This is a genomic window from Microbacterium sp. NPDC057659, assembly GCF_042799915.1.
Lineage (GTDB): Bacteria > Actinomycetota > Actinomycetes > Actinomycetales > Microbacteriaceae > Microbacterium.
On record NZ_JBHVHU010000003.1, the window covers coordinates 1 to 55085 of the forward strand.

Consider the following 55085-nt stretch of genomic DNA (forward strand, 5'->3'; position numbering starts at 1 on the left):
GCCCGGTCACATTCCGAACCCGGAAGCTAAGCCTCACAGCGCCGATGGTACTGCAGGGGGGACCCTGTGGGAGAGTAGGACACCGCCGAACTCCTTCTAAACGAAAGAGCCACCCAAAGCTGGGTGGCTCTTTCGCGTTAACACGGACTATCGATGGGACTGGATACCAGTTAGACTGAACCGCAGTCTCAACACATGCGGTGTCGCAGAATGGAGTCCCCGATGGCATCCGACTACATCCCCCCGGTCTCTGACTACGCGTTCCTGTTCGGCGAGGCATTCGGCCTCGATCTGGTCGCGCGCGGCACCGGCGGTGCCTTCAGCGCTGAGGATGCCACTGAGATCCTGGCGGGAGCAGGCGAGTTCGCAGCATCCGTCCTCGCTCCTCTCGAGACGGTCGGCGACCGTGTGGGCGCCCGCCTCGAGAACGGTCAGGTGCACCTGCCCGACGGTTTCCCCGAGGCCTACCAGGCCTTCGTCGAGGCCGGCTGGGTCACCGCCGAGGCGCCGGAGTCCGCTGGTGGCGACGGCCTGCCCGGCTCGATCCGTGCCGGGCTGGGCGAGATCTGGAACGGCTCCAACGCGGCCTTCGCGCTGTGCTGGCTGCTCTCGGCCGGCCAGATCCACGCGCTGGACGCTGCAGCATCCGACGAGATCCGTGAGACCTACCTCACCAGGCTCGTGTCCGGCGAGTGGACCGGCACCATGAACCTCACCGAGCCCGAGGCGGGCACCGACCTGGGTGCGATCCGCACCATGGCCACGCCTCGCGCCGACGGCAGCTGGGGAATCAGCGGCCAGAAGATCTTCATCACCTGGGGCGACCATGACGTCGCGCCGAATATCGTGCACCTGGTGCTCGCGCGCACCCCGGATGCCCCGGCAGGCGCCAAGGGCCTTTCGCTGTTCGTCGTGCCGAAGTACGTTCCTGACGCGGACGGAGAGCCGGGCGAGCGCAACGCCGTCACCACTGCGTCGATCGAGCACAAGCTCGGCATCCACGGCAGTCCGACCTGCGTGCTCGCCTATGAGGACGCCACCGGCTACCTCGTCGGCGAGGTCGGCGGGGGACTGGCCGGAATGTTCGTCATGATGAACTCCGCCCGCGCCGGTATGGGTTTCCAGGCCACCGGCATCTCGGATCGCGCCTACCAGCAGGCCGCCGCCTACGCCGACGAGCGCCGTCAGGGCGGCGTGCTCGATCGCCCCGCAGGGACGTCGATCGCCGGGCATCCGGATGTCCGCCGCCTGCTGCTCTCGATGCAGAGCCGCGTCTTCGCGATGCGCGCGCTGGGCGTGTACCTCGGCGACCTGTTCGACCGCGCCGAGACCGATGGAACCGGGGCACTCGCCGAGTTCTTCGTTCCGATCCTGAAAGGGTGGGCGACCGAGGACGCCGTCGCCCTGACCAGCGACGCCATCCAGGTGCACGGTGGCATGGGCTTCATCGAGGAGACCGGCATCGCGCAGCACTACCGGGATGCCAGGATCATGCCGATCTACGAGGGCACCACGGCGATCCAGTCGAACGACCTGATCGGCCGCAAGGTGATCCGCAACGGCGGGGCGACCGCGGAGGAGCTGTTCGCGCAGATCGAGAAGACCGTCACCGTCCTGCGGGGGCTGGATGACGCCGTGGCCACGCGCACCGCGGACCGCCTCGAGCGCGCGATCGCCTCGGCTCGCGCGGCCACCGCTGCACTGGTCGCTTTCGGCCAGACCCGCGACGCCTACGGCGTCAGCGTGCCTTACCTGATGCTGCTCGGTACTCTCGCCGGCGGCTGGATGCATGGCCTCGCCGTGGCCGCGGTGCTCGCGCATGACACGACGGATGCGGCGGATGCCGCCCGCCTGGTCTCCGCCGACTTCTACGGCGCCCACCACCTGCCCCGCGTGCACATGCTCGCCGAGACCGTCGCGGCCGGCGAGGTCGCGTAAGACGGCAAGAAGGCGCTGCTCCGAGATGATCGGAGCAGCGCCTTCTTCTCGTGATCAGTCCGCGTCGTCCTGCAGCCGCAGTGCGCCGGCGCCCTGCGTGCCGAGAGCATCGTCGGGGTTCAGCAGTCCGCAGGCCCGCATCGAGAGACATCCGCAGCCGATGCATCCGGTCAGCTCCCGTTCCAGGCGCTCGATGCCCTCGCGGCGCTTCTCGAGCTCGCGCTTCCAGCGCCGAGAGGCACGCGCCCACTCCTCGTGACTCGGTGTCCGCGTGAGCGGGACATCCGCGAACGCCTCTTTGACCTCCGACAGTGGAAGCCCGAGATTCTTCGCGACCGTGATGAGCGAGACGCGCCGCAGCATGTGGCGAGCATAGCGACGCTGATTCCCGGGCGTGCGCGTCGATGCGATCAGCCCGAGGCTCTCGTAGAAGTGCAGCGCCGAGGGCGCGACGCCCGTACGTCGGCTCATCTCGCCGATCGTCAGCGGCTCGTCCGGGGTGTGCGCGGGCTCTGCTGTCATGAGGAAACTTTCGCTCGATTTGACCTCAAGGTTACTTGAGGTTTTACGCTGGAACGGTGACCCGAACGAAGAACGCCCTCCGATGACCTACGTGATCGCGCTGCCATGCGTCGACGTCAAGGACAGGGCCTGCATCGACGAGTGTCCGGTGGACTGCATCTACGAGGGCGAGCGATCGCTCTACATCCACCCCGATGAATGCGTGGACTGCGGAGCCTGCGAGCCGGTCTGTCCCGTCGAGGCGATCTTCTACGAGGACGACATCCCTGAGGAGTGGGCCGACTACTACAAGGCGAACGTCGAGTTCTTCGACGAGATCGGGTCGCCGGGCGGCGCGGCGAAGACCGGAGCCTACGACTTCGATCACCCTCTGATCGCTGCCCTTCCGCCTCAGGCGGTGGCCGAGTGAGCGCGCCCGCGATGACCGTGACTCCGGGCGCACCGGTCCCCTCCGAGGTCGGCGAGGCCATGAAGGCCGCGTTCCGCAGGCATCCCGCCGGGGTCGCGATCATCACTGCGATGACCCCGAGCGGCCCGGTCGGACTGACCGCGTCGAGCGTCGCGTCGGTCGCCGTCGACCCCGCCGCGATCGTGTTCTCCGTGACCCGCGCCACCGGCAGCGCGGGGGCGATCCTCGCGGCCGACGGCTTCGTCGTGCACCTCATCGACGACGACCACTCCGCACTCGCACAGAGCTTCGCGGTGAGCGGCTCCGAGCGATTCACGCCCGAGCAGGGCTGGGACATTCTGCCCACCGGCGAACCGCACCTGCCCGCCGCACGGGTCGCGCTGCGCTCCCGCCCGCTGCAGACCGTCGCCGTCGGATCGTCGACGGTGGTCATCGCCGAAGTCGTCGAGGTGATCGCAGGCCGCGAGAGCCGCCCGCTGATCTACGTCGACCGCGCGTTCCACGCGCTGCCGCCCGCTGGCTGACCAACGTCAGAGCCGGGTGCCGGTGACCACCGCATCGACGAGCTCCGCGAGCGTCCCGAACGAGCCGTCGAACCGGTCGTCCGACATCGGCGCGTCGCCTCCTGGCCGGGGCACGTACGCTGTGCGCATGCCTGCCCGGGCCGCGCCGCGCAGATCCCAGGCGTGAGCGGCGACCATGAGAATACGGCTCGGGGGAACCGCGGCATCGTCGATCGCGGCGCGGTACACCGCCGCATCCGGCTTGTAGGCGGCGACGCGCTCCGCCGACACCGCCCGGTGCCAACGCAGGTCGGCATGGCGGCCGAGGGCCTGCAGCGTCGCCGCATCCGCATTCGACAGGCCGAGCACCGTCACGTGCTGCGCGAGGCGCGCCACCTCGTGGGCGCTGTCATCCCAGGCCGGGAGAGACCGGGTCACCGTCGTGAGCGCGGGCACGCCGACGCGGGCCGCTACCTCGGCGTCGAGTATCGACGACGGAGCATACGGGCGCTCGCCGCGCGCAATCCGCGCCTGCTGGTCGGCGACGTACTGCTGCCAGTCATCGACCCAGCGCGCCGGATCCTCCTCTCCGGTGGCGGCGATCTGCGCCGCCAGCCCACCTGGCTCGTCCACCAGCGTGCCGAGCACGTCGAAGACGACGACCTCGATCCCGTGGAGCACCTGCGTCATCGCATCCCGCCTTCCCTTCATCCGGGACAACAGCGAGTCGCGGTCAGGGCTTCCCGCGAGGATCCGCCCCTCCTCCGTCCGGGAACCGTGAGGACGGGTTCCCCGCCCCGAGGCGGCGGCGTAGACCGGAGGGCGTGACTCTGACCTCCATCCTTCCCACGCTGCGCAACAGCATCCCGCTGCCTATCGACCACACGCGCTGGCCGGCCCGCTCGATCGCCCTGCTCGACGACGTGACCATCGCCGCGATCTCCCTGCGGCGATATGCCGAGCTCTGCGGCACGCCCTGCACGTGCACGGCGCCTGCGGTGATCCCGAACTCGGGCGGGATCGCGTCACCGGAGCATTCGACCACGGTCGTCGTCGCGTCCGTCGTCGACACGGCGCGCGGTGCGCTGGAACTCGATGCGGATCTGGCGCACCTCTCGCCCGAATGGGGAGAGATGCGCCTCATCGGCCGCATCTCGCACGCCTACGAGGAGTTCTTCCGCGTCTCGGATGCGACTTCCCCGCTGGTCTCGCTGCCCGGCGACATCGGGCCCGGCGACCGGATCGCGGTTCCCTGCCCCGGATGCCACACGCTCGGCGAAGTCCGCCGAGGAGCAGTGAGGTGACGGATGCTGCTCCATGCCGTCATTCACGCCAGCCGATGCGCACGGCTCCAGGCCGATTTTCTGGCGGCGCACCCCGAGCAGCCCGATCGTGAGCTCGAGGCGGAGGCTGCGCAGCTGTTCGATGAGGTCACCGACTGACGGGGCTACGAACCGAGCGTCGGCGTGGCGATGTCCATCGCGATGCTCGTTCCGATCGTCAGCAGCGCGACGGCACCGATGCCGACCAGAGGCACCCACCAGCTCGTCCTGCGGAGCAGGGCACGCCAGGTGACGGCGATCGCCGACAGGATCCAGAGGACCACGCTGCCCCAGATCTGCGCCTGCATGCTTGCGCCGGCCAAGGCGTAGTCGCAACTGTCACCGCATCCGGCGATGCTCAGGGCGGACATGACGAGGATCAGGAACCCGGCGTAGGAGGCGACTGCCTGAAGGAGCAGGTAACCGATGCCCGCCGTGACTCCGGTGCCGGCGCCGATCTGTTCCGCCTCTCTCCGGTCTGCGTCTTTGCTCATCCGTGGTCCCCCACCCGCCTGACGGCGTCCCGTCAGCGGTTCCCTCCGCGTTCCCGGTGCCACCAGCGTTTCACGCGCTGCGTGAAGGTGCTCCGCGTATCCGTGTCGTGCGCGACCGGGAGCGCAACGGCGAACTGGACGATCTCCTCGGCGCCGTGGTGCACAACTCGGTACAGCGCGGTGCCGATCAGCACGCCGAGCGCGATCGACATCACCGACACCAGAGCTGCGGTGAAGTCGGCCAGGCCGCCGTCCGTGGCGACCGCCTCGGTCAGGCCCACGAGCCCGGCGGCACCGGGGACCAGCAGCCAGAACGCCGGCAGGAAGGTCAGCTGTGACGGTGCGCCGTTGCGCAGGCCGGCTATCCACAGCACCACCGGCGTCATCGCGAGAGCGCCGATGAACCCGCTCACGGTCGGACCGAGCACGAGGCCGCCGATCGTCTGCGCGGCGTAGGCGACCGCGAGCACGAGCAGCACCCACCCGAACGTGGACGGCGGCGCCGAGAAGTGCAGGTAGTTGCCTGTGGCGAAGACCAGCACGCCGATCAGCGGCACCCACCATGCGACGGTCCCGCCGCCCTCGAGCGGTTCGTAGTCCGCCGAGTCCACGCCCACCAGCGTGCCGGCCGCGAGGATGCCGAACGCCAACAGCGCCAGTTGGACGAATCCGTAGACCAGCCGCGACGCGCCGGCGATCATCTGCCCTGCCGCGAGCTCCACCGTGGCTGTGGTGAGCACGCCGCCCGGCAGGAACGTCACCAGCGGCGCGATCAGCAGATGGATGGGGTCGCCGATGTCGATCACCTCGGCGAGCAGGAACACACCGGTCGCGCACACGAACGCCGCGACGATCGGCATGACCAGCTGCAGCGTCGGCGAGCGCACGAGCTTGAGCAGGCCGATGCCCGCACCCAGCACGAACGCGATGATCGCGCCCTGCCAGGTCGGCGCCAGCATCAGAGCGAGACCCAGAGTGAGCAGGGCATGGCCGAGCGTGCGCACCGCCCACCCGTATCGGGGGCGCATGGCACCGATCTCGTTGAGACGGCGGATGCCCTGATCCGGGGCCACGGACGCGGTCTTCGCCTGTTCGATCAACCGGTACAGCGCGGCGATCTGGTCGAACCGGAACTTCGCGGACAGCGTCGACCGCAGCGAGACACGATCCTCTTCGCCGCCGGTCTCGATGAGGATCACCGTGGGCAGGATGACGATGTCGGTGGCGGTGCTGCCGTACGCGTCCGCGAGGGTCGCCATGGTGTCGCGGATGCGATCCACCGACTCGTCCGACGCCGTCATCCCCTCGGCCAGCCCCAGCAGAAACCGATTGAGGACGACGGCGTCGGCGGGGGAGGTCATGCTGCGCTGGGGGTCAGCCGAGGACGAAGGACAGCGCCACGCCGACGATGATCGCCGTACCGACGTACACCAGGTTCGGCAGCTGGAACGAGTGGTCGAACACGTACTTGCCGAGCTTGGTCGTTCCGGTCTGGTCGAAGGCCGCGGTGGCGACCTGGCTGCCGTTGGCCGGCAGCGTGTACATACCCATGGCCGACGGCCACAGCCCGACCAGCAGCGGCGCGGGCAGCCCGATCGTGATGCCGATCGGCACGATTGCGTTCGTGGCACTGGATTGGCTCGTGGTCAGCATCGCGACCACGAACAGGGCCAGCGCGAACAGCAGCGCTCCGAGGAAGGCGGACGACCCGGAGACCACGGAACCGAGCCCATCGACGATCATCTGCTGGTTCGAGGCGACGAACGTGTTCGCCAGCCATGCGATGCCGAACAGCGCGATCGCGCCCACCATACCCGCCGGGAACGTCGGCTGCTTGGGGACGTCGGAAGCCTTCACCTTGCAGAGCAGGAAGATCAGCGCGGCGATCACGCCCATGATCACCTCGATGATGACCGTGACGCTGAGCCGCACCGGGTCGCCGTCGTCGTCGGTGCCGATGATCGGACGGATGCTCTCGAACAGGCCGAACAGGACGATCACGCCCACGCCGATGAGGAACAGCGTCGCCGACAGCACGGCGGCGCGGGGAAGCTTCTTCTCATGTGCGTCCGTGGCCGGCGGCTTGATCTGCCCGTCCGCCAGCCGCTGCTGGTAGACGGGGTCGTCATCGAGTTCCTTGCCGTGCTTGAGCATGACCAGCGCGGCGAGGAAGAGCCCCGCGATCGACGCCGGCCACATGATAAGCAGCAGCCCGCCCAGATCGACACCCTGCGGCGCGAGCAGCACCACCATCGAGGCGGTCGCCGCTGAGACGGGCGAGCAGAGGATGCCGACCTGTGATGCCACGGCGGACACCGACAGCGCACGCTCGGGGCGGATCTTCTGCTGGTAGGAGACGTCGTAGATGACCGGAAGAAGCGGGTAGAAGATGTTGCCGGTGCCGGCCCCGACGGTGAACAGGAAGGACATCGCCGGGGCGAGGAACACCACGGATCTCGGTCGCTTGCGGATCACTCTCGCGGCCACCGAGACCATCCAGTCGATGCCCCCTGCCGCCTGCATGGTGGAGGCCGCGGTGATCACCGTGATGACGATGAAGACGGCATCCACCGGGGCGCTGCCCGGTGCCTCCCCGAACAGGAAGACCAGCACGGCCACGCCGACCAGGCCCCAGACACCCAGCCCGATCCCGCTGGTGCGGGTGCCCATGTAGATCGCGCCGATGACGACCAGGAGCTCGGCGATCAGGATCCAAATGCTGTCGTTCACGAGGATGGACCTTTCACGATCGGACCGGTGCCGGCGAGCACCTTCGACGGCAGGGCGGTCTCGACGATCCGCCCGTCGATCGCCTCCACTCGCAGCGCGAGCGGGTCCTCGACGGGGCTGATCGCCGTGACGAAATCGGCACCGTCGAAGTGCAGGGACTGCAGGTTGCCGACGGCGTATCCCGGGGCGAGTTCGCCGCTGCGCAGCGCCTCGTGGAACAGCGGCTGCCGCTGATCCTCCGCGTCGTAGTGCGGGCAGAAACTGCCGTGCAGGAATCCGAGTCCCTCCGGCAGCACCTGCAGGGTGGGACCGTAGCTGTCGGTGGTGCCGCCCTCGAACCAGCAGATCCCGCCGGCGCTGCCGCCGGTGAACACGGTGTTCGAGGCCGGGTCCTCCCACATCTCACGCATGATCTCGTCCAGACCCTGCCGGCGCCAGACGTCGAGCATGTTCGCCGTGTTGCCGCCGCCGACGTGGATCACGTCGAATCCCTTCACGAACCCGGCGAGGTCATCGATCGCCCTGTGGAACAGCGGAAGGTGGTGGGGTGCGCACCGGTCCGCATGGTACGTCGTGTAGAAACTGAGGATGTAGGCGGGGTCATCACCGGTCGCCGTCCCCAGGAACAGTACCCGTGGCCGCTCCTTGCCCGTGAGCCCGAGGATGTACTCGTGCGTCGGATCGTTCCGCCGCTCCATCATGACCTTGCCGGCCCCTGTCGCCACCACGTGCGCCATCGCGTCCTCCGCTTCCGTCCCCTGCGCATAAGCTAGCGGTCTTCACCAGTCGAAGGCGAGGGGCCATTGCGGGATCGCTCGGGTGAGGCATGATGAGATCACAGCTCAGGCCTGGGGGAGCCATCAAGACACATGACGACGTGACGGACGACCTCGCCGACCTCGACGGACTCTTCCAGGGGCCGCCGAGCGCGACCGAGCCCGACCGCGCGGCCCGCGGCAGGGGCGGACGGATCGCCCTGCTGATCACCGCGATCCTGCTCGTTCTGGCGCTCGCCGCCGCAGGCGGATACGTCTGGTGGGCGCTGAGCGCATCGCTGCCCGAGCCCGTCACCTCCTCGCACACACCCGATCCGCCGTCATCCGCCGCCGTGGCGCTCGCGCTGCCGGAGAGCACGTCCGCGCTCAGCCTCTCCGGGGCCGAGGAGTATCTCGGCAAGACGCCGGGGATCTGGGTGAAGACCGGCACGAACGATTCCCGTCCGATGGCGAGCATCAGCAAGCTCATCACTGCCCTCGTCGTGCTCGAGCGCAGGCCGCTCGCCGGCGCCGCCGACCCCGGTCCCACGATCCGGTTCAGCAAAGCCGACCACGACCTGTACGACCAGTACTACGTGCAGGGCGCGACCATCGCGGAGATGCCGACCGGCAGCTCGATGTCGGAGCGTGACGCGATCGCCATGATGCTCATCCCTTCGGCCAGCAACTACGCCGACGCGGTCTCGACCTGGGCGTTCGGGTCACGTGGGGCCTTCCTCAGCGCGGCTCGGAAGTGGCTCGCGGCGCACGGACTGAAGAACACGCGGATCGTGGAGCCGACCGGCATCAGCCCGCGGAACACCAGCACCCCCACCGACCTGATCGCGCTGGGCCGTCTCGCCGCGGCGAACCCGACGGTCGCTGCGCTCGCCGGGAAGCCGTCCATCGAGGTGCCGTCGCTCGGCCGATTCTCCAACACCAACGGGCTCCTCGGCGTCGAGGGCGTCACCGGGCTGAAGACCGGTAACCTCGGTGCCGGCGCGCAGAACCTGCTCTACACCGCGTCGCTGGATGTCGGCATCGCCAAGCCGATCTCGGTCGTCGGGGTGGTGATGGGCGGTGCGACCAACGGAGCGGTCGCCGACAACGTGAAGGCGCTGCTCGCGAGCATCCGCGAGGGCTTCCACCAGATCACCGTCGCCGAGTCGGGACAGCCGGTCGGGCATATCGTGACGCCGTGGGGCGATGAGGCCCAGTTGGTGATCCCGTCCGGCGCCACGATCCTCACCTGGTCGGACACGCCGATCGAGGTGAGCATGAAGCTGAACGCACCGCAGTCCTACGCCGACGGCGAGGTCGTGGGCAGCATCACCTGGAAGGCCGGCCCGAACACGACCTCCGCCGATGTGCGGCTGAAGGGCACGATCGGCCAGCCCGACGAGTGGTGGCGGCTCACTCACCCCGATCTGCTCGGCAAGTGAGCGGGGCGCTCAGTTCAGCGCCGAGGTCAGGCGGAACACCCCGTCGAGGAAGGTCGACTTCGCGGGCTCGCGCAGCCACTCCTCGAGAGTGAGCTCGCGACCGGCATCCCGGTACTTCTGCTCCACCTCGCGCATCTGCCCGACGAACGACTCGCCGCGCACCAGGAGCGACATCTCGGAGTTCAGGCTGAACGAGCGGATGTCCATGTTGCTCGACCCGATCACGGCGATGTCGTCGTCGATCGAGAAGTGCTTCGCGTGCAGGATGTACGGCGCCGGGTACAGGAAGATCCGCACGCCCGCGCGCAGCAGCGTCTCGTAGTACGAGCGCTGCGCGTGGTAGACCATGCCCTGGTCGCCCAGCTCCGACACGAACAGTTGCACGTCGAGGCCTCGCTGGCAGGCGGTGGTGATCGCGTAGATCATCGCCTCGTCCGGCACGAAGTACGGGCTGGTCAGGATGACCTTCTCGGTCGCCCCGTGGATCAGCGAGAGGAACATCCGCAGGTTGTTCTCGGTGCCGTAGGCCGGGCCGCTGGGCACCATCTGGCAGTGCAGCCCGGCATCCGCCGGCCGCGGAACAGCGGATGCCGGAACGCGCTCGAGACCGGAGAGGTCCTCGCCGGTCTCGATCATCCAGTCGCTGAGGAACACGGCATCCACCTGCGCGACGACCGGGCCCTCGACACGCGAGACGAGCTCCTGCCACATGAGTCCGCGCCTGATGTTCTTCTCGGCGTTGTAGTCCCGCGAGATGAGGTTCTGCGAGCCGACGAAGCCGACCGCACCGTCGACGACGACCAGCTTGCGGTGGTTGCGCAGGTCGGGGCGCTGGTACTCGCCCTTGAACGGGCGGAACGGCAGCATCCAGGCCCACTTCACGCCGATGCGGTCGAGCTCCGCGAAGGTCTCCTCCGACTTCGGGATCTTGCGCGACGCGATGTAGTCGGCGAGCAGGCGCACGGTGACGCCGCGCTGCACGGCGCGCTCCATCGCCGCGAAGAAGCCGCGGGTGGTGTCATCCCAGGCGGCGATGTAGAACTCGACGTGCACGTACGTCTTCGCCGTGTCGATCGCGGCCGCCATGGCGTCGATCGAGCCCTGGTAGTCGTCGATCAGTTCGGCGGAGGAATCCCCGACGACCGGCAGTCCGGTCAGCGCATGATTCTGGATCGCGACGCGCTGCAGCCACCGCGGAGCCTCGACGTCGACGTGATCGCCCGACTCCTCCTTGATCATCGCCGTGATGCGCTTCTGCTCGTCATGGCGCTTCTTCGGCAGCCGGAAGTTGCCGATCAGCAGGTACAGCCCCATGCCGACGAACGGCACCAGGAAGATCAGCAGCAGCCAGGCCATCGCCGCGGTGGGCTTGCGGCCGCGCGGGATGTAGATGAGGGCGAGCACGTTGATCGCGAGAGCCGCGAGCGCGACGATCGTCCAGATCAGGTTGGCGGAGAACAGTGCGGACATGCGATTCCTTCGGGCGGGGTCGCTTCAGTGTGTCACGCCGGAGCTCGCCGGTCCGTGAAGCTCATCCGACCTGGGCGGGGCCACCCCGGCGCAACGCTCGAGCGCTGCAGGGTCGCCGGGTCTGTGGCCAGGGGTGATAGGTTTGCACGCATGATCACCCGTCGGTATGCGTATTTTGAGTCGGCTCTGGAGGAGCCGGCGCAGATCTAGCGCGCACCGACCTCTTCCAGAGCCGACAAAGGCAGAGCGAATGCTCTGCCTTTCGCCGTTTTCGGCGGGCTCTGCTCTCGGGTCCGTCCGGAATCCACCCAGAACAGGACAGCACCCATGCACACACTCGACGCCACCTCAGATCTGCACGTCGCCGGCTTCACCACCATCCCCACGCCCGCGGAGATCCTCGCCGAGCATCCGCTCGACGACGACGCGGCCGCGCTCGTCGCGCGCACTCGCGACGAGGTGCGCGCGATCATGTCGGGTGAAGACGACCGGCTGCTCGTCGTTGTCGGGCCGTGCTCGATCCACGACCCGGATGCCGGGCTCGAATACGCCGCCCGGCTGACGCGCGAGGCTTCGCTGCTCGGCGACGACCTGCTGATCGTGATGAGCACGTACTTCGAGAAGCCGCGCACCACCGTCGGCTGGAAGGGCCTGATCAACGACCCGTATCTCGATGGCAGCCACGACATCGCCACCGGACTGCGGCAGGCGCGCGGTTTCCTGCGCGACGTGGTCGAGCTCGGGATGCCGTGTGCGACGGAGTTCCTCGAGATGATCAGCCCGCAGTACATCGCCGACCTGGTGACGTGGGGTGCCATCGGCGCGCGCACCACCGAGAGCCAGCTGCACCGCCAGCTCGCCTCGGGACTGTCGATGCCGATCGGGTTCAAGAACGGAACGGACGGCGGGCTGCAGGTGGCACTGGACGCCGCGGTCGCGGCATCCGCTCCGCAGGCGTTCCTCGGGATCGACGCCGACGGACGGGCGAGTCTGGTCACGACCACCGGCAACCCGGACACGTCGGTCATCCTGCGCGGCGGCGCCGACGGCCCGAACTACGGTCGCGAGCACGTCGACCGGGCCGCGCAGCGGCTCTCGGCGGCAGGAGCGTGCGACCGGCTGATCATCGACGCCAGCCACGGCAACAGCGGCAAGGATCACCTGCGGCAGGCTGTGGTCGTGGCCGAGCTGGCCGCGCAGATCGCCGAGGACGGTCGCGCGATCGCCGGCGTGATGATGGAGAGCAACCTGGTCGCCGGCGCGCAGAAGCTCGACGTCACGGTCGGGCCGGACGGGCTGGTGCGCGGTCAGAGCGTGACGGACGCCTGCATGGGCTGGGACGTCACGGTCGAAGGCCTGGAGCTGCTCGCGGAAGGGGTCCGCGCACGGCGGTGACACATGCTCGGGCCGCAGTCCGTCCCCTTCTGACAGCGCCGTCACGGGACGAACTGCGGGTCACTCGTCGTCGCGCTTGACCAGGTCCAGGCCGGCCGCCGCATACTGGCGCAGCGTCGCGCCCGGCAGGAACGCCTGGGTCAGGGCGACGCCGATGCGGGGCAGGTCGGTCGTCTCGCGGTACAGCAGGTGCAGCGTCTCGTAGCGCGGGTGGAACTTCTCCTTGAAGCGGTGCAGCGACTTGAAGCCGTAGACGGGTTCGAGCAGGTCCGAGAGTCTCGTGCTGAGCGCGGCGATCGCGCCGGCCTCCGGCGGGTAGTCGTGCGTGAGCGGAGCCCCGGAGAGCGACAGGAACTCGGCACCCTCGTCGCGGAACGCCGCGGCCGACATCCCGATCAGGTACTCCATGACCGGAGGGAACCCGCCGGGGCGGCGGCGCATGAGATCCAGGGTCCATCCGCGCACCGCGCCCTCCGGGCCGTAGACCGGCAGCCAAGACAGGAACCCTTCCACGTCGCCGTTCTCGGCGGTGGCGATCGCGACGCGCACGTGCGGGTCCTCAGCCTCGGCGAGCGTGCCGAGCGTGAAGCGCATCTCGGGGAGGTCCTTGTCGCCCACCCACAGCTCGGAGATCGCCTGCAGCTGCGCGCGCACGCCCCAGCGCTCGTCCGCCAGCTTCGAGACGGTGAACGTCACGCCCTCGCGCTGTGCACGGTTGGTCGCCGTGCGGATCGCGCCCCAGCGCTTGCCGGTGAACTCCAGGCCGGGCAGATCGACGATGGTGTCATCGGCGACGACGAGGCTCTGCCAGCCCTCCGGGACAGCGGCTCGGGTGGCGTCGTCCGCGCTGAAGAAGCACGGGGTGGTGCCCGCGCGCTCTGCGCGCTCGATGAACTCGGTCACGGCCTTCGCGCGGTCGGACGGATCGCCGATCGGGTCGGCCAAGGCCAGCGCGACCCCGTTGTGCCGCTGGTACGCCACGATCCCTCCGGCCGTGCGCAGATACTCGTTCGGCTCCCAGGTCGTCATCCATGACAGCGTCCCGCCGCCGTGCTGCTGCAGCGCGAGGATCACGTCGTCGCGGGTGGGCGCGGTGCCCCCGCCGAGCGGCGGCCGGCGCCGCCACCGGAAGGCGCGACGTTCGATCAGCAGCATGATCAGGAACAGCACCCACAGGATGCTGGTGGCCACTGCCATCCGGGCGTTCAGGCCCAGGTCCTCGAGATCCTTTCCCGCGGACAGCATCAGCAGGAGAACGATCAGCCCTCCGAGCAGCACGTTCAGCACGGCGTAGAGCAGCGACAGCAGCCATGCCCAGCGCCGGCCGCGGCGCAGCCCGTTGACGACCAGCAGCGTGATCACCACGTCGATCAGCACGCTCCAGTGCAGCGTCTCGGAGGGCACGGTGTCGCCGAACGGCCCTGAGGTCGGCACGTAGTCGACGATCGTCGAGATCACGATCAGCACGATCAGCGCCCAGAACGCCAGCAGCCGCTGCTCGCGCACTGTGGCACGGCGCAGGGTGAGCGACCGGTCGACGGCCAGCACCAGCACGACCGCGGCCGTGTGCTCGAGGTCGGCGATGTCGCCCCAGAACAGCAGCGCGATGAAGACGTAGGTCAGCAGTGTGAGCCATGCGCGGTTGCGCCACGGCGAGGGCAGCACGCCGACCGCGACGGCGATGCAGGCGAGAAGCCCGCCGCTGGGCCCGACATCCAGCGCCGCAGCCTGATGCTGAACCCACGGCCAGGCCGGAGTGACAACAGAGAGCAGCCAGAGCAGACCCGCGGTGGCGAGGATGGCGAACAGCTGCCCACCCGCGAACCAGGCCAGAGTCATGCGCCAGCCGCGATGCCACTCCAGATATGCGACGCCCAGCAGGCAGGCGACGAGCAGCAGGTACCCGGGCGGCTGCGCTGCCAGGAACGTGCCGGTGACCGGGGTCCACCACCGGCCGTCGGCGAGGGCGGGAAGCCCGTAGGCCAGGTCGTGCCAGAGCGGGCTGTCCTGGAACGGGGCCCACAGCGCGCCGGTCGCGACACCTGCGGCGAGCAGCGCAGCGAGGATCAGCAGTGTGACCGGCAGGCGCCGCAGGATGCTGCGCGGTGCCGTCCGTGTGGTGCCGGCGTCGTCGGTCATTTTCTCATTGTGGCGGAACACTCGTGTCGCCGTCCTCGCCGGCTGTATGCTGGCGCGGCTGAATCCGCAGAACGCCGAGGAGAACCGTGTCCGACAACACCACCACCGAGAACGGCTGGCGCAGGTTCTGGAACAGGGGCGGCTGGTGGAAGGCGCTGATCCTGACGCTCGTCTACGTCGTGATCTACCAGCTCGTGCCGGCACTGTGGGCGGGCGCGACGGAATCCGCGACAGCCGACGGCATGTTCTCCTCGGCGGCGAGTGTCTTCTTCGGCCTCGGGCTCCCCGTCATCGTCGGTTCCCTGCTGCTGCTCGCCTTCGCCTGGTCGGTCGGCTGGCTGCCCAAGCCGCTGTTCACCGGGCAGCCGGTGCCCGGTCGCTGGTGGATGTGGATCGCCGTGGTCCTCGTCGCGCTCCCGATCCTGCTGCGGCTGTTCGGCATTGATTACTCGGCGTACTCGGCAGGGACCATCATCATGACTTTCGTGACGGGGCTCTTCATCGGGTTGTCAGAGGAGCTGCTGACGCGGGGTCTCGTCGTCGAGATCATGCGCCGGGCCGGGCACCGAGAATGGGCGGTGGCGGCGGTGTCCGCACTGTTCTTCGCTCTGCTGCACTCCGGCAATCTGCTGTCCGGGCAGTCGATCGTGACGGTCGGGGGCACCCTCGTCTACACCTTCGCCTTCGGAGTGCTGATGTATCTCATCATGCGCGTGACGGGCAACCTGCTCTGGGCCGTCATCCTGCACGGGCTCACGGACCCGACGTCGTTCCTCGCGACCGGAGGCATCGACGTCGAAGGCGCTCATACGAACACGCTGCTCACCCTCGCCGGTCCGGTTACGACGCTGTTGATCATCGCCGGCTTCGTGCTGCTGATCTTCATCCGTGGACGTGCTTACCCCGCTCCTGCGAAGACAGCCGGGGCGTCGCAGGCAACGAGCTGAGCAAGGCCCGCGAACTTCTGGACGCAATGATCGGCGCAACCCCTTGACGTCGAGTGCGTCGAGGCCGCTCAATTGACGATGGGGGAGGCAACCGACTGGGGGCCTCATGGACATTCTCGACGACAACGGAGGCACGGCGACGCGCAGCGGGGCGCTGCTCGCGCTCCACAGGGGACCGGGTTTCCTGATACCGAACGCGTGGAACGCGGGTTCCGCGCGCATCCTGGAGCAGGTGGGGTTCCCGGCGATCGCCACCACCAGTGCCGGTATCGCGTGGTCGTGCGGCATGCCAGACGGCGGTCCGATCGGGCCGGACACGATGTTCGAGAACCTGGCGGCGATCGTCGGTGCTGTGGGCGTGCCCGTGTCGGCCGACCTCGAGGCCGGCTACGGAGTGACGCCCGAGGACGTCGGATTCACGGTCGCGCGCGCCGCCGAGCTGGGCCTCGCCGGTGGCAATCTCGAGGATGCGATCGGCGGTGACCTGCTGGACGCCGAAGCGGCGGCGGAGCGGATCGCCGCGGCACGCGCCGCAGCGCCGGCGGGGACGTTCGTGCTCAACGCGCGTACTGATTCGTACTTCTCCTCGTTCGACGGGGACTGCTTCGCGGAGACCGTGAGCCGGGCGATCCGCTACATCGACGCGGGTGCGGACTGCATCTTCGTGCCCGGCGTGCGCGACGCCGAGACGATCCGCCGCCTGGCATCCGAGATCCCCGCCCCGCTGAACATGGTCGCAGGCCTCACCGCGCCCGTGCTCGACGCGCCGACGCTGATCTCGCTCGGAGTCAGACGCGTGAGTGTGGGCGGAAGCATCGCCCGGGCGGCGTTCAGCGCGATCGAGGCTGCCGCGACCGAGCTGTTCGAGACCGGCACGCTGGGATTCCTCGACGGGGCGGCGACCTACGCCGACCTGCAGCGGCGGTTCGGCGTATGAGTGCGGTCTCCCTCACCGCTGTCCTCGGCGACATCGCCACTCAGCGCGTCGACGTCATCGTCAACGCCGCGAACAACGCGATGCGCGGCGGTGGAGGCGTCGACGGGGCGATCCACCGCGCCGGTGGTCCGGCGATCCTGCAGGACTGCATCGCCCGCTTCCCGGACGGCCTCGCGACCGGCGATGCCGGCTGGACCACAGCCGGCGACCTGCCTGCGCAGTGGGTGGTGCACACCGTCGGGCCGAACTGGAACGCCGGGCAGCGCGATCGCTCGCTGTTGGTGTCCTGCTATCGACGAGCGCTCGAGGTCGCCGACGGGCTCGGAGCGCACAGCATCGCCTTCCCGCTGATCAGCGCCGGTGTCTACGGGTGGCCGCGCGAGGACGCGATCGACGCCGCGATCGACACGATCCTCGGTGCTCCGACCCGCGTCGAGGATGCCCGGATCGTCGCCTTCGACGAGACCGCACACCATCAGGTGCAGGATGCGCTCGCCGCACGCCGCTGATCTGACGGAGAACACGTTCAGGCTATTCACAGAATCCAGCGCAGCCCCCTATGCTCTCCCTATGACTTTCTTCTCGGACATGGAGCCGATCAACCAGGGCATCAGTGCCGGCGTCGGCGCCGTCGGCGTGATCTTCGGGCTCATCTACTGGGTCGCCATGATCGCGGCCTACTGGAAGACGTTCACGAAGGCGGGGTACCCGGGCTGGCTCGCGATCATCCCGATCGTGAACCTCTTCGTGCTCGTCAAGGTCGCGGGGCTGTCGGCCTGGTTCGGACTGCTCTACTTCGTGCCGATCGCGAACATCGTGCTCGCGATCATCGTCGCCCTGCGCAACGGCCGCGCGTTCGGCCACGGCGGCGCGTTCTCGTTCTTCCTGCTCTTCCTGCTCAACCCGATCGGCTACTTCGTCACCGGTTTCAGCAGCGACACCTACACCAAGCCGGTCTGACCACCTACTGACACCGACAAGGGGCCGGCGCATCCGCAGGGATGCGCCGGCCCCTTGCCGTTCCCGGACGTACCCGCGCCAGGTGCGCTCGTCAAGCCCCGTGCCTTCCGCTCCTGCACGGGCGATGATCGGTCAACGACGAACCGAGGAGGACCAGGTGACCGTACTCTCCGACATCCCCGAGACGATGACGATCCCGATCCGCGCGCGCGGCCCGCTCAGCCTGCTGGTGCTCGGCAGGCTCTCCGACGACGGCGACGAGCCTGCCGCGGGGGAGGAGAGCCTCGTCCTCGCCCAGGAGCTGGTCTCGGGCAGCCGTGACCTGGTGCATGACGATGACGTGCAGCTGTCGCTGTTCCTTCTCTACGCCTCGCACTACGGGTCTCTTCCGGGGATCGACGCCGACCGCGAATGGGACGGGGAGCTCCTCGGCATCCGCCGGGTGCTGGAGGACGCCTTCGAGGCCGACCTGCGCGAGCGGGTGGTCGTGCCGGAATCACCGGACCCGAACGCGGCCGACGTCGCGGAGGCTCTGTTCGCGCTCACAGGGCAGGACGGCGGGCCCAGCCTCGCACGATTCATCGCGAGGAGGGCGGATGCCGGCCAGGCCCGCGAATTCCTCGTGCACCGCTCGATCTACACGCTGCGCGAGGCCGATCCGCACAGCTGGGCCATCCCGAGGCTGACCGGCAGAGCCAAGGCGGCGCTCGTCGAGATCCAGTCCGACGAGTACGGCGGCGGACGGCCGGAGCGCGTGCACGCCGAACTGTTCGCCAAGGCCATGCGCGGCGCCGGGCTGGACGATGCCTACGGCGCCTACGTCGACAGCGTCCCCGCGGTCACGCTGGCATCGATGAACACGATGTCGCTGTTCGGCCTCAACCGCAGGCTGCTGGGGGCGATCGTCGGCCACCTCGCGGCGTTCGAGATGACTTCGTCGATCCCCAGCCGGTTCTACTCCCAGGGGCTGAGTCGTCTCGGCTTCGGCACTGACGTCACCGACTACTACGACGAGCACGTCGAGGCGGATGCCGTGCACGAGCAGATCGCCGGGCACGACCTTGCCGGGGCGCTCGCCGAGGATCGCCCTGAGCTGCTCCCCGACATCCTCTTCGGTGCCGCCGCCTGCCTCGCTGCGGACGGCTGGGTCGCGGAGCGGATCCTCGGATGCTGGGAGGCGGGAGTCTCGTCGCTCCGCGGCGACGGAGAGCGGAGCGCATCATGATTCCGACGACGATCACGCCGTATCCGAACGGGCCGCTGCTCGTGCGCGGCGCGTTCGACCTGCAGGACGAGGACGGTGAGCCGATCCCACGGCGTCGTCGCACCATCGCCCTCTGCCGCTGCGGACTCTCCTCGATCAAGCCGCTCTGCGACGGGTCCCACAAGGCTGCGGGCTTCCGCACCGACTGAACGGCGTGGTCAGGCCCCGACTTCGGCGGCATCCGCCTCGACGGGGTTTCGGCGGATGCCGATCCACGAGACGAGCCCGCCGGCGATCATCAGCACGGCGGTCACGATCGCCGCGCTGTGGAAGCCGGCGAGGTCGAGCATCCCGCCGACGATCGTCGAGATCATCGCGACCACCAGTAGTCCGGCCACACGCGAGACCGCGTTGTTGACCGCTGACGCGATGCCGCTGCGGCTCTCGTCGATCGATCCGAGGATCGCGGCGGTCAGCGGCGCGACCGTGATCGACAGGCCGAGGCCCATCACGAGCATCGATGGCAGCACCTGCCACCAGTAGTTGAACTCGATGCCGACGGTGAGCAGCAGCAGGGCGCCCAGGCCCATCAGGATCGGACCGACCGTCATGAAGATCCGGGGACCGTACTTGCCCGCCCAAGCGCCGGCGCGGGAGCTGAGCAGGATCATGAGGATCGTGATCGGCAGGCTCGCCAGCCCCGCCTCGGTGGCACCGAGTCCCGCGCCCTGCTGCAGGTAGACCACGACGACGAAGCCGTTCAAAGACAGCGCGGCATAGATGAACAGCGTCGCGAGGTTGCCCCAGCCGAAGTTGCGCACCCGGAACATGTCCAGCGGCATCAGCGGATGCGGCACCCTGGCCTGTCGCAGCAGGAAGCCGGCGAGCATCGTGATTCCCCCGACGAGCGGGAGCCAGATCGCGGGGGAGGACCAGCCCAGCCGCGGCTGCTCGATCAGCGCGAACACCAGAGCGCCCAGTCCCGCCGCGCAGAGGATGCCGCTGAACCAGTCCACTTTCGCGCCGCGCGGATGCTCCGGCAGTCGCAGCCTGCCCAGCAGGAACAGGTTCACGGCGATCGGCAGCACGTTGATGAGGAACACCAGTCGCCAGGTGAGGAAGTCGACGAACAGCCCGCCCATCAGCGGTCCGACCAACTGCGCCGCCGTGGTGAACGCGGTCCAGACGCCGATCGCGTGCGCCTGCACGGGACCACGCATGGTCGCGGTGATCAGCGCGAGCGAGCTCGGCACCAGCAGTGCGCCGGCTGCGCCCTGCGCGGCGCGCGCGATGATCAGGACGAGCGGATCAGGCGCCGCGGCGACCGCGACGGATGCCACGCCGAAGGCGATGAGCCCGATGCGCATGATCAGCACCCGCCCGTAGGCGTCGGACAGAGAACCGGCCAGCAGGATCAGTGCGCTGAGCGTGATCAGGTAGGCGTCGACCACCCACTGCTGGGTGCTGATGCCGCCGCCGAGCTCCTCGCTGATCGCGGGCAGCGCGACGTTCACGACCGTGCCGTCGAGGAAGGTCACGAACGATGCGAGCACGGCGATCGAGACGACCAGTCGCTGCGTGCTGGAGAGGGATGCCACGGCCCGACACTACGCCCGCCGAAGGAATCTCAGAAGAATTTTGCTATTCGGTGTTGCTAAGTACCGGTACTCAGTGTTACTTTCTACTGGTAGTCAGCAACACCGAGTACTGAAGGGAGAGTTCCGATGGGCAAGCAGGAGACCGAGATGCTCAAGGGCGTCCTGGAAGGCGTCGTCCTCGCGGTCCTCGCGAAGCGCCCCGCCTATGGATACGAGATCACCGCCTCGCTGCGGGATCGCGGATTCGCCGACATCGCCGAGGGCACCGTCTACGCGGTGCTGGTGCGGATCGAGCAGCGGGGCATGGTCGACGTCGAGAAGGTGCCGTCCGAGAAGGGCCCGCCGCGCAAGGTCTACACGCTCAACGCGCAGGGCCGGCAGAGCCTCGAAGAGTTCTGGAGGACGTGGAGCTTCCTCGCAGACCGACTGACCCAGCTCCACACCGAAGACAGCAGTGCGACGAACGAAGAAGGAGCCTGACATGGCCGCCAAGTGGATCGAAGTGATCACCGGATCGCTCGAGCAGAAGAAGCAGTACAAGCAGGACAAGGCCCGCATCGAGGGGCTGCCGGAGCCGTACCGCGCGTCGGCACTGGCGATGCATCGCTACCTCATGTACGCCGGCGGAATCACCGACGGCGAGACGCTGATGCAGATGTTCACCGACATGGCGGACCTCTGGGAGGCCGCCGCAGCCGACGGCACCCCGGTGCGCGACATCGTCGGCGCCGACCCGGTCGACTTCGCCGAGACGTTCGCCAAGGCGTACGCCGGCAAGGAGTGGATCGACAAGGAGCGCACGCGCTTCACGAAGACCATCGACGACGCGGAGAAGGAGCAGCGATCATGACCGCAGCCATCGAAGTAAAAGGTATCCGGAAGTCGTTCAAGGACCTCGAGGTGCTCAAGGGCGTCGAGTTCGAGGTGGCCGCCGGCAGTATCTTCGCCCTGCTCGGCTCCAACGGGGCCGGCAAGACGACGCTGGTGCGCATCCTCTCGACCCTGCTGAAGTCGGATGCCGGCACGGCATCCGTGCAGGGCTTCGACGTGGCATCCGCTCCGGGCGACGTCCGCGAGTCGATCAGCCTGACCGGGCAGTTCGCCGCGGTCGACGAGGTGCTCACCGGGCGTGAGAACCTCGTGCTGGTCGCCAAGCTGCGCCACCTCACGAGTCCCGGCGCGATCGCGGACGACATGCTCGCGCGGTTCTCGCTGACGGATGCCGGCGGCCGCAAGGCCGGCGAGTACTCCGGCGGCATGCGCCGTCGGCTGGACATCGCGATGAGCCTGATCGGCAACCCGCCGGTCATCTTCCTGGACGAGCCCACGACGGGTCTCGACCCGCAGGCGCGCATCGAGGTCTGGGACACCGTGCGCGAGCTCGCGAACGGCGGCACGACGGTGCTGCTGACCACGCAGTACCTCGATGAGGCCGAGCAGTTGGCGGATCGCATCGCGATCCTGCACCAGGGCGTGATCATCCAGAACGGCACGCTCACCGAACTCAAGAAGCTGCTTCCGCAGGCGACCGTCGAGTACGTCGAGAAGCAGCCGACTCTCGAGGAAGTCTTCCTCGCACTCGTAGGCCCTTCGTCAGGCTCAGGAGAACAATCATGACCACGCACGTCCTTGCCGACACCGGCACGCTCACCGGGCGCTCGCTGAAGCACATCCTGCGCAGCCCCGACACCATCATCACCACGGCGGTCACCCCGATCGCGCTGATGCTGCTGTTCGTGTACGTCCTCGGCGGTGCCATCAACACCGGCACCGACGAGTCGTACATCAACTACATGCTTCCGGGCATCCTGCTGATCACCATCGCCTCCGGCATCGCGTACACGGCGTACCGGCTGTTCCTGGACATGCAGGGCGGGATCTTCGAGCGGTTCCAGTCGATGCCGATTGCACGCTCGAGCGTGCTGTGGGCGCACGTGCTCACCTCGCTGGTCTCGAACATCGTCTCGGTGGCGATCGTGATCGGAGTCGCGTTCATCATGGGCTTCCGTACCGGGGCATCCTTCGGCGCCTGGCTGGGCGTCGCCGGCATCCTGGTCCTGTTCACGCTGGCGCTGACCTGGCTGGCTGTGATCGCGGGTCTGTCGGCGAAGACGGTGGACGGGGCGAGTGCGTTCAGCTACCCGCTGATCTTCCTGCCCTTCATCAGCTCGGCATTCGTTCCGACCTCGACGATGCCCGGCCCGGTGGCCTGGTTCGCGGAGAATCAGCCGGTGACCTCGATCGTGAACACGATCCGGGCCCTGTTCGCGGGGCAGCCGGTCGGTTCGGACATCTGGATCGCACTGGCCTGGATGCTCGGCATCCTGATCGTCGCCTACGCGATCGCCGTGTCCATCTACAAGAAGAAGCTGCGCTGACAGCAGGCGCCGAATCGGCTCCCCTCGGACTCTGTTCAGAGGGGAGCCGTCGGCGTACCCTGGCGTCAGGCGGACGAATCGCCCGCCGATTCTGAACAGAAGGGTGCGGGCGAGATGGACGCGATGATGATGGACATGATGTCCAAGGACATGAAGATGGCCGACATGGACATGATGATGGACATGTCGGTCATGCAGGCCTGTATGGACGCGTGTTCGGCCTGCGAGCAGGCGTGCACGGTCTGCTCGATGCAGATGATGGACTGCGCTCCGGCATGCATGAACTGCGCCGACATGTGCAACACGATGATGCGCGGCATGATGCGCATGCAGGGCATGACGTCGCCGGTCATGATGGCGATGCTCGATGCGTGCATCGCCATGTGCCAGTACTGCATGGACAAGTGCATGGAGCACGCGAACCACAGCGAGGTCTGCCGGATGTGCGCTCAGTCCTGCAAGGCCTGCATGGATGCCTGCATGGCGATGCGCGACTCGATGATGACGGCGGCATCCTGAGGCGGATGCCGGAACCGGCCCCCTGATCGCTCAGAGGGCCGGCAGCGGACGCGGTCAGTCCGTGACGAGGCGCCGGATCGCTACGCCGAAGGGCGGCAGGTCGACCCGCGAGCCGTCGTCGCCGTCGAGGGTGGCGAGCCGGTGCTCGGAGCGCGGTTCGATCGACACCCGGGTGTCGTGTTGGCTGACGAAGAAGGCGAATCGCGCGCCGTCGCGGTGACGCAGCGTGTCGACGAAGACCCGCGGATCGCCGGGATCGACGGCCGGACGGATGCCGGCGACGTCGGCGAGCGCGCGGTACAGCCGCGAGGTGTCGTCCGGGTTGACGTGTGCGTTCACCGCGGCGAAGTACTCCAGCGGATAGGTGCCCAGCACGAGTCGGCCGGCTCCGCGCTCCTGCACGACGAGGACGGGACGGCCGTGGTCGTCGACCGCGACGACCGTTCCCGAGGTCGGGGTGACGGGAAGGTACGCACGGGAGTGCTCGGTGCCGCCCGCGCGCACCTCGAGTCGGGTGCCCGCGGCGATTCCGCCGAATTCCTCGACGAAGCGGATGCCGACGACCTCGTCCGCGACGCGCTCGACGATTCCGTAGAGGTTCTCGCGCTGCACTCCGAAGAGCTCCTCGGTGTACGCCCACCATGGTCCACGCTGTTCGGCGGCCTCACCGACGCAGTACGAGGCGTAGACGGTCGCGCCGTCTTCGGCCAGTTCGCCGAGTTGCGTCCAGCTGGTCGCGCAGAGCTGCTTGATCGAGGGCAGCAGGTAGAGCCGGGCGTCGTCGTCGAGTCCGCCGTCCTCACGCTCGCGCAGCAGAGCGACGGGAAGGTGCGCGGCGTGGGCGGCGAGGTACGCCTGCTCGGTGGTGCGGACGATCGTCTGCCGCTCCTCGAGGTAGGTGAACGGATAGTCCGCCGCCAGGTGCGAGGGCACGATGATCGCGGCATCGACGTCTTCGCGGCTGACTCCTGCGACATCGATCGCGGCGAGGTCGGCGGCGAAGCGCTGCAGTTCGAGCAGCGGAGGCTTCGGAGCGCCGGTGCGATCGGTGATGCCGAAGTGCATCTCGAAGGGGTGATGCGAATAGGGGCGCTGCGTGGCCAGGTCGTCGTAGTCGGCGTTGTTCCAGGCGATCCAGCCCGTGGCTCCGGCGAGCAAGGTGTTGTAGAGCTGCTGGCGGTAGTAGTCGGCTGCGCCGGTGGGGGAGACGTAGTCGCTGGTGACGCCGAACTCCTCGAGCACGACGGGGCGCTCGCCGATGTGGCACAGCTCGGTGACGAACGCCGACTTGAGGTTCTGCCGGATCTGGTCGTTCTCCATGCGGTACACGTGCGGGCCGACGAAGTCCGAGCGCTCAGCGAGATCGGCGAGTGCGAACCCGTTGTCCTTGCCGGTGGTCTCGATGCCCCAGGCACCGTCGCCGACCGACACCGGCTGGGTGCCGCCGCCGGCACGGACGGCGTCGATGAGGATGTCGGCCCAGGCGTGCACCGCCTCGCGAGGCGCTTCGCCGCCGTAGATCGGCACCTCGTTGCTGAGCAGCCAGCCCGTGACCGCGGGGTGCGCGTGGAAGCGCGCGGTGAGCTCGCGCACGTACCAGGCCTGGCGACCGAGGAACCAGGAATCCCGGTACAGATCACGCCCTTCGCGCCAGGCCGGATCCCAGTTCTCTCCAGACATGTGTCCGACGATGAAGGTGGGCACGGTGGTCATCCCCGCCTCGATGTGCGCGTCCAGGAAGTCGGCGAACCGGGTGATGCAGTCCTCGTCCAGCGTGTAGGGCGTCGGCTGGAAGTCGGGCCAGTAGACGAACGACCTGGTCATGTTCAGACCGTGCTCGGCGAGCACGCGCAACTCCTCCCGCACGAGGTCGGCGTCGTACGCCGTCCACATCCGCGGACCGCCGGACTTGGACCAGAAGTTCGCGCCCAGCCAGATGACGGGACTCTCGCCGGTGGTGAGCATCGGGGATGGGCGGCGCATCGGTGTTCCTCCAGAGGACGTGTTCGGAGCGGATATCTGAACCGGTTCAGGCTAGCATCCGACAGTACGGGGTTCGGACGAAGCGTGGTCAGCGGGCGGGCGTGCTCGTGGCGCGCACTCTCAGTTCGCTCGGGGCGGCGGCGACGGTGCGAGCTTCGCCGCCGCGCAGGATCTCGCGCAGCAGCTTCGTTCCGCGTCGTCCCCGCTCCTCGGGGAAGCGGGCGAGTGCCGTGAGCGGGCGGCTGCGCAGGCTGCACAGCAGTGAGTCATCCCACGCGACGACCGCGACGTCGTGGCGGCCCGCACCCTCGAGTGCCTTCGCGGCACCCACCGCCAGCAGGTCGTTCGAGGCGACGACCGCGGAGAGCGGCCGGTTCTCACGCAGCATCCGGGCGAGCAGCTCCTCGCCCTCCTCGGCCGCGTAGTCCGTGCTGATCGAGGTCACCGACACTCCGTGCCCCGCCGCGACGCGGTTCAGCGCCGCGCGTCGCTCCGTCTCGTGCACGAGCGCGGCGGGCCCGGACAGGTGCAGCACGCTGCGGTGGCCCAGTGCGGCGAGATGGTCCAGCATGAGCCGCGCGTCGCCCTGCGGGTCATCCAGCACGATGCCCTGTCCGTCGCTGTGTTCGCGGCTGGTGAGCATGACCGAGGCCATGCCCGCCTCGCGCACCAGCGAGGGGCGCGGGTCGTCGAGGCGATCATCGAAGAGCAGCACGCCGTCGACGCGGCGCTCGCCACCCCATCGGCGGTAGATCTCCTCCTCGCGGTCGCCGTCTGCGCCGATCATGCGCAGCACCAGTACATCGTCGGTGTCGGCGAGCTCCTCCTCGATGCCGGCGATCAGACCGACGAAGAAGGGCTCGTTACCCAGCAGCCGGGGGTCGCGCCGGATCACCACGCCGATCGCGCCGACGAGCGGCGAGGTCAGCGCCCGCGCCGCCGCGCTCGGGGTCCAGCCGCGCTTGGCCGCGAGCTCCTTGGCGCGTCGCTGTGTCTCGGCGCTCACCTGGTCGCTGCCGCGCAGGGCATACGAGGTTGCGGCCTTGGACAGACCGAGCTCTTCGGCGAGCTGCCCGATCGTCACCCGCTTCGCCATCCGGCCTCCCCGTCGCGCACTCACTGTGAAGTCACCATACGGCACCCGCCGTCCTGCGCGATCACCGGGTGAAGTCCGCGACGAGGGGAAGGTGATCGGAGACCCCGGTGGCGCTGACGGCGACCCGCGCCGAGGTGCAGCGCAGCGCTGTCGAGCAGAACAGGTGGTCGAGCCGCGCGGGCTCGGGGTCGGCGTCATCGCCGAGGAACGTCGTCCCCGGTCCGTCGCCGCCGGCTCGCCAGGCGTCGGTCCAGACGGATGTCAGCAGCCGGTGCGCGGAGCCTTCGGCATCCTCGTTCAGATCGCCGCCGAACACGACGGACTCGACGCCGGTGAGTGCTCGGAGCACTGCCTCTCCCTGCCGGAGTCGGGCGCCGGCATCGGCGTCATCCAGGTGCGCGACGGCGAAGGTCGTGACCGTGCCGTTGATCTCGATGTCGGCGCGCAGCAGCATCCGCGGCTCGCTCCGCCCCTGGCTGGGTAGTGGCATCCGGCCCACGGCGGAGAACGGATGCCGGGACAGGATCAGCTGCCCGTACTCCCTGGCGCCCGTGCCGCGCTGCTCGGCGGGCAGCTCGAGCGCCGCGCCGAAGGCGTGATGCCTGCCGAGACGCTCGGCGAGGGTGGTCGCCTGATCCGCACCGCCGCTGCGCTGCCAGTTCCGGTCGACCTCCTGGAGCAGCACGACGTCCGCGTCGAGCTCTTCGATCGCCCGTGCGGTGCGCTCCAGGTCCACGACGCCGGCAGGATCGGCTCCGTGATGGATGTTGAACGTCGCGACCCGCACCGTGCGCGGAACTGTCGTGGACATACCGAAAATCCTCCTCCTCAGAGGTCAGCGGTGGTGGTCCGGCTGCATCGAGTGGCGCATCTGAACCGGTTAAGATAACGTACACCGCAGTCGATGATGCGGCGAGGTGCCGCGAGCACGATGAGCAAAGGAGACAGAGTGCGACGCAAGTATGCAATGGCGATCGGGGCGATCGCGGTGGCAGCGCTTCTTCCGTTGAGCGCATGCGGCAGCGGTTCGTCGTCGGGGTCCGGCAGCGACAAGATCACGGTCTGGGTCATGCAGGGCGAGTTCACCGACGAGACCCTGGCGGCGATCAACGACAGGTTCGAGAAGGAGACCGGCGCGAAGGTCGACGTGCAGGCGCAGACCTGGGACGACATCACGACGAAGATCACGACGGCGCTGGCGGGCAGCACGCCGCCGGATGCCCTCGACATCGGCACGACGCTGGTGCCGACCTACGCGGCGAGCGGCGCGATCGTCGACCTCAGTGAGTACTCCGACGACCTGCGCCAGGGCCAGACCTGGCTGGCGGGTCTCGAAGAGCCCGCCACCATCGACGGCAAGCTCTACGGCGTCCCGGCGTACGCCGGCGCCCGCGCGGTGATCTACAACAAGAAGATGTGGGCGGAGGCCGGCATCACGGCAGCGCCCACCACCTACGACGAGCTGAAGAAGGACCTCGACGCGCTGCGCGCGAAGAACCCCGACCCGAACTTCTCGCCGCTGTACCTGCCCGGACAGTCCGACTTCGTCGGCTACCAGTTCATCTGGGATGCCGGTGGCGAGATCGCGACAGGAAAGGAAGGCGCCTGGAAGGGCGAAACGTCCAGCCCGACGAGTCAGGCGGGTCTGAAGGAGTTCCAGGACTTCCAGAACACCTACTCGGCGAAGGGCTCCCGCACCCTCGCGACGGACAAGCCAGAGCAGAACCAGATCTTCGCGGACGGCCACGCCGCGGCGATCATCGGCATCGGCGCCGCCTTGACGCCGATCGAGAAGATCAACCCCGAACTGAACGCCGACAACGTCGGCACCTTCGCCATGCCGGGCGCCTCCGGCGAGAACCAGCCGGTGCTGCTGGGCGGCAGCGACTGGTCGATCGCGTCGAAGAGCAAGAACCAGGAGCTCGCTCGCGAGTGGATCAAGATCGCGACGAGCAAGGACATCGCGGTCGACTTCATCTACGGCAAGGACAAGTGGATCCCGAACAGCCAAGAGGCCATCGAAGCCGTCAAGGAGAAGGGCCTGCCCGAGATCCAGACCGGTTTCTTCGACGCCGCTCTGCGTTCGCGCTCCACGCCCCCGGCGACCCGCTGGGCAGCGTTCGAGGGCGAGAACGCCACTGAGCAGTTCTTCCAGACCATCGCCGTCGGCTCGAAGAGCATCGGGGACGCGTCGAAGCAGTTCGACGCGCGCCTCGAACAGGTGCTCAACGGCAAGTGACAGACCGCGGCACGGCTGAGGAATCGGAGATCGAGGGGACCGCATGACCGTCATGACCCAACCCGCATCCTCAGTGGATGCTGCGGGCACCGGGACCACCCGGCGCCCGCGGCGTCCACAGCGCCCGCGGCGTGTGCAGGCGACGACCGGGATGAAGTCGCGCGGGGCGCCGTTCTGGCTGCTCACACCCGCCGGACTCGTGGTGATCGCCCTGATCGCCACGCCCATCGGCTTCCTGGTCTTCACCTCGTTCACCGACTTCGACCAGTCCACGCTGTTCACCGGCCAGTTCGACATGGTCGGATTCGCCCAATACACCCGGCTCCTCAGCGACCCGGAGTTCTGGTGGGCGCTGGTGCGCACGCTGCTGTTCACCGCGGCGATGGTCGCAGGCAGCGTCGTGATCGGCATGGGCGTGGCGAACATGCTCACCCGACTCGGCACAGTCATGCGCTACATCGTCACGATCGTGCTGATCATGGCGTGGGAGATGCCCAACGTGGCCTCCTCTCAGGTCTGGCTGTGGCTGTTCCAGCCCGGCTACGGAGTGGTCAACTGGCTGCTCACGAAGCTGCGGATCTTCGGTGACGTGACCAACGTCAACTGGGCTCAGGATCCGTCGCTCGCGTTCTTCTGCATCTGGATGCTCGTGGTCTGGCAGGCCGTGCCCTTCATCGCGGTCACGCTCTACGCGGCGCAGTCACAGATGTCGCCCGACTACGCCGAGGCCGCCCGCCTGGACGGTGCCGGCGAATGGCGCATCTACTGGAACGTCGTCGTGCCGTTCCTCAAGCCCACTCTGCTGCTGATGACCGTGCTCTCGATCATCTGGGACTTCAACGTCTTCAACCAGATCTGGCTGGTCTCGCAGGGTGGCCCCGATGGTGCGACGACCACGCTCGGCATCTACTCCTACAAGATGGCGTTCGTCGGCATGGACATCGGCCGAGGCTCGGCCGCGGCGATCGTGACATCCGTGCTGCTGATGCTGTTCAGCGCGCTCTACATCCGCAACCTGATCCGCTCCGGGGAGGACCTGTGACCGACCAGACCGTCTCGCGACCGCGCCGCCGCCGCAAGGTGCGCTGGGGCATCAACATCGTCGGCGGGATCTTCGCCGTCGTCTGGGTCTTCCCGGTGTACTGGATGGTCATCACCGCGATCAAGCCGCGCTCCGAGGTGATGACGACCCCTCCGGTGTTCCTGCCCACCTCGATCGACCTGCAGAACTTCGTGACCGCACTCGTCGGGACCACGTTCCTCGTGAACCTTCGCAACAGCGTGATCGTGGTGGTCGCCGCGGTGTTCTTCTCGGTGCTGATCGCGTTCTTCGCCGCGGCCGCCCTGACTCGATTCCGGTTCCGCGGTCGCCGCGGGATGATGATCGCGATCCTGGTCGTGCAGATGCTGCCCTCGACCGCACTGCTGATCCCGACGTTCCTCATCTACAACGACCTGGGGCTGGTCGGCACGTACGGCGGGCTCATCCTCGCGTACATCGCCACAGCGCTGCCGTTCTCGATCTGGGTGCTGCGCGGCTTCTTCATGAACATTCCCGTGGAGCTCGAGGAGGCCGCACAGATGGACGGCGCGTCGACGTGGCGCATCCTCTGGTCGGTGCTCTTCCCGCTGATGGTGCCCGGGCTGATCGCGAGCAGCGTCTTCGCCTTCTCGGCCGCGTGGAACGACTACATCTACGCGTACACGTTCATGAAGGACCAGTCGATGTACACATTGCCGGTGTGGCTGGCGTCATTCAGCTCGCCGCTGACCGGCACCGACTACGGTTCCCAGATGGCGGCCTCGCTGGTGTTCTCGGTGCCCGTGATCGTGTTCTTCCTGATCGTGCAGCGCAAGCTGGTGACCGGGATGACGGCCGGCGCGGTCAAGGGCTGACGGCCCCTCCCACAAGCCTCGACGACGAAGAGAGACGACAGAATGACCGACACCCGGCCCGGCCTGATCCCAGCGCCGACCATGATCGAGAGCACCGACGGCGCCCCGACCACGGTGACCGCGACATCGCGGATCATCTCCTTCTCTGCGGAGTCCGGCGAGGCGGCGCAGAGCGTGATCCGTGCCGCGACCGGTCTGGACGTCGTGACGGCGGAGGGCGGGGCGCGGGTCGGCGACATCGTCATCGAGATCGCTGACGGGCCGGCCCCCGGCGGGTACACGCTGACGGCGGATGCCGGCATCGTCATCGCCGGCGGAGACGCCGAGGGCGCGCACAACGGTCTGCAGACCCTGTTCCAGCTGCTCGTGCAGGCGGATGCCGGAGAGATCCCCGCACTCCGTGTCGAGGACGCGCCGCGGTACGGGTACCGCGGCGTGATGCTCGACGTCTCACGACACTTCTTCGACGCCGACGTCGTGCTGCGGCTCATCGAGCGCATCGCCGCGCTGAAGTTCAACCGGCTGCACCTGCACCTCACCGACGACCAGGGCTGGCGGATCGAGATCCCCGAGCTGCCCGAACTCACGCGCTCCGGCGCGGCGACCCAGGTCGGCGGCGGAGCGGGTGGGGCATTCACGATCGAGGACTACCGCCGCATCGTCGCCCACGCCCAGCGGCACCACGTCGTGATCGTGCCGGAGATCGACCTGCCCGGTCACACGAACGCCGCACTCGTGGCATACCCGGATCTCGCGCCGGCGGGCGTCGTCCCCGAGCCGTACACGGGCACGGAGGTCGGGTTCTCGACGCTGGACCTCACCGCCGCGGAGACCGATCGCTTCGTCGAGACGGTGATCGCGCGGGTCGCCGCGGAGACGCCGGGCGAGTACGTGCACGTCGGAGGGGACGAGGCGTTCGCGACCGATGCGGCGCAGTTCGTCGCTTTCCTCGCGCGTGCCACTCGGGCGGTCGCCGCGCAGGGCAAGACGCCGATCGCCTGGCATGAGGCCGGCAAGGGCGAAGACCTCGAGCCCGGCACGGTCGGCCAGTACTGGGGCCGCAGCGTCGAGCCCGAGTCGCAGCGCAACGCGCGCACGTTCGGCGCGCTCGGCGGGGTGATCCTGTCGCCCTCGGACCTGGTCTACCTCGACATGAAGCCCACGGCGGAGCATCCGGTCGGCCTGACCTGGTCCGCGCCGGCGATCTCTCTCGAGCAGGCCTACTCCTGGGACCCGGCCGATGTGCTGGACGGCGTCCCCGCCGAGGCGATCCTCGGCGTCGAGGCGCCGCTCTGGACCGAGACCGTGATCACCGAGCAGGACATCGAGGGCATGCTGTTCCCGCGTCTGCTCGCAGTCGCGGAGAAGGCCTGGTCGGCGGAGTCCTCTTCGTGGCCCGAGTTCGAGGCCAGGGCCGCAGTCATCGCGCCCGTGCTCGAGCGGCTGGGCATCCGTCAGGGGCCGGCCGGAGCTGGCATTCAGCAGCACCCGGTCGAGCCGGCCGAGTGAGCGAACCCGCTGGGCCGCGCAGCTCGCACGTGCTCGTCGTCGGCTGGGACGGGGTGCGCGACGACGAGCGGCGAGGGGCCGCGACTCCGTATCTCGATGCGCTCGGCGGTCGGGGGTTCCTGGTCCCGGTGCAGGTGCACGAGAAGGACCCGACGATCTCGGGGCCGGTGTGGTCGACCATGGCGACCGGCGTGCACAGCGACCGGCACGGTGTGGTCGACAACGACTTCACCCCGAATCGCTTCGCCGAGCATCCTGACTTCCTCACGGTGTTCCGGAACGCGCGCCCGAGCGCCACCGTGTTCGCCGCGGGGGAGTGGGCGCCGCTGTTCACGACGATGTCCGGCGGGCCTCTCTTCGCCGGCGGCCACCGACCGCCCGTCGGGCAGCTGGACTCGCTGGAAGGCATCGCCGCGATCGACGAGGCGGTGTGCGGTCGAGCGGCTCAGGAGCTGCTCGCCGCCGATCACGCGATCGTGTTCGCGTACTTCGTGCTGCCGGATGCCGTGGGGCACGCCGAGGGTGTGACGCCGCGCTACCGCACCGCGATCGAGACCTGCGACAGTCAGCTGGGCGTGCTGCGCGCGGCGATCGACGCCCGTCCCGGGCGCGCCGACGAGGACTGGACGATCATCGTGCTCACCGACCACGGGCACCGTGACGAGGGGCATCACGGCGGTGACACCGATGCGGAGCGGATCGCGTGGATCGGCGCGGAGGGCCCCGGCATCACCGCGGCATCCGGGGTCGGCGTCGATCACGCCGACGTGTTCGCACAGGTGCTCAGCGCGGTCGAGGTCGCCTACGACGCCGACCGCGTGGACGGGCGCCCGTTCGGCGCCTGAACGTCAGACGGTCGCGACGTTGAACTGCACGCGTCCGTAGGCCAGCACGCCGTAGTCGCGGTGCAGCGCGACCGGGCTGCCTGCCGGCGCCTCCAGCGCGGCTCCGGCACCGTTCCAGATCACGTGCAGGTCGCCGTCGAGCGTGCGCAGGGACAGGATGCCGGAGGTCGGATCGGCCTCCTCAACGATCGCGTCGGTCCATCCCCGCGGCGTCGCCGACGCCATGCGCGCCTGGATCAGATGCAGGGCGTGCCCCGGGGCGAAGGAGGAGCAGGCGAATCCGTGGTCGCACATGCAGGCGACACGCTCACGCACCTCGAGGGGCGAAAGGCGGGTCGGCTGGCTGGTCACGGTGATTCTCCTGACGATCGGTTTCACCGAGAGTACGTCCGCATCCTGGAACGCGCGATCAGGGGCGAAACGCAGCGCAACAAACCTCAGCCGAAACCCCCGAGCAGACCGATGCAGGGGCCGATGACGATGATCCAGGCCGCCGCCGAGGCGATGAGCATGCCGGCGCCGACGCGCCTCGTCCGTTCCGAGATCATCAGCAGCGCGGAGATGACGAGGATCACGATGAACGGCCAGAGAACCCCGAGGGCACCGGCCGCGGCCGTGGCCGACAGAGACGCGAGCATGATCGGGATGCCCAGCACATAGGCGGCGCACCCGATTCCGAAGCCGGCACCCATGCCGGGTCCGGGCTTCCGCGTGCCGGCCGGGTTGTACGGCTCTGGGGAGGACGCCGCGGGCGGAGGTGCGGAGGGGAGACCCTGCGCAGGATCCCAGGGGGTGGGAGGACGCTCCGCTGCGTCGGGAGCCTCGGGCTCAGGGAGGTCCACCTCCCCGTCGGCCGCTGCTCCGTCGGTCTGCGGCGCGTCATCGGGCTGGTCGGGCTGGCTCGGTTCATCGGGCTTGTCGGTCACGTGGTCATCCCCCTCAGTACCCGCCGAACAGCCCGAAGCACGGGCCGATGATGACGATGAAGAACGCCGCGACGCCGATGAAGCCCAGCGCTGCGAGCGAACCGCACGTGATGCCGACGACCTTGCCGGCGTTGCTCGGTGCGGGCGGCGGGCCTGGCTGCGGATAGCCGCCGGCGTAGCCCGGGGGCATCTGCGGCGGATGGCCGTCGGGCACCTGCGGCGGATAGCCGGACTGCGGGAACGGCTGCTGCGGCGGAACCGGCTGGTCGTACGGCGGCGGGAACGCGGCAGGATCGGGCGTCGGCGGGGCCGGGGGATCGGTCGATGCCAGCGGCGTCGGATCCGGCGGCGGTAGGGGCGGCCCGGCCGGAGGCTGCACCTCCCACGAGGGCGGCTGCGGTGGCTGCGGTGGCTCCGGCGGTTGCCCGCCCGGAGCGTTCGAGGGATCCTCAGGCGTGCTCATGCGGGCACCGTCCTCTCCTCAGCAGGTGACACAGCGGTGCGGAAGCGGCCGCTGCGCAGCATCCAGACGATCCGCGCGGCGAGCAGCGGGATCGTGACCAGCAGGAACAGCTGGGGCCGGGTCAGCCCCATCCAGGCGATGTCGTTTCCGCGGACGAACTCGACGAAGAAGCGGAACACCGCGTACGCGGCGATGTAGATCGTGAGCGTCTCGCCGGCGGCGATCGGGCGGTGCCGCAGCCAGAACCACAGCACGGCGAACGCCGCGGCCTGGAACACGATCTCGTAGACGAAGCTCGGATGCAGCGGCACGCCGGCGACCGAGCCGGTGCGCGCGACCGCCGCCGTGTCGAGCACGATGCCCCAGTCGCCGCCGGTCGGTGTGCCGGGGCGCTCGGTGAGCAGGCATCCGATCCGTCCGATGACCATCGCGAGCGCGAAGGAGGGGGCGAACAGGTCGCCGGTGCGATCCGGATACTTCACGATCTTCTTCGCGACGTGCACGCCCAGCCAGGCGCCGACCATCGCCGAGAGCACGGAGGCGTTGCCGCGCAGGAGCTGCTCGCCCAGGCTGAGGTTCTTCGACGGGTCGAGATGCTGTGCCCAGGTGCCCAGGCGCGACATCACGGCGGCGCCGACCATCGCGCCCATCACCAGGTAGACCAGACGCGGATCGGTCACGCCGCGACGGCGGCGCTCGATGAGGAACACGATGCCGGCGGCGACCATGCCCAGCGCGACGAACACCGAGTGCGTGCCCAGCGGGGGCAGCCACGGCGCGATGTCGTGCAGGGTCGGGAACACGTCAGCCTCCCAGGATCCTCATCCAGAGCATCACCCAGAACGGGATCGCGACGGCCGCGGCCACTGCGATCACCGACAGGTAGGCGAGCACCAGCCGGGTGTCGCCGAGCTTGCAGCGCGAGCGCATCAGGCCGCCACGGCGGGCCTTCGCGTATCCGGCGATCGCGATCAGCGCGAACGCCAGTACGGCGACGGGGCCGAGGATGCAGGAGATCAGCGCGATCGTCGTGAACACGCACAGGCGCAGCGGGTCGAACGGCTTCGCGTCCGGTACCGATGGGTCGCGCTGGTTCAGGTGGCTGTAGTCGTGGGTCATGCGCTTCGTCTCGCTTCGCTCGCTCAGCGTCCGAGAACCGGGAGCCGAGTGCGCCCGCCCGTCTCGCGCACGTCGGTGGTGGATTCGGCAGGCCGCCCGGTCGCCGTCGAGATCCGTGTGCGGCTCAACGGGGCCCACGCCTGCAGGGCACAGAACGGTGCGCACTGATGAGCGTTGGTGGTCTCGTTCACCGTGGCCACGTGCACGCAGCACTGCGTGAGGCGCTCCTCGATCATCGTGTTGATGTCCATGAACGGCTTGACCGTGATGCGCAGCACGCGCTCGGCGAGCATCGCGCGCATGCGGCCGTGCTGGCCGGGCAGCTTCGACGCGGCGAGCGTCGCGAGCGTGCCGATGCCGAGATCGCAGTTCACGCAGATATCGCGCCAGATGTCGCCCATCGACGGATGCGACAGCGACGACTGCTCGCTGAGAAGGTCGAGCAGCGAGCTCTTCACGACGTCGCGGATCGCCTTGTTCACGTTCGAGTCCGCGATGCGGTTCGCGAGCAGATCGGGGTTCAGGTCGAGGAACTCCTTGAGCCGCTCGTGGCCGATCAGGGCGACCAGGGACTTCCACTCATCCGAGTCGTCCTTGAGGAAGTAGCCCACTGAGCAGCAGTGCGGATGGCTGCACGGCAGCGCCGTGAGGTCGCGCCAGGTGATGTCGCCGTCGGTCTGCGGGCCGAGGCGCGCGAGCACCCCGGTGTGCGTCAGCCGGTCGTCCGGGTCGATGCCGGCCGAGCGGCCGGATCCGAACACGGGCTGGATCGTCACGCCGCCGACGTACGGCGTCGCCTGCGCCCGCCGGATCACCGCACCGATCTCGTGGTCGTTCACGCCGAGGGTCGCCGTCATCGTGAGGGTGGTGAAGACACCGGCATCCGCCAGCCGATCCAGCGCGCGCTCCTTGAAGCGACGAATGTCGGCGCCACGGTGGAACGCGACCGACGCGGCTTCCTCGCCGTCGTACTGCAGGTACACCTCGACGCGCTCGCGGTGCTTCTTCAGGAACGCGACGAACTCGTCGTCGTTCGCGATGCGCAGGCCGTTCGAGTTCAGCAGGATACGCACGATCGGCCGGGCGACCAGGTGCTCGATGAGCTGCTCGAGCCACGGGTACAGGGTCGGCTCACCGCCGGACAGCATCAGCACGTCGATGCGGTCGTTCTCGCGGTTGAGCTTCGCGTCGACGGATGCCAGCACCTCCGCCAGCGGGGCCACGGCGGCCATCGCCGGGCTGGACTCGGCGAAGCAGGTCGGGCACTTCAGATTGCAGTGGTCGGTGATGTCCTCGAGCAGGATGCAGGTGTGCTGCGTCTGCATCTCGGGAAGGCCGTCCTCGTAGGCCTGGGGAACCGGCTTGAAGTTGCCGGCGGCGTCGGGGGTGTGCACCTTCGTCGGCGCGGTCCACTGCTCGAGATACCGCAGGATCTCGGCGTTCTCGTCGTACATCGTCGAGATCAGGCCGTGCTCGGGGCATCCGCGCTCGAGCCAGATGGTGCCGTCGCGGTCGGCCAGCCAGCCCGACAGGCGGCGCACCTCCGAGAGCGGCTGGTCGGGCTTCTCCTCATGACACCGCGGGCAGAACGCGTTCACATAGCGATGCACACGGTAGTCGCGCAGCGGCATCCCGGTTCCGGCAGTCGGCGTCATGCGTTCACCCTAGTGGGGAGGCGTAGACTCGGCGGGTGCATTTCTTGAAGGTGGTCGTCGGCGCATCACGCGCCGGCGGCAGAGGCTGACGATCAGCCGGCGGCGGAACTCCCGTCACCGGTGATCCTTCACACCCATTCACCTCATCTCTCAGAAGGCACCATCATGCTTCCCCTCGACGAGCGCGCCATCCGCGCCTCCTTCATCAACGCCTCCCGCAAAGAGGCCTCATCGCTGTCCCTGCCCGCGGACTTCGACGAGATCGACTTCGCGGAACTGGACTTCCTGGGCTGGTTCGATCCGAAGATGCCCAAGCGGGCGTACGTCATCGCCGAGATCGACGAGCGCCCGATCGGCGTGCTGATGCAGCGCGCAGAGCACCGGGTCGCGCGCCGCGCGCAGTGCTCCTGGTGCGACGACGTGACGCTCCGCAACGACGTGCAGTTCTTCTCGGCGCGCAAGGCCGGCGCCGCGGGGCGCAATGGCAACACGATCGGCACCCTGGTCTGCGAGAACTTCGGCTGCTCGGCGAACGTGCGCCGACTGCCGCCACTCGCGTACGAGGGCTACGACCGAGAGCTCGCCCGCGACATGCGGATGCTGCGCCTGCGCGAGCACGTCGCCGCATTCATCGCCGAACTCGGCTGAGGTCGCCGCGGGCTGACTGCCGCCCCGCGCTCCGGTCGCACTCGTCGAGTGTTCCGCCCGTCGGACTCGCAACGAGTGGACCGGAGCAGGGACGGATCAGACTGCGGTGGCGCTGACGTGCTCCCACGCCGGGCCGGCGAGCCGGACGGACAGGTCGGCGAAGGCGGCGAAGCTGCGCTCGCCCGGCCAGTCCGTCGGCAGCAGTTCGGCAGGCAGGCCAGGATCGACGTACGGCAGCACCCGCCAGCTGTCGATCAGTCGCACGTAGGCGGCGAAGGGCTCGTCCGGCAGTGCGTCGACGGATGCGTGGAACCGCAGGTGCTCGGCGCGGAGGGCGTCCAGGTCCCACCAACCGGCGACGGCCTCGGGCAGTGGCGCCGCCGGACGCGGGTCGTGGGCGCGGAAGCGCGTCGCGAACTCCCGCGCGCCCAGTTCGTCGAGCAGCTGTCCGACCTCGTCGTCGAGATGCCCGGGTACGATCCACAGTCCCGGCGCGACCGATCCCGCGCCGATGAACTGCAGCCGCCGGCGCAGCTGATGCCGCAGGTCTCGCCGGGCCTCGGGGATGGTCGCCGAGATCAGGCACCACGGGTCTCCGGCCTGCATCCGGCGCACCTCGAAGATGCGGCGGTCGCCGCGCTCGAGCATCCGCGTCGCCGCGGGGTTCAGGGTGTATCCGCCGTGCCGCGACAGCAGCAGCCCCTTCTGCTTGAGCCGCGCGATCGCCGTGCGCGCCGGAGCGGGCAGGATGCCGAGGTCGCCGGCCAGCCGCACCAGCGCGGCCGACGAGATCTCGCCGTCGAGCCGGCGCAGGTACAGCCCGATCGTCGTGCGCAGCAGCGAGGTCGTGCTGCCGGGCCGCGCGTCGATGTCATCGAGCACGGGCTGCGGATGCCCGGCGCGGGTGGAATTCGCGGCTGGGCTGGTCGCGGCGGCAGCGTTCTCCATCTGCGCCTGCGCGGAGCGGATGGAAGTCGTCGCTGCGCTCCGTCGCCCGCGTGCAGAATCCATCCGCGACCGGGACGGCTCGAGCTGCGCCGGATCGGTGCCGTCAGGGGTGGGGACCATGACGCGTTTCGTCACTTCGACTCGCTTCGCTCGCTCAGCACGGCGCTCGCTCGCACTCAACTGGCAGGGCGGCCGGTGCTCAGCGCGTCGCGCACGGCGACGACGCCGCGCAGCGTCTCCTCGTGCGAGGTGCTCAGCGGCGAGAGGCCGAGGCGGATGCCGTCGGGGAATCGGAAGTCGGGGATGACGCCCTGCCCCCACAGCTCCTGCGTCACGCGCTGGAACTCGGGATGCCCGATCGTGATGTGCCCGCCGCGGCCCGCGGCATCCCGCGTCGAGAGCAGACGTACGCCCAGAGGCGCGAGCAGCTCGTCGTAGGCGCGCACCGCGAAGTCCGTCAGTGAGATCGATTTCGCGCGCACCGCACCGATGCCGGCGTCGGCGATGAGGTCGAGCATGCCCTGCATCCCGAGCATCGACATCACCGGCGGGGTGCCGCTGAGAAGCTGCCGGATGCCGGGGACCGGCTGGTACGAGGGGCCCATCGCGAAGATGTCGGCGGCGCTCCACCAGCCGTGGATGGGCTGCGTGATCGAGCCCTGCAGCTCGCTGCGCACATACCCGAACGCGGGGGAGCCCGGCCCGCCGTTGAGGTACTTGTAGGTGCAACCGACCGCGAGGTCGACGCCCCAGGCGTCGAGCTGCATCGGCACGACGCCGACCGAGTGGCACAGGTCCCAGAGCATGAGCGCGCCGGCGTCGTGCACGGCCGCGGTGATGCCCGGCATGTCGGCCAGCGCGCCGGAGCGGTAGTCGACGTGGCTGAGCACGACCAGCGCGGTGCGGTCTCCCACCACGGCGCGCACGTCGTCGACAGAGACGCCGGTGATCTCGTCGGGCTGCACCCAGCGCAGCGTGGCGCCGACCTCGTTCGCGACGCCGGCGGCGATGAACCGGTCGGTCGGGAAGTTGCCGGCCTCGATGACGATCTCGTCGCGTCCGGGGCGTGCGACGACGGCCGCGCGGATGAGCTTGTAGAGCATGACGCTGGTCGAATCGGCGACCACGGTCTGCCCCTCGCCGGCACCGAGCGCGACGGACGCGATCCGGTCGCCCAGGCGCATCGGCAGTTCCATCCACTGCTCGTCCCACGAGCGGATGAGTCGCGTACCCCAGTCCTCGCGGATGAACTGCGCGACCTTCTCGGGCATGTCGGCGAGCGGCCTGCCCAGCGAGTTGCCGTCCAGGTAGGCAGTCACGCCCGGCGCGTCGGCGAAGGCGGCCAGGTGGTGCGCGAGCGGGTCGGCGGCGTCGAGCCTGGCAGCCTCGGAGGCGAGGTCGGGGGCGGACAGCCCGGCGACGCGGCGGTGCAGATCCTCGGGGGATTCGGTCATGTCGGTCCTCGGATTCCTCTTCGATCAGACGGATGCCGGCGCGGCGACATCGCTCGGCCGGTCGGTGCGGGTCAGGAGACGGGCGGATGCGGGGTCGTCCTCGGGCACGAGCAGCAGCGATGCCCCGGGGAGCAGCGGATCGAGCGGTGCGAGGGCACGCAGCAGTAGCGGCCCCTCGACGCCCGCCTCGCGGAGGACGGTGACCTCGTCGGCGTTCAGGTCGACCGGAGTCGGCCCGTTGCCCATGTCGGTGCCGTAGAGCAGCGTGCCGCCGGCCGCGGCGAAGCGGCGGACGTTGTCGATCGCGATCGCGCGGTGGGTGTCGTCGTGGACGGCGATCGTCGAGATCCACGCGACGGATGCCGCCTGCCCGGTGATCTCATCGTCGTCCAGCCGCTCGGTGAACGGCGCGTGCGCGAGCGCCGTCGCTCCCAGCGCCGCTGCGCGCTGCGCCTGGCCTGGCCCCTCGGCGTGCACGATCAGCGGAAGCCGGTGCTCGACGGCCAGCGCGGCGAGCACATGCATGAGGTCGTCGGCGAGCACGGGGCCCGCCTCTGAGTGCGCGACGGCCTTCAGCGCGATGGCACCCGCCTCGGCCAACTCGGCCACGACAGCAGCGGCATGGCCGGCGTCCCGGAGCTCCACGACCGCACCGTTCGGCGCCCACGCGCGGTCGGAGGGGTAGCCGCCCGGTGCGGTGAGGAACGGGCCGGCGAAGTCGATCACGCAGCGTCCGGCATGACGCGGCGGCTCCGATATGGGGACTGCGGGTGCCGGTGCAGGGCGGTCGGGGTCGTCCGCGACGCCGTCAAGGGCGACGACCGGCACGGGGATCCCGTCGGTGTCGGTCGCGACGGCGGCCACCGTCTTCGGGGGAGCAGGGATGCCGGAGAGGGCGGGGTCCGCCTGCGCGGCCAGCGCGCGGATCGAGGAAAGGTCGGCGCCGAGATCGACCACCCGACCCAGGCGCGAACTCTTCAGCAGCGCGGGATCGACGAGCTGGAGATGCACGTGATGATCGGTGAACCGGCCGGTGACGATCCCGTCGAGCCGTGGCGATCCGGCGGGTGCCGGTTCAGCACGCAGCCGAACGCCCGCGGCATCCGAGACGAGCGAGCCCTCGTGCGACACGCCGTCGCGGTGATAGCGGACGGCGTGGATCACAGGCCGATCCGCTCGTCCTTGCCGATCTCGGTGCGCACCGTGTAGAGCTCGGGGAAGAAGGTCAGCGAGAGCGCCCGCTGCAGGAAGTCGACCCCGGTCGAGCCGCCGGTGCCGCGCTTCATGCCGATCGTGCGGGTGACGGTGCGCAGGTGCCGGAAGCGCCAGAACTGGAAGTTGTCCTCGACGTCGACGAGCTCCTCGCAGGCCTCGTAGAGCTCCCAGTGCTCCTTCGGGTTCTCGTAGACCTCGCGCAGCACCGGCACCAGCTCGGGCGTCTCGCGGTACGGCAGGCGCACGTCGCGCTCCAGGATGGATGCCGGCACCGGCAGGCCCTGCCGGGCGACGTAGCGCAGGAACTCGTCGTACAGCGTGGGACGCTCGAACTCGGTGGTGAGCAGGGCGAGGTTCTCGGGGTGGTCGCGGAACAAGGCGAGCATCCGCTCGTTCTTGTTGCCGAGCGCGAACTCGACGGCGCGGTACTGCACGGACTGGAAGCCGGAGGAATTGCCCAGGTCGCCGCGGAACTCGGCGTACTCGGTGGGGGTGAGGGTGGCGAGCACCGACCACTGCTGGGTCAGCACCTCCTGGATGTGCTTGATGCGCGCGATGTGCTTGAGCGCCGCGCGCAGGTCGTCCTCGGCGAGGCGGGTGCGCGCGGTCTGCAGCTCGCGCAGCACCAGCTTGAGCCACAGCTCGGTGGTCTGGTGCTGGATGATGAACAGCATCTCGTCGTGGTGCTCGGGCACCGAGACAGGGTGCTGCGCGCCGAGCAGCCGGTCGAGGTCGAGGTACGACCCGTAGGTCATCCGATCCTTGAAATCGGTGACGATCCCCGACTCGAGGGCGCGCTCGTTCTGCTCATCAGCCATGTCGTGAGAATAACATCATTGCAACGACCGTCACAATGATGAAATGTCTAGCGGGCGGAGAGAACCGCCGCGGTGTCGGAGACCGTCAGCTGCGGGGGATACAGCCCCATCACGTGCAGCGCCGCCGCATGATTCTCCGCGGTCGAGCCCGCGCAGGCGTCGGCGGCGATCGTCGTGTGCGCCCCGGCATCCGCAGCGGCGAGAGCCGTGGAGAGCACGCAGCAGTCGGTCGACACTCCGGTGAGGACGACGTGCGCTCCGCGCCCGACGATCGCTTCGATCTCGGGCCCCCACTTGCCGAACGTCGGCAGGTCGAGCGTCGGATGCGGCGACAGTCCGCGCGCCTCGGGGACGAGGTCGTAGAGCGGATCGGATGCCGGCTTGTCGGCGAACGGCCACTCCGCGAAGTAGTCGCCCCAGGCGGTGGACCGGTCCGCCGTCGGCATCCACCTGGTCACCAGGACGTTCTCGCCGAACGCGTCTGCCAGACGGCGGATGTTGGTGAAGGCGTCCGCGAAGAACGGCGAACCCCAGTCGGAGTCCGGGGAGGCGAAGATGTTCTGCGGGTCGATGACGACCAGCCAGGGGCCGACGCGCGTTTCGTCTCGCTGCGCTCGCTCAACGACCGGAGAAGAAGTCACGTGTCGGACTCCTGGCGGCGGATCTTCCCGGCACGGGCGAACCATGTCACCAGGAACGAGAGCACCAGGGCGAAGAAGACGCCGAGGTTCGCGTAGGCCCACGCGCCGTCCTTGCCGCCGATCAGCGGCAGCAGGTAGCCCTGCCAGTTGTTCCACGGAGCATCCTCGGCGAAGCCGTTGACCACGAAGCCCCAGCCGATCACCGATGCGATCACCATCGTGATGATGGAGGTCCAGTCCCAAGCGCCGTAGCGCCCCTTCGCGTCGAACAGCGCGTCCTCGTCGTAGTCCTTGTGACGGCGCAGGATGTCGGCGATGAGGATGCCCGCCCAGGCGGCCAACGGCACGCCGAGCGTGATGAGGAAGGACTGGAACGGGCCGAGGAAGCCCTGGTCGCCGAACACCACGAGGATCGTGACGACGGTCAGGATGACGCCGTCGATGCCCGCTGCGGCGGGGCGCGGGATGCGGATGCCGAGGCTCAGCAGCGTGAGTCCGGAGGAGTAGATGCCCAGCACGGCGCCCGAGACCAGCGCCAGCACGGCGGTGACGAGGAACGGAACGAGCACCCAGATCGGCAGCAGGGTGGCGAGTGCGCCGATCGGGTCGTTCTGCACGGCGAGGAACAGCTTGTCGTCAGAGCCGGCCAGGAGCAGACCGAAGACCACCAGGATCACCGGCGCGATCGAGCCGCCGAACGTGTTCCAGAAGATGATCGCACCGTCGGACGCGGTGCGCTTCTGGTAGCGCGACCAGTCAGCGGCGATGTTGATCCAGCCCAGCCCGAAGCCCGTCATCACCATGACGAGGGCGCCGATGACCTGGCCGATGTTCCCGTCGGGCTTCGACAGCGCCGCGGCGAAGTCGATGTGCGGGATGGTGAGGATGATGTAGAGGATCGTGACGACGCCGGTGACCCAGGTCAGCACCGACTGCAGCTTCATGATCGTGTGATAGCCGAGCACGGATGCCGTGACGATGAGGGCGGCCACGATGATGATCGCGATGATCTTCAGCGCCACGCTGTCGCCGTCGCCGCCGAGCTGGGTGATGACGGTCGCCGTGGCGAGCACGGCCATGATCGCGAGGAACGTCTCCCAGCCGATCGAGGTCAGCCAGGAGACGATCCCGGGCACCTTCTGCCCGTGCACGCCGAACGCCGCCCGGGACAGGACCATGGTCGGCGCCGATCCCCGCTTGCCGGCGATCGCGATCAGCCCGCACAGGAAGAACGACACCACGATGCCGATCACCGAGACGATCGTCGCCTGCCAGAACGAGATGCCGAAACCCAGGACGAACGAGCCGTAGGACATGCCGAACACCGAGACGTTCGCCGCGAACCACGGCCAGAAGAGGTCGCGCGGCTTGGCGGTGCGATCGGACTCGGGGATGATCTCGATCCCGGTGCGCTCGATGAGCGTCGACGTCGAGGTGCTCTCTGCGGTCATGCTCACATCCTGGCACCGCGCAGAGCCCTGCGGCCAGATCGTCAGCCGGCGAAGAACGCCTCCGCCACGCGCGACAGGTCATGCAGGTCGCTGACGCCGGCGAGCTCGCGGGCCGAGTGCATCGACAGGATCGGGATGCCGATGTCGACCGTGCGGATTCCGAGGCGCGTCGCCGTGATCGGCCCGATCGTCGACCCGCAGGGCACGGCGTTGTTCGACACGAACTCCTGCGACGCGACGCCGGATGCCTCGCACCACGAGGCCCAGGCGGCGGCGCCCACGGCATCGGTCGCATAGCGCTGGTTGGCGTTGATCTTCAGGATCGGGCCCGAGCCGAGCAGCGGCTGCACCACCGGGTCGTGCCGCTGCGAGTAGTTCGGGTGCACCGAGTGCCCCACGTCGCTGGACAGGTGCCATGAGGCGGCGTACGCGCGCCGCCGGTCCGCGGCATCCGCGCCGAGCTGCTCGTAGACGCGCTCCAGGACGTCCTCGAGGAACGGGCCGGCCGCGCCGGAGCGCGACTCGGAGCCGAGCTCCTCGTGGTCGAAGGCGGCGAGCACCGGGATGATGTTCGAGCCGGTTCCTGAGCCTGACGAAGGGTCCGCGGCGGCGAGCAGCGCGACCACGCCGGCATGCACGGATGCCAGGTCGTCGAGGCGTCCGCTGGCGAAGAACGCGTCGTCCTTGCCGAACACCGCGCCGCGCGCGGAGTCGGCGACGACGGCGTCGAAGCCGCGGATGTCGCGGGGGTCTACGCCGGCGGATGCCGCGAGCTCGGCGAGCAGATCCGCGTCCGCCGGGTCGCCCAGGCCCCACACAGGCTGAGTGTTCACCTGCTTGTCGAGGGCGAGGCCGTCGTTGACGCCGCGGTCGAGGTGGATCGCCAGCTGCGGCAGGCGCAGCAGCGCTCCGGTGTCGGCGAGCACCACGCGGCCGTCGGAGAGGGCGAGACGGCCGGCGAGGCGCAGCTCGCGGTCCAGCCATGAGTTCAGCAGCGGACCGCCGTAGACCTCGACGCCGGCCTGCAGCCAGCCGCGGGCGCCGGTGGTCGGCTTGGGCTTCAGCTTGAAGCCGGGCGAATCGGTGTGCGCGCCGAGGATGTGCGCCGGTGTGGTGGCCGAGGCATCCGCGGGGACGACCCAGGCGATCGCGGCGCCGTCGCGCACGACGACATAGCGCCCGCCGAGCTGCGCGGGCCAGGCATCCGCCTCGTTCAGCCGGGTGAAGCCGGCATCCTCGAGCCGGCGCGCGACCTCTTCGGCCGCGTGGTAGCTCGACGGGGAGGCGGCGACGAAATCGGCGAGGTCGGAGGCGTGCGCGAGGGCGGCGGGAGAGACGGACATCCTTCGATCGTAATCGCGACCGTCGTGACCGGGTGTCGCTTGCCGACCGTCAGCGCGCGGTGATTCGATGAACGCCATGACCACAGCATCCTCGTCGGATTCTTCCTCGCTGCCCCGGCCCTTCCCGCCGTTCGAAGGCGTCATCGGCAAGACGTACAAGGAGTCGACGGCGGCCTGGCCGAAGATCCCCACCGCTCCCGAGGGGGCACCGAACATCGTCGTCATCCTGCTCGACGACGTCGGGTTCGGGCAGACGTCGACGTTCGGAGGGCTCATCCCGACGCCGAACCTCGACAAGCTCGCGAGTGAGGGGCTGCGGTTCAACAGGTTCCACACCACGGCCGTGTGCGGACCCTCGCGTGCTGCGCTGCTGACCGGTCGCAACCACCACGACGCCGGCAACGGGTATCTGATGGAGTGGTCGACCGGGTTCCCCAGCTACACGACGATGATCCCGAAGACCACGGCCACCGTCGCCGAGGTGCTCAAGGACAACGGCTACTCCACCTGGTGGTACGGCAAGAACCACAACACCCCCGACTGGGAGACCAGCGTCGCCGGCCCCTTCGACCGCTGGCCGACCGGCCTCGGCTTCGAGTACTTCTACGGGTTCAACGCCGGTGAGACGCACCAGTACTACCCGGTGCTGTTCGAGAACACCACCCCCGTCGAGCCGGACAAGGGACCGGAGGACGGGTACCACCTGGTCACCGACATGACCGACCGTGCGATCTCACGCATGCGGTACTCGAAGTCGGTAGCCCCGAACAAGCCGTTCTTCATGTACTTCGCGCCGGGAGCCATGCACGCGCCGCACCACGTCACCAAGGAGTGGCGCGACCGGTTCAAGGGCGCCTTCGACATGGGCTGGGAGAAGTATCGCGAGCAGGTGTTCGAGAATCAGAAGGCGATGGGCATCATCCCGCCCGACACCGAGATGTCCCCTCGACCGGACTGGGTGCAGGAGTGGGACTCGCTCACCGAGGAGCAGCAGAAGGTGTACTGCGCGTTGTTCGAGAACTATGCGGGCTACTTCGCGTTCACCGACCACGAGGTCGGGCGGCTCCTCGACGCCATCAAGGACCTGCCGGACGCCGAGAACACTCTGGTGATGTACATCGTGGGCGACAACGGCGCCTCCTCCGAAGGTGGACCGGATGGCACGCTGGACGAGATCAAGAACCTCGGCGGGATCCTGCCCACCGTCGACGAGATCCTCGCCGACCTCGACAAGGTCGGCGGTCCCGAGACCGAGCCGCACTATCCGATGGGATGGGCGTGGGCGGGCAACACCCCGTTCCAGTGGGTCAAGGCCGTGGCATCCCACCTCGGCGGATCCCGCAACCCGATGGTGGTCAGCTGGCCGGCGAAGGTGCAGCATGACCCGGCGCCTCGCGATCCGTTCCTGCACCTGGTCGACATCGCGCCGACGCTCTACGATGCGGCCGGCGTGACCATGCCGGAGACGGTGAACGGCATCGATCAGCTGCCGCTCGCGGGCAGCTCCTTCCTCTCCAGCCTCACCGACCCGTCGTTCCAGGGGCGCGGAGAGCAGTACTTCGAGATCATGAGCAACCGCTCCATCTACGAAGACGGATGGAAGGCCAACGCCCAGCACACGCTTCCCTGGCGGCAGGATGTGGCTCCAGGCAACTGGGACCAGGACCGCTGGGAGCTCTATCACCTGAGCGAGGACTTCGCCGAGGCGAACGACCTGGCCGAGGCCATGCCCGAGAAGCTCGAGCAGATGAAGGCCGCGTTCGACGCCGCCGCGGAGAAGTACCACGTGTACCCGCTCGACGATCGCGGCGTGGGGCGTGCTCTTCTGCCCAAGCCGACCCCGCCGGGGACCGACCCCGCGGCGCTGTCGTTCAGGTTCTACGAGGGCGCGACACGCCTGCCCGAGACAGCGGCGCCGTCGATGAAGAACCGCAGCTGGAAGATCGAGGCGAGGATCTCGACGGGCGGCAACGCGAACGGCGTGGTGATGGCGCTCGGCGGCGTCGCCGGTGGCATTTCGCTGTACCTCAAGGACGGCGTCCCCGCGTTCGACTACAACTACTACGGCGAGCACACGACGCTGCGCGGGGCGTCGCCGGTGGCGTCGGGCGATGCGACGCTCGGCCTCGAGTTCGACTACGACGGCGGTGGCATCGGCAAGGGCGCGAACCTGACGCTCACCGTCGACGGCGAGACCGTCGCATCCGGTCGCGCCGACAAGACCGTGTTCGCGCGCTTCGGCGTCGACACCTTCGGCGTCGGAGAGGACACCGGACAGCCGGTGACCAGCGACTACCGGCCGCCGTTCCGGTTCGACGGCCGCATCGACCGGGTCGACATCACCCTGGCGCCCCTCGACCTGAGCCCCGCCGACCACGCGACCGTCGCCCACACGGAGATGAAGGCTGCGCAGCGCCGGGAGTGACAGCCGCTAGGGTGGTTCCCGACAGCGCCTAGGGTTCCGGGGCATCCGCCCGCCTGGTCCGAGCGGCGCCACGGTCTTCCGCCCAACGGCGGACCGTCATCTGAACGGACAAAAGCCTGGAGGACCCGTTCGTCGCGCCCGCGGCGGGCAGAAGGGTCTTCGGATGTCCGGTATCGCCATCGCTCTGGCGCTCGCCGCGGCCGTCGTGCACGCCGCGTGGAACATCATCGCGCACGACGTGAGTCGTGCCGGCGTCGCGTTCCTGTGGTGGGGCGCGGTCGCGAGCACCGTGATCTGGGCGGGCGCGATCCCGCTCACCGGTGGCTTCGGCACGGACGACGTCGCGGGCATCGCCCTCGGCATCGGGGTGTCGGGCGTGCTCCATGTGATCTACATGACGGTGCTGCAGCGCGGCTACCGGGCCGGCAACCTCTCCACGGTCTACGCGACTGCGCGAGGCACCGGCCCGTTCCTCTCGGTGATCATCGCGATGCTGCTGCTGGGGGAGAGGCCGGGGCCCATCGCCCTGGCCGGCGTGCTGCTGGTGATCGCCGGTGTCGTCGCGATCGGGCTGGTCGACCGCGGCCCGTCACAGGGCCGGCGCGGCCTGGACCCCGCGCTCGTGTTCGGGCTGCTCACCGGCGTCGCGATCGCCGGGTACACGATCTGGGACGCCTTCGCGCTGCGCACCTGGCACCTGTCGCCGGTGGCGTTCATGGTCGGCTGCGCCGCGGCCGAGATCCCGTTCTTCACGGTCGCCGTCGCGGTGGGCCGGCGATGGGACGCGGTGGGCGCGCTGTGGCGGCGGCAGTGGCGGCGCATCCTCGCCTTCGGCGTGCTGTCGCCGCTGGCCTACATCCTCGTGCTGCAGGCGATCAGGATCGCCCCTGTCGCGCTGGTCGCGCCGCTGCGCGAGGTGAGCGTCGTGCTGGTGAGCCTGTTCGGCGCATTCGTACTGCGCGAGAGCCGGCCGGGATGGCGCATCGCCGCCTCCGTCGTCGTGGTCGCGGGCGTGGCGCTGATCGCGGTGTGAGACCGCTCAGCCCGCGACCGCGCGCAGGTACTGGCCGTCGGCGGAGATGCCCGAGCCCGAGACCGTGAAGCGCACGACGTCGCCGAGGTAGCGATCCTGGGATGCCTCGAAGATGCGGCCGTCCGCGTCGCGCGAGACGCGGCTCAGGCGCAGGATCGGCGACCCCTGCGGCACGCGCAGCAGCGCGGCATCCCTCTCGTCCGCGGCGATCGCATCGATCTCGTGCTGCACGCCCACGATCGGATGCCCGTTGGCGCCCAGGAATTCGGTGATCGAGACCGCATCGAGGTCGGTCTGGAACAGCAGACGCCCGACCTCCTCGGTGTAGTTCAGGCGCTCGACCATGGTCGGGCGCCCGTCGAGCAGTCGCAGCCGCAGCACGCTGACGATCTGATCGTCGGGGGAGACGCCGAGCGGTTCGGCCAGTTCAGCGGCACGGCGCAGGCTCACCTCCTGGGTCTGCGCACCGGGTCGCAGACCCAGATCGCGAGCCCAGCGCGTGAACGGCACCGACATGTCCACGGCCTGCGTCGCCTTCTTCGAGACGACCCTGGCCGGGCGTCCGCGGGTGGTCTCGACGAGTCCCTCGGCGCGCAGCGCGGCGAGGGCATTGCGGATCGGACCGCGCGAGGTGTTCCAGCGGTCGGCGAGCTCGGCCTCGGTCGGCACATCGTCTCCAGGGCGCAACTGACCCGAGGCGATGCGCTCGCGCAGATCATCTGCGATGCGCAGGTAGACAGCTTCGGACACATAGGCATACTACTTGCGCAGGTCGGTGCGCAGGAGCCCTGTTCTGCGGATGTTCACCCCGGGAAATCTTGGGTGAACGACCGGCGAACAGTGCCGAGATAGGTACATTTCTCGCGCATTCGGGTGTCAGTGTTGGTCGCGGTTCCTTCACCACACACACCCGAAAGGTCCTCATGAAGCTCCGTGCTCTCCCCGCCCTGGTCGGTGCCGCGGCTCTCGCCCTCGGCCTCGCAGCCTGCTCCGGCTCGGCCGGCGCCACCGGCTCCTCCGAAGAGCCCAAGGCGGAAGGCGGCTACGCCGTCGACGCGAACACCCTGGTCTTCGGCGTCGTGCCCGACTCGGTCGACACCGAGACCAACTACCAGCCGCTGATGGACTACATCGCCAAGGAGACCGGCAAGAAGGTGGAGTACCACGAGTCCACCGACTACGCCGCACTCATCGAGGCCGCGATCGCCGGCAAGGTCGACGTCGCCTCCTTCTCGGGCTTCACCTACATCACCGCCACCAACAACGGCGCCAAGCTCACCCCGATCTCCTCGATCGTCACCAAGGAGGGCCAGGAGCCCGGCTACTACTCGCAGGCGATCGTGCCCAAGGGCTCGTCGATCAAGAGCCTCGCCGACTTCAAGGGCAAGAAGGTCTGCTTCGTCGACCCGTCCTCCACCTCGGGCTACCTCTTCCCGTCCTACAACCTCCTCGAGGCGGGCGTCGACCCCGAGAAGGACGTCACCCCGGTCTTCGCCGGCAAGCACGACGTCAGCGTGACCAAGGTCGGCGAGGGCAAGGAGTGCGAGGCGGGCTTCGCCGAGGACAGCGAGGTCGCCAAGTCCGACAAGGTCACCGTCATCGACCAGACCATGGTCCCCGGTGCACCGCTGGTCTACGCGGACGCCCTGCCGGATGACGTGAAGAAGACGCTCACCGACTCGCTGTCGGAGATCACGATCGACGACATCATCGCCGCCGGCATCACCAGCGCCGATTCGGACGCCTTCCGCGCGACGTTCTACGCCACCAAGCCGGTCGACGACAAGTACTACGACGTCATCCGCGACATCTGCAAGAAGACGAACGCGACTCAGTGCCAGGGCTGACGCCCGTCGGCCGTTGAGCGAACGAAGTGAGACGAAACGTCCTTCTCGACGGAAGACGTTTCGTCTCGCTCCTTCGTCGCTCGCTCAACGACCGGGAATGGAGACACCCACATGAACACCGACCAGGTCATCCGCATCGAGGCGCTCACGAAGCGCTTCGACCAGACCACCGCCCTGGCAGACGTCGATCTCAGCGTCGGCCGCGGTGAGATCGTCGTGCTGCTCGGCCTCTCGGGGTCCGGCAAGTCCACGCTGCTGCGGCACCTCGACGCGCTCGAGCTGCCGACCTCCGGCAGAGTGAACGTGCTCGGTCAGGATGTCACCCGCCTGCGCGGGCGCGCCCTGCGTCGGCTGCGCAGCCGAGTGGGCTTCATCTTCCAGCAGTTCGAGCTGGTGGGCTCGCTCACCGTGCTCGAGAACGTGCTGACCGGATCACTCGCCGGGCTCCGAGGCCCACGGCTCGGACTGTTCAGCTACTCGCGCGCCCACCGCAGGCGCGCCCTCGGCCACCTCGACAGGGTCGGCCTGCTCGACCGCGCCTACCAACGCGCCGACACCCTCTCCGGCGGCCAACAGCAGCGCGTGGCCATCGCTCGCGCCCTCATGCAGAACCCGGAGGTTCTGCTCGCCGACGAGCCCGTCGCCTCGCTCGACCCCGAGTCGAGCTCGCAGGTGATGGCCCTCATCCGCGAGATCGCCGCCGAGGACGGCCTCACCGTGCTGTGCAGCCTGCACCAGGTGGACCTCGCCATCGACTGGGCCGACCGCATCGTCGGACTGCGGCACGGCGAGGTCGTGCTCGACACCAGTACCGATGACCTCGACAAGGCCCAGGTCATGGAGATCTACGGTCGCGTCGCCACCACCACCGCCGAGCTCAACGCGCTCGAGACCGAGCTGCTCGCCACGGAGCCGGTGGCATGACCATCACCGCACCCCGGCTGCAGCGGCCCGCGTCGTCGCCGCCGGCCGACATCGAGGCCCGCGCCCCGCGTCGACGCATCAGCCCGGAGCGCATCTCCGCGGTGCTCACGCTGCTCGTCATCGCGGGCCTCGCCGTGGCATCCCTCGCCGAGCTGAACATCTCGTTCGCCGGCCTGTCCGACAGCTGGGGCAACGCGCAGAACTTCTTCGCCCGCGTCGGCGGCCTGAAGTTCCCGCCCGCAGACGAGGTGCTGCAGCTCACGGTGCTCACAGTCGGACTGGTGCTGACCGGAACGCTGCTCGCCGCGGTGCTCTCGGTGCCGATCGCCTATCTCGCGGCATCGAACACCACCCCGAACCGGACCGCGCTCGCGATCGCCCGTTTCATCGGCGTCTTCACCCGTGCGCTGCCCGATGTCGTGCTCGCCATGGTGTTCGTGCTGATGTTCTCGCTCGGCACGCTGCCCGGCATCCTCGCCATCGGCATCCACTCGATCGGCATGATCTCGAAGATGTTCGCCGACGCGATCGAGCAGATCGACGAGGGGCCGCGGCTCGCCATCCGCGCCGCCGGCGGAACGCGGATGCAGGAGTTCTTCTCGGGCGTGCTGCCGCAGGTGCTGCCCAGCTGGGTGGCCACCGTGCTGCACCGCAACGACATCAACCTCCGAGGCTCGGTCGTGCTCGGCTACGTCGGCGTCGCGGGACTCGGCCTCGAGATGTCGCACGCGTTCAAGTCGCTGAACTACGGCCTCGGTCTCGGCATCGCCCTCGTGATCTTCCTGCTCTGCGTGGTGATGGAGATCATCTCCAGCTCCGTGCGCGTGGCGATGCTCGGCGAGAACGCGGGACGGGGCGTGTTCGTCTCCTTCGTCTCGTCGCTGCGCTCCTCGCTCAGTAACCGAGGGGACTCAGGCCGATCGCTGAGCGAGCGAAGCGAGACGAAGCACGGAAGCGTCGACGCCGCGATGCGTCGTCCCTGGACCGCCACCCGCATCCGCAACGTCACCGCCGGCGTCGTCGCGATCCTCGTCGTGCTCGCCGGCGTCGTCGTGAGCGACATCGTGTGGAGCGACCTGCTCACCTTCTGGGCGAAGATCCCCGAGGTCGCCGCGCAGTTCTGGCCGCCGGACTTCGGCAACTACGGCTTCCCGGTGATCGCCGGCGCCATGCTCGACACCGTGAAGATCGCGCTCGCCGCGTGCCTGATCACGTTCGTGCTCTCGCTCGGCATCGGTTCGCTCGCGGCGCGCAACGTCGCCGCGAACGCCGGGGTCAGGGGCGGGTTCCGTCTGCTGCTGGTCGTCATCCGCGGCATCCCCGAGCTGATCCTCGCGATCGTGCTGATCGTGATCACCGGGCTCGGCGCACAGGCGGGCACGATCGCCCTCGCCTTCGGCGGCATCGGCCTGCTCGGCAAGCTCATCGCCGACTCCTTCGAAGAGGTGCCGCGCGGCCCGGAGCGCGCGATGACCGCCGCCGGCGCCACCCGGATGCAGCGCTACGCCGCCGCGACCCTCCCGCAGGGATCCCGCGCACTGATCGGCCACACGTTCTACCTGCTCGACACGAACATCCGTGCGGCGACGCTGCTCGGCATCGTCGGCGGAGGCGGGATCGGCTACTACCTGCTGAATGCCGGGCAGGGCTCGAACTACCCGCTGGTGACGAGCATCGTGCTGATGATCCTCGTGACCGTGCTGATCGTCGAGGGCATCGCGATGTGGATGCGGAAGGTGTTCCGATGAGCCGCGCAGACATCGTCGTGGTCGGATCCGGCATCGTCGGGCTCGGCGCCGCCTATGCGGCCGCGCGTCGCGGGCTCAGCGTCATCGTCGTCGACCGCACCGAGCGCCCGGTGGGCGCCACCATCCGCAACTTCGGGCACCTCTGCATCGGTGCGCAGACCGGTGAGGCCCGCCGCTACGCGGATGTCGCGAGGGAACTCTGGCGGCGCCTGGCTCAGGACGCGGGGTTCTGGCTGCGCGAGTCGGGCACGCTGGTCGCGGCACGGCACGACGACGAGCTGGCGGTGCTGGCGAGGGCCGCTCAGGACGGCGGCATCCGGATGCTGGATGCCGGTGAGCTGCGTCGCCGCGCGCCGCTCCGACGCGGCGATCTCGTCGGCGGTGCCCACATCGAGTCCGACCTGCAGGCGAATCCGCGCGAGGCCGCCGACGCGATCGTGCGCCATCTCGGGGAGCTGGGCGTGGACTTCCGGTTCCGCACCGCGGTCACGACAGTGGAGACCGGGCGGGTGCACACCACCCGTGGCGCGATCGATGCGGGGCAGGTGGTCGTCGCGGTCAACCACGATGTCGACCAGCTCCTGCCCGTGGTCGCCGAAGCGGCCGGCATCCAGCGCTGCGCACTCGACATGATGCGCGTCGCCGCCGATCTGCCCGCCGCGCTCACCGCGCCGCTGCTGACCGGCTGGTCTCTGGTGCGGTACGGACGCTTCGCGGGCCTGCCCGAGACCGCGGCGCTGCGCGAGCGTCTGCACGCCGAGCGCCCCGATCTCGCCGCGCTCGACCTGAACCAGATGTACACGCAGCTGCCCGACGGCTCGCTGCTGGTCGGCGACTCGCACGTGAAGGACGTGCAGCCGGGGCCGTTCCAGCCGGAGGCCGCCTTCGATGCGTTCCTCGACGAGGCGCGGGCACTGTTCGCCGTGGACCGCTTCCGGGTGCTGGAACGCTGGCAGGGCGTGTATGCGTCCGGCCCCGCCGAGTTCCTCCGCGAGGAGGTGGACGACGGCGTGCTCGCGCTCGCCGCGACCACCGGCATCGGAATGACCTGCGGACTCGGCCTCGCCGAGACCGCCCTCTCAGAGACCCTCGGGTGGGCATCGTCGTCCGCCCTCATCACCGCCCAGGAGGCACTCGCATGATCCCCATCGAACTCGTCGTCTTCGACATGGCCGGCACCACGGTGCTCGACGACGG

The 55085-nt window shown here is 68.9% G+C and carries 57 protein-coding genes and 1 rRNA gene (1 of these 58 running past the window's edge); 32 read left to right on the plus strand and 26 right to left on the minus strand.

Going from position 1 to position 55085, the window contains the following annotated elements; translation table 11 throughout:
- Window positions 1-91 (plus strand): 5S ribosomal RNA (gene rrf / locus ACFVAE_RS14580); the annotation flags it as partial.
- 131 nt (window positions 92-222) lie between these two features.
- Window positions 223-1938 carry an acyl-CoA dehydrogenase gene (locus ACFVAE_RS14585; protein WP_378893617.1) on the plus strand — a complete coding sequence of 572 codons (1716 nt, stop codon included), beginning with the start codon at window positions 223-225 and terminating at the stop codon, window positions 1936-1938.
- Window positions 1939-1992: 54 nt separating this feature from the next.
- Here ACFVAE_RS14585 and soxR read toward each other — a convergent pair whose 3' ends face one another.
- The gene (gene soxR / locus ACFVAE_RS14590; RefSeq protein WP_378893620.1) at window positions 1993-2460 is read right to left on the minus strand and encodes a redox-sensitive transcriptional activator SoxR; all 468 of its coding nucleotides are present in this window, start codon (window positions 2458-2460) and stop codon (window positions 1993-1995) included.
- Between the two features lie 82 nt (window positions 2461-2542).
- Here soxR and fdxA point away from each other — a divergent pair, with 82 nt between their 5' ends.
- Together fdxA and ACFVAE_RS14600 are read left to right on the plus strand one after the other, a co-directional pair.
- Window positions 2543-2869 carry a ferredoxin gene (fdxA, locus tag ACFVAE_RS14595; protein ID WP_378893623.1) on the plus strand — a complete coding sequence of 109 codons (327 nt, stop codon included), beginning with the start codon at window positions 2543-2545 and terminating at the stop codon, window positions 2867-2869.
- A gap of 11 nt (window positions 2870-2880) precedes the next feature.
- Window positions 2881-3393, plus strand: a complete 513-nt coding sequence (locus ACFVAE_RS14600; RefSeq protein ID WP_378893626.1) for a flavin reductase family protein — start codon at window positions 2881-2883, stop codon at window positions 3391-3393.
- A 6-nt stretch (window positions 3394-3399) separates the two neighbouring features.
- Here the strand turns inward: ACFVAE_RS14600 and ACFVAE_RS14605 are convergent, their stop codons facing one another.
- The gene (locus tag ACFVAE_RS14605; RefSeq protein ID WP_378893628.1) at window positions 3400-4062 is read right to left on the minus strand and encodes a haloacid dehalogenase type II; all 663 of its coding nucleotides are present in this window, start codon (window positions 4060-4062) and stop codon (window positions 3400-3402) included.
- A gap of 134 nt (window positions 4063-4196) precedes the next feature.
- On the opposite strand from ACFVAE_RS14605, the gene ACFVAE_RS14610 reads away from it, so the two are divergent.
- Window positions 4197-4676: a hypothetical protein gene (locus ACFVAE_RS14610; RefSeq protein WP_378893631.1), complete on the plus strand. Its 480-nt coding sequence runs from the start codon at window positions 4197-4199 to the stop codon at window positions 4674-4676.
- 3 nt (window positions 4677-4679) lie between these two features.
- On the plus strand, window positions 4680-4814 hold the full coding sequence (locus ACFVAE_RS14615) for a hypothetical protein (RefSeq protein ID WP_378893633.1): 135 nt from the start codon (window positions 4680-4682) through the stop codon (window positions 4812-4814).
- Window positions 4815-4819: 5 nt separating this feature from the next.
- Here the strand turns inward: ACFVAE_RS14615 and ACFVAE_RS14620 are convergent, their stop codons facing one another.
- From ACFVAE_RS14620 to ACFVAE_RS14635, 4 genes are read right to left on the minus strand one after another with little or no spacing between them, the layout of a single operon-like run.
- Window positions 4820-5188, minus strand: a complete 369-nt coding sequence (locus ACFVAE_RS14620; RefSeq protein ID WP_378893636.1) for a hypothetical protein — start codon at window positions 5186-5188, stop codon at window positions 4820-4822.
- A gap of 32 nt (window positions 5189-5220) precedes the next feature.
- The gene (locus tag ACFVAE_RS14625) at window positions 5221-6549 is read right to left on the minus strand and encodes a threonine/serine exporter ThrE family protein (protein ID WP_378893639.1); all 1329 of its coding nucleotides are present in this window, start codon (window positions 6547-6549) and stop codon (window positions 5221-5223) included.
- Window positions 6550-6562: 13 nt separating this feature from the next.
- On the minus strand, window positions 6563-7918 hold the full coding sequence (locus ACFVAE_RS14630; protein ID WP_378893641.1) for an anaerobic C4-dicarboxylate transporter family protein: 1356 nt from the start codon (window positions 7916-7918) through the stop codon (window positions 6563-6565).
- Window positions 7915-8655: a Type 1 glutamine amidotransferase-like domain-containing protein gene (locus ACFVAE_RS14635; protein ID WP_378893644.1), complete on the minus strand. Its 741-nt coding sequence runs from the start codon at window positions 8653-8655 to the stop codon at window positions 7915-7917. The genes ACFVAE_RS14630 and ACFVAE_RS14635 overlap by 4 nt, the downstream gene beginning before the upstream one ends.
- A 140-nt stretch (window positions 8656-8795) precedes the next feature.
- Here ACFVAE_RS14635 and ACFVAE_RS14640 point away from each other — a divergent pair, with 140 nt between their 5' ends.
- Window positions 8796-10115, plus strand: a complete 1320-nt coding sequence (locus ACFVAE_RS14640) for a D-alanyl-D-alanine carboxypeptidase family protein (protein WP_378893646.1) — start codon at window positions 8796-8798, stop codon at window positions 10113-10115.
- A gap of 9 nt (window positions 10116-10124) precedes the next feature.
- On the opposite strand, the gene cls is transcribed toward ACFVAE_RS14640, so the two are convergent.
- Entirely contained in the window at window positions 10125-11585 is a 1461-nt protein-coding gene (cls, locus tag ACFVAE_RS14645) for a cardiolipin synthase (RefSeq protein ID WP_378893647.1), read from the minus strand.
- A 327-nt stretch (window positions 11586-11912) separates the two neighbouring features.
- Here cls and ACFVAE_RS14650 point away from each other — a divergent pair, with 327 nt between their 5' ends.
- Entirely contained in the window at window positions 11913-12980 is a 1068-nt protein-coding gene (locus ACFVAE_RS14650) for a 3-deoxy-7-phosphoheptulonate synthase (RefSeq protein ID WP_378893649.1), read from the plus strand.
- 60 nt (window positions 12981-13040) lie between these two features.
- Here ACFVAE_RS14650 and ACFVAE_RS14655 read toward each other — a convergent pair whose 3' ends face one another.
- Entirely contained in the window at window positions 13041-15119 is a 2079-nt protein-coding gene (locus ACFVAE_RS14655; RefSeq protein ID WP_378893651.1) for a bifunctional lysylphosphatidylglycerol flippase/synthetase MprF, read from the minus strand.
- Window positions 15120-15205: 86 nt separating this feature from the next.
- Between ACFVAE_RS14655 and ACFVAE_RS14660 the strand changes: the two genes are divergently transcribed.
- The 6 genes from ACFVAE_RS14660 to ACFVAE_RS14685 all read left to right on the plus strand — a co-directional run bounded on the left by ACFVAE_RS14660 (window position 15206) and on the right by ACFVAE_RS14685 (window position 19376).
- Window positions 15206-16066, plus strand: a complete 861-nt coding sequence (locus ACFVAE_RS14660; protein ID WP_378893653.1) for a CPBP family intramembrane glutamic endopeptidase — start codon at window positions 15206-15208, stop codon at window positions 16064-16066.
- Between the two features lie 106 nt (window positions 16067-16172).
- Window positions 16173-17003: an isocitrate lyase/phosphoenolpyruvate mutase family protein gene (locus ACFVAE_RS14665; RefSeq protein WP_378893656.1), complete on the plus strand. Its 831-nt coding sequence runs from the start codon at window positions 16173-16175 to the stop codon at window positions 17001-17003.
- Window positions 17000-17512: an O-acetyl-ADP-ribose deacetylase gene (locus tag ACFVAE_RS14670; RefSeq protein WP_378893659.1), complete on the plus strand. Its 513-nt coding sequence runs from the start codon at window positions 17000-17002 to the stop codon at window positions 17510-17512. The genes ACFVAE_RS14665 and ACFVAE_RS14670 overlap by 4 nt, the downstream gene beginning before the upstream one ends.
- A gap of 61 nt (window positions 17513-17573) precedes the next feature.
- Window positions 17574-17963, plus strand: a complete 390-nt coding sequence (locus ACFVAE_RS14675) for a DUF5684 domain-containing protein (protein ID WP_378893662.1) — start codon at window positions 17574-17576, stop codon at window positions 17961-17963.
- 157 nt (window positions 17964-18120) lie between these two features.
- Window positions 18121-19188 carry an iron-containing redox enzyme family protein gene (locus ACFVAE_RS14680; protein ID WP_378893665.1) on the plus strand — a complete coding sequence of 356 codons (1068 nt, stop codon included), beginning with the start codon at window positions 18121-18123 and terminating at the stop codon, window positions 19186-19188.
- Entirely contained in the window at window positions 19185-19376 is a 192-nt protein-coding gene (locus ACFVAE_RS14685) for a CDGSH iron-sulfur domain-containing protein (protein ID WP_378893668.1), read from the plus strand. Before ACFVAE_RS14680 ends, ACFVAE_RS14685 begins: the two co-directional genes overlap by 4 nt.
- A 9-nt stretch (window positions 19377-19385) precedes the next feature.
- Here ACFVAE_RS14685 and ACFVAE_RS14690 read toward each other — a convergent pair whose 3' ends face one another.
- Complete coding sequence (locus ACFVAE_RS14690) at window positions 19386-20765, minus strand: MFS transporter (RefSeq protein ID WP_378893671.1); 1380 nt, start codon at window positions 20763-20765, stop codon at window positions 19386-19388.
- Window positions 20766-20891: 126 nt separating this feature from the next.
- On the opposite strand from ACFVAE_RS14690, the gene ACFVAE_RS14695 reads away from it, so the two are divergent.
- From ACFVAE_RS14695 to ACFVAE_RS14715, 5 genes are all read left to right on the plus strand, one after another.
- Window positions 20892-21245, plus strand: a complete 354-nt coding sequence (locus tag ACFVAE_RS14695; RefSeq protein WP_378893674.1) for a PadR family transcriptional regulator — start codon at window positions 20892-20894, stop codon at window positions 21243-21245.
- 1 nt (window position 21246) lies between these two features.
- Window positions 21247-21615: a DUF1048 domain-containing protein gene (locus tag ACFVAE_RS14700; RefSeq protein WP_378893677.1), complete on the plus strand. Its 369-nt coding sequence runs from the start codon at window positions 21247-21249 to the stop codon at window positions 21613-21615.
- Complete coding sequence (locus ACFVAE_RS14705) at window positions 21612-22382, plus strand: ABC transporter ATP-binding protein (protein ID WP_378893679.1); 771 nt, start codon at window positions 21612-21614, stop codon at window positions 22380-22382. Before ACFVAE_RS14700 ends, ACFVAE_RS14705 begins: the two co-directional genes overlap by 4 nt.
- Complete coding sequence (locus tag ACFVAE_RS14710) at window positions 22379-23143, plus strand: ABC transporter permease (protein ID WP_378893682.1); 765 nt, start codon at window positions 22379-22381, stop codon at window positions 23141-23143. Before ACFVAE_RS14705 ends, ACFVAE_RS14710 begins: the two co-directional genes overlap by 4 nt.
- 114 nt (window positions 23144-23257) lie before the next feature.
- Window positions 23258-23662, plus strand: coding sequence for a hypothetical protein (locus tag ACFVAE_RS14715; protein WP_378893685.1), 405 nt, complete (start codon window positions 23258-23260; stop codon window positions 23660-23662).
- A 54-nt stretch (window positions 23663-23716) separates the two neighbouring features.
- Here ACFVAE_RS14715 and ACFVAE_RS14720 read toward each other — a convergent pair whose 3' ends face one another.
- The 3 genes from ACFVAE_RS14720 to ACFVAE_RS14730 all read right to left on the minus strand — a co-directional run bounded on the left by ACFVAE_RS14720 (window position 23717) and on the right by ACFVAE_RS14730 (window position 27552).
- Window positions 23717-25645, minus strand: a complete 1929-nt coding sequence (locus tag ACFVAE_RS14720) for a cellulase family glycosylhydrolase (RefSeq protein ID WP_378893688.1) — start codon at window positions 25643-25645, stop codon at window positions 23717-23719.
- A gap of 88 nt (window positions 25646-25733) precedes the next feature.
- Window positions 25734-26741 carry a LacI family DNA-binding transcriptional regulator gene (locus ACFVAE_RS14725; RefSeq protein WP_378893691.1) on the minus strand — a complete coding sequence of 336 codons (1008 nt, stop codon included), beginning with the start codon at window positions 26739-26741 and terminating at the stop codon, window positions 25734-25736.
- Between the two features lie 61 nt (window positions 26742-26802).
- Window positions 26803-27552 carry an endonuclease/exonuclease/phosphatase family protein gene (locus ACFVAE_RS14730; protein ID WP_378893694.1) on the minus strand — a complete coding sequence of 250 codons (750 nt, stop codon included), beginning with the start codon at window positions 27550-27552 and terminating at the stop codon, window positions 26803-26805.
- A 138-nt stretch (window positions 27553-27690) separates the two neighbouring features.
- On the opposite strand from ACFVAE_RS14730, the gene ACFVAE_RS14735 reads away from it, so the two are divergent.
- The 5 genes from ACFVAE_RS14735 to ACFVAE_RS14755 are packed head-to-tail and all read left to right on the plus strand — an operon-like array spanning window position 27691 to window position 33230.
- Window positions 27691-28980, plus strand: coding sequence for an extracellular solute-binding protein (locus ACFVAE_RS14735; RefSeq protein WP_378893697.1), 1290 nt, complete (start codon window positions 27691-27693; stop codon window positions 28978-28980).
- A 43-nt stretch (window positions 28981-29023) separates the two neighbouring features.
- Window positions 29024-30022, plus strand: coding sequence for a carbohydrate ABC transporter permease (locus ACFVAE_RS14740; protein ID WP_378893700.1), 999 nt, complete (start codon window positions 29024-29026; stop codon window positions 30020-30022).
- Window positions 30019-30876, plus strand: a complete 858-nt coding sequence (locus tag ACFVAE_RS14745) for a carbohydrate ABC transporter permease (RefSeq protein WP_378893703.1) — start codon at window positions 30019-30021, stop codon at window positions 30874-30876. Before ACFVAE_RS14740 ends, ACFVAE_RS14745 begins: the two co-directional genes overlap by 4 nt.
- 42 nt (window positions 30877-30918) lie before the next feature.
- Window positions 30919-32385 (plus strand): beta-N-acetylhexosaminidase, encoded by a 1467-nt coding sequence (locus ACFVAE_RS14750; protein WP_378893706.1) that lies wholly within the window; start codon window positions 30919-30921, stop codon window positions 32383-32385.
- Window positions 32382-33230: an alkaline phosphatase family protein gene (locus tag ACFVAE_RS14755; RefSeq protein WP_378893709.1), complete on the plus strand. Its 849-nt coding sequence runs from the start codon at window positions 32382-32384 to the stop codon at window positions 33228-33230. The genes ACFVAE_RS14750 and ACFVAE_RS14755 overlap by 4 nt, the downstream gene beginning before the upstream one ends.
- Before the next feature lie 3 nt (window positions 33231-33233).
- Here ACFVAE_RS14755 and ACFVAE_RS14760 read toward each other — a convergent pair whose 3' ends face one another.
- The 6 genes from ACFVAE_RS14760 to ACFVAE_RS14785 form a co-directional block, all read right to left on the minus strand.
- A complete protein-coding gene (locus ACFVAE_RS14760; RefSeq protein ID WP_378893711.1) occupies window positions 33234-33581 on the minus strand; it encodes a hypothetical protein in 348 nt (115 codons plus the stop codon).
- A gap of 86 nt (window positions 33582-33667) precedes the next feature.
- Window positions 33668-34156, minus strand: coding sequence for a hypothetical protein (locus ACFVAE_RS14765; protein WP_378893713.1), 489 nt, complete (start codon window positions 34154-34156; stop codon window positions 33668-33670).
- A gap of 13 nt (window positions 34157-34169) precedes the next feature.
- Complete coding sequence (locus tag ACFVAE_RS14770; RefSeq protein WP_378893715.1) at window positions 34170-34619, minus strand: hypothetical protein; 450 nt, start codon at window positions 34617-34619, stop codon at window positions 34170-34172.
- Window positions 34616-35422, minus strand: coding sequence for a prolipoprotein diacylglyceryl transferase (locus tag ACFVAE_RS14775; RefSeq protein WP_378893717.1), 807 nt, complete (start codon window positions 35420-35422; stop codon window positions 34616-34618). The genes ACFVAE_RS14770 and ACFVAE_RS14775 overlap by 4 nt, the downstream gene beginning before the upstream one ends.
- Before the next feature lies 1 nt (window position 35423).
- The gene (locus ACFVAE_RS14780; RefSeq protein ID WP_378893719.1) at window positions 35424-35738 is read right to left on the minus strand and encodes a hypothetical protein; all 315 of its coding nucleotides are present in this window, start codon (window positions 35736-35738) and stop codon (window positions 35424-35426) included.
- 23 nt (window positions 35739-35761) lie between these two features.
- Window positions 35762-37393, minus strand: coding sequence for a radical SAM protein (locus tag ACFVAE_RS14785; RefSeq protein WP_378893722.1), 1632 nt, complete (start codon window positions 37391-37393; stop codon window positions 35762-35764).
- Window positions 37394-37558: 165 nt separating this feature from the next.
- Here ACFVAE_RS14785 and ACFVAE_RS14790 point away from each other — a divergent pair, with 165 nt between their 5' ends.
- A complete protein-coding gene (locus ACFVAE_RS14790; protein WP_378893725.1) occupies window positions 37559-38041 on the plus strand; it encodes an FBP domain-containing protein in 483 nt (160 codons plus the stop codon).
- Between the two features lie 96 nt (window positions 38042-38137).
- Here the strand turns inward: ACFVAE_RS14790 and ACFVAE_RS14795 are convergent, their stop codons facing one another.
- The 7 genes from ACFVAE_RS14795 to ACFVAE_RS14825 are packed head-to-tail and all read right to left on the minus strand — an operon-like array spanning window position 38138 to window position 45911.
- A complete protein-coding gene (locus tag ACFVAE_RS14795) occupies window positions 38138-39109 on the minus strand; it encodes a PaaX family transcriptional regulator C-terminal domain-containing protein (RefSeq protein ID WP_378893728.1) in 972 nt (323 codons plus the stop codon).
- 56 nt (window positions 39110-39165) lie between these two features.
- Window positions 39166-40443, minus strand: coding sequence for a kynureninase (locus ACFVAE_RS14800; protein WP_378893730.1), 1278 nt, complete (start codon window positions 40441-40443; stop codon window positions 39166-39168).
- Window positions 40444-40467: 24 nt separating this feature from the next.
- On the minus strand, window positions 40468-41607 hold the full coding sequence (locus ACFVAE_RS14805) for a hydrolase (RefSeq protein ID WP_378893733.1): 1140 nt from the start codon (window positions 41605-41607) through the stop codon (window positions 40468-40470).
- Window positions 41604-42476: a tryptophan 2,3-dioxygenase gene (gene kynA, locus ACFVAE_RS14810; protein ID WP_378893735.1), complete on the minus strand. Its 873-nt coding sequence runs from the start codon at window positions 42474-42476 to the stop codon at window positions 41604-41606. The genes ACFVAE_RS14805 and kynA overlap by 4 nt, the downstream gene beginning before the upstream one ends.
- Window positions 42477-42523: 47 nt before the next feature.
- Window positions 42524-43117 carry a cysteine hydrolase family protein gene (locus ACFVAE_RS14815; protein ID WP_378893738.1) on the minus strand — a complete coding sequence of 198 codons (594 nt, stop codon included), beginning with the start codon at window positions 43115-43117 and terminating at the stop codon, window positions 42524-42526.
- Window positions 43114-44568, minus strand: a complete 1455-nt coding sequence (locus tag ACFVAE_RS14820; protein ID WP_378893740.1) for a purine-cytosine permease family protein — start codon at window positions 44566-44568, stop codon at window positions 43114-43116. The genes ACFVAE_RS14815 and ACFVAE_RS14820 overlap by 4 nt, the downstream gene beginning before the upstream one ends.
- Before the next feature lie 41 nt (window positions 44569-44609).
- Window positions 44610-45911, minus strand: a complete 1302-nt coding sequence (locus ACFVAE_RS14825) for a M18 family aminopeptidase (RefSeq protein WP_378893742.1) — start codon at window positions 45909-45911, stop codon at window positions 44610-44612.
- Between the two features lie 76 nt (window positions 45912-45987).
- Between ACFVAE_RS14825 and ACFVAE_RS14830 the strand changes: the two genes are divergently transcribed.
- Entirely contained in the window at window positions 45988-48336 is a 2349-nt protein-coding gene (locus ACFVAE_RS14830; protein WP_378893744.1) for an arylsulfatase, read from the plus strand.
- Window positions 48337-48499: 163 nt separating this feature from the next.
- On the plus strand, window positions 48500-49369 hold the full coding sequence (locus ACFVAE_RS14835) for an EamA family transporter (RefSeq protein ID WP_378893745.1): 870 nt from the start codon (window positions 48500-48502) through the stop codon (window positions 49367-49369).
- Between the two features lie 6 nt (window positions 49370-49375).
- On the opposite strand, the gene ACFVAE_RS14840 is transcribed toward ACFVAE_RS14835, so the two are convergent.
- The gene (locus ACFVAE_RS14840) at window positions 49376-50119 is read right to left on the minus strand and encodes a GntR family transcriptional regulator (protein WP_378893747.1); all 744 of its coding nucleotides are present in this window, start codon (window positions 50117-50119) and stop codon (window positions 49376-49378) included.
- Between the two features lie 173 nt (window positions 50120-50292).
- Between ACFVAE_RS14840 and ACFVAE_RS14845 the strand changes: the two genes are divergently transcribed.
- The 5 genes from ACFVAE_RS14845 to ACFVAE_RS14865 form a co-directional block, all read left to right on the plus strand.
- On the plus strand, window positions 50293-51216 hold the full coding sequence (locus ACFVAE_RS14845; RefSeq protein WP_378893750.1) for a phosphate/phosphite/phosphonate ABC transporter substrate-binding protein: 924 nt from the start codon (window positions 50293-50295) through the stop codon (window positions 51214-51216).
- A 111-nt stretch (window positions 51217-51327) separates the two neighbouring features.
- Window positions 51328-52140 (plus strand): phosphonate ABC transporter ATP-binding protein, encoded by an 813-nt coding sequence (gene phnC, locus ACFVAE_RS14850; protein WP_378893753.1) that lies wholly within the window; start codon window positions 51328-51330, stop codon window positions 52138-52140.
- A complete protein-coding gene (locus ACFVAE_RS14855; protein ID WP_378893756.1) occupies window positions 52137-53888 on the plus strand; it encodes a PhnE/PtxC family ABC transporter permease in 1752 nt (583 codons plus the stop codon). Before phnC ends, ACFVAE_RS14855 begins: the two co-directional genes overlap by 4 nt.
- The gene (locus ACFVAE_RS14860) at window positions 53885-55030 is read left to right on the plus strand and encodes a TIGR03364 family FAD-dependent oxidoreductase (protein WP_378893759.1); all 1146 of its coding nucleotides are present in this window, start codon (window positions 53885-53887) and stop codon (window positions 55028-55030) included. The genes ACFVAE_RS14855 and ACFVAE_RS14860 overlap by 4 nt, the downstream gene beginning before the upstream one ends.
- On the plus strand, window positions 55027-55085 hold the 5' portion of the coding sequence (locus ACFVAE_RS14865) for a phosphonatase-like hydrolase (protein ID WP_378893761.1). It continues 646 nt past the right edge of the window; only the first 59 of its 705 coding nucleotides appear in the window; it begins with the start codon at window positions 55027-55029; its stop codon lies beyond the right edge, outside the window. The genes ACFVAE_RS14860 and ACFVAE_RS14865 overlap by 4 nt, the downstream gene beginning before the upstream one ends.

Bases quoted from the DNA above. Each gene is read 5' to 3' on its own strand.
- ACFVAE_RS14855 (WP_378893756.1), top strand. From the start codon at position 52,137: ATGACCATCACCGCACCCCGGCTGCAGCGGCCCGCGTCGTCGCCGCCG.
- ACFVAE_RS14830 (WP_378893744.1), top strand. From the start codon at position 45,988: ATGACCACAGCATCCTCGTCGGATTCTTCCTCGCTGCCCCGGCCCTTC.
- ACFVAE_RS14780 (WP_378893719.1), bottom strand. From the start codon at position 35,738: ATGACCCACGACTACAGCCACCTGAACCAGCGCGACCCATCGGTACCG.
- ACFVAE_RS14650 (WP_378893649.1), top strand. From the start codon at position 11,913: ATGCACACACTCGACGCCACCTCAGATCTGCACGTCGCCGGCTTCACC.
- ACFVAE_RS14790 (WP_378893725.1), top strand. From the start codon at position 37,559: ATGCTTCCCCTCGACGAGCGCGCCATCCGCGCCTCCTTCATCAACGCC.
- ACFVAE_RS14715 (WP_378893685.1), top strand. From the start codon at position 23,258: ATGGACGCGATGATGATGGACATGATGTCCAAGGACATGAAGATGGCC.
- ACFVAE_RS14585 (WP_378893617.1), top strand. From the start codon at position 223: ATGGCATCCGACTACATCCCCCCGGTCTCTGACTACGCGTTCCTGTTC.
- ACFVAE_RS14675 (WP_378893662.1), top strand. From the start codon at position 17,574: ATGACTTTCTTCTCGGACATGGAGCCGATCAACCAGGGCATCAGTGCC.
- ACFVAE_RS14620 (WP_378893636.1), bottom strand. From the start codon at position 5,188: ATGAGCAAAGACGCAGACCGGAGAGAGGCGGAACAGATCGGCGCCGGC.
- ACFVAE_RS14695 (WP_378893674.1), top strand. From the start codon at position 20,892: ATGGGCAAGCAGGAGACCGAGATGCTCAAGGGCGTCCTGGAAGGCGTC.
- ACFVAE_RS14800 (WP_378893730.1), bottom strand. From the start codon at position 40,443: ATGACCGAATCCCCCGAGGATCTGCACCGCCGCGTCGCCGGGCTGTCC.
- ACFVAE_RS14835 (WP_378893745.1), top strand. From the start codon at position 48,500: ATGTCCGGTATCGCCATCGCTCTGGCGCTCGCCGCGGCCGTCGTGCAC.
- ACFVAE_RS14615 (WP_378893633.1), top strand. From the start codon at position 4,680: ATGCTGCTCCATGCCGTCATTCACGCCAGCCGATGCGCACGGCTCCAG.
- soxR (WP_378893620.1), bottom strand. From the start codon at position 2,460: ATGACAGCAGAGCCCGCGCACACCCCGGACGAGCCGCTGACGATCGGC.
- ACFVAE_RS14685 (WP_378893668.1), top strand. From the start codon at position 19,185: ATGATTCCGACGACGATCACGCCGTATCCGAACGGGCCGCTGCTCGTG.
- ACFVAE_RS14825 (WP_378893742.1), bottom strand. From the start codon at position 45,911: ATGTCCGTCTCTCCCGCCGCCCTCGCGCACGCCTCCGACCTCGCCGAT.
- ACFVAE_RS14700 (WP_378893677.1), top strand. From the start codon at position 21,247: ATGGCCGCCAAGTGGATCGAAGTGATCACCGGATCGCTCGAGCAGAAG.
- ACFVAE_RS14635 (WP_378893644.1), bottom strand. From the start codon at position 8,655: ATGGCGCACGTGGTGGCGACAGGGGCCGGCAAGGTCATGATGGAGCGG.
- ACFVAE_RS14625 (WP_378893639.1), bottom strand. From the start codon at position 6,549: ATGACCTCCCCCGCCGACGCCGTCGTCCTCAATCGGTTTCTGCTGGGG.
- ACFVAE_RS14845 (WP_378893750.1), top strand. From the start codon at position 50,293: ATGAAGCTCCGTGCTCTCCCCGCCCTGGTCGGTGCCGCGGCTCTCGCC.
- ACFVAE_RS14670 (WP_378893659.1), top strand. From the start codon at position 17,000: ATGAGTGCGGTCTCCCTCACCGCTGTCCTCGGCGACATCGCCACTCAG.
- ACFVAE_RS14665 (WP_378893656.1), top strand. From the start codon at position 16,173: ATGGACATTCTCGACGACAACGGAGGCACGGCGACGCGCAGCGGGGCG.
- ACFVAE_RS14795 (WP_378893728.1), bottom strand. From the start codon at position 39,109: ATGGTCCCCACCCCTGACGGCACCGATCCGGCGCAGCTCGAGCCGTCC.
- kynA (WP_378893735.1), bottom strand. From the start codon at position 42,476: ATGGCTGATGAGCAGAACGAGCGCGCCCTCGAGTCGGGGATCGTCACC.
- ACFVAE_RS14600 (WP_378893626.1), top strand. From the start codon at position 2,881: ATGACCGTGACTCCGGGCGCACCGGTCCCCTCCGAGGTCGGCGAGGCC.
- ACFVAE_RS14725 (WP_378893691.1), bottom strand. From the start codon at position 26,741: ATGGCGAAGCGGGTGACGATCGGGCAGCTCGCCGAAGAGCTCGGTCTG.
- ACFVAE_RS14860 (WP_378893759.1), top strand. From the start codon at position 53,885: ATGAGCCGCGCAGACATCGTCGTGGTCGGATCCGGCATCGTCGGGCTC.
- fdxA (WP_378893623.1), top strand. From the start codon at position 2,543: ATGACCTACGTGATCGCGCTGCCATGCGTCGACGTCAAGGACAGGGCC.
- ACFVAE_RS14750 (WP_378893706.1), top strand. From the start codon at position 30,919: ATGACCGACACCCGGCCCGGCCTGATCCCAGCGCCGACCATGATCGAG.
- ACFVAE_RS14655 (WP_378893651.1), bottom strand. From the start codon at position 15,119: ATGACCGACGACGCCGGCACCACACGGACGGCACCGCGCAGCATCCTG.
- ACFVAE_RS14605 (WP_378893628.1), bottom strand. From the start codon at position 4,062: ATGACGCAGGTGCTCCACGGGATCGAGGTCGTCGTCTTCGACGTGCTC.
- ACFVAE_RS14705 (WP_378893679.1), top strand. From the start codon at position 21,612: ATGACCGCAGCCATCGAAGTAAAAGGTATCCGGAAGTCGTTCAAGGAC.
- ACFVAE_RS14785 (WP_378893722.1), bottom strand. From the start codon at position 37,393: ATGACGCCGACTGCCGGAACCGGGATGCCGCTGCGCGACTACCGTGTG.
- ACFVAE_RS14820 (WP_378893740.1), bottom strand. From the start codon at position 44,568: ATGACCGCAGAGAGCACCTCGACGTCGACGCTCATCGAGCGCACCGGG.
- ACFVAE_RS14710 (WP_378893682.1), top strand. From the start codon at position 22,379: ATGACCACGCACGTCCTTGCCGACACCGGCACGCTCACCGGGCGCTCG.
- ACFVAE_RS14770 (WP_378893715.1), bottom strand. From the start codon at position 34,619: ATGAGCACGCCTGAGGATCCCTCGAACGCTCCGGGCGGGCAACCGCCG.
- cls (WP_378893647.1), bottom strand. From the start codon at position 11,585: ATGTCCGCACTGTTCTCCGCCAACCTGATCTGGACGATCGTCGCGCTC.
- ACFVAE_RS14720 (WP_378893688.1), bottom strand. From the start codon at position 25,645: ATGCGCCGCCCATCCCCGATGCTCACCACCGGCGAGAGTCCCGTCATC.
- phnC (WP_378893753.1), top strand. From the start codon at position 51,328: ATGAACACCGACCAGGTCATCCGCATCGAGGCGCTCACGAAGCGCTTC.
- ACFVAE_RS14730 (WP_378893694.1), bottom strand. From the start codon at position 27,552: ATGTCCACGACAGTTCCGCGCACGGTGCGGGTCGCGACGTTCAACATC.
- ACFVAE_RS14740 (WP_378893700.1), top strand. From the start codon at position 29,024: ATGACCGTCATGACCCAACCCGCATCCTCAGTGGATGCTGCGGGCACC.